We start from the raw sequence: 54,312 nt of genomic DNA on the forward strand, positions 1-54,312 counted from the left end.
AGTGATGGACGCATTTTATCAGGGAAAGCCGGTGCTTCTAGTCGTGGACCATCATAGTCTGGAATAGAGCCAAAGCGTTCGTCCTGATTAATCCACTGCTCACGGGCAATATTCAATTCTTCTTGTGTGCGCCCCACAAAATTCCACCACAGCAGAATCGGTGATTCAAAAGGTTCACCTCCTAATAATAAAACACGGCCACCTGCATGTAGGTCAATTTTGACTTGGGTTAATCCCGGCTCAAGTACCACCATATTGTCTTCATTGAGCTCGTGACCATTGATACTGGCAGTTCCTTCGAGGGCCATAAAGCCATATTCAAATTTTGGATTCAGCGGCAAGACGGTACTTTGGCTTTCCGAACTACGCAGATCGACCCCCAATAATTCACTATGTACTTTTACCGGCGATTTAGTCTGTAAAAATTCACCCACCAATACCGTCAATTCAATCCCGTCTTGCGTCACCACAGGCAATTCTGGGTAATGGTCAAATTGGGGCGCCATATTGATTTTGTCATCTGGCAATGCAATCCAAAGCTGCGCAGCATGCATTTGTGTTTCAGACTCTGGAGCAACCTCAGTATGCGAAATACCATAACCCGCTGTCATGAGATTGACTTGTTTGGGCTGAATTAACTGATGTGTGCCCAAACTGTCGGTATGCATCATGGTGCCATCAATCATCCATGTAAACGTTTGCAAACCAATATGTGGATGCGGCCCAACATCTAAGCCATCACCTTGAGGGAAATGCACTGGACCAGCATGATCAAGGAAACACCATGCACCAATCATTCGTTTATGACGACTTGGTAAAGCTCGTTTAATCACTGTGCCTTGACCAATTTCAGCACGGCGCAGTGGAAATTCTTGAATGAACTGATTGACGTATTTTTCACAATCGTCGGAATGAGATATTTCTGTGTAATTGGTATTGGTCATATTCTTACCCTAAATTTGGCTAAGCCGATGCAAGGACTATCGGCTAGAGCTATGCATTTTTTCCATTATATCTGCATTAACTCAATCTTCTTCAGCTGTCATTAATACGCTGAATCACAGAGATAGGACAATCGTTTTTTTGTTGCCTAATATGACATACAGCATAACAGTTTTCGATGCTTATTTAGACAACATCCAATGCGAAATTACTTATTCGAATCACGTGAAATGTAAATTTAAGTAACATAAATTAACACTCACTTTTGACCAAACAATACCAAATAATTCACAAATCATTGAAATAACGTGTTTAATTTTAAACAAAAATGATATAGATTATTTGAGTTACATAAAATTACATATAAACCATGCTCACCCGTCGGTAATCTTGCATGATCAATGAGTATAAGAAAGAATCACGTGCACTGATCCAAAAAGCCTTGAAAGGAACCTTTGTTCGTGTTCCTGCTCAATTTCGTCAAGAATTTTTCCACTACCATCGTCGTCAACTTTTTAAATTCTTTTTGCAAGTCAACATCGTTGCACAATTGGCCTATCTCTCTTATGCCATAGCGGATTGGTTTATGTTGCCCGATGTGGGTTTGCTCGCGATAGGCTTAAAAACGGCCTATACCTTACTGATGATGGGCATCACATGGGGCATTTATACATATAGTAAGAGCATTTTACTCTTTGACTTGATGCTTCCCCTATCGATCGTTGGTGCTTCTGCGCTGTGGTTTAGCCTACTCAATTTATCCAATAGCCCCGATGTGCCGATCTATTTATATGCATCTTTGGTTTTTATTGTGTTAGCCAATTTATGTGTGCAAATCCGCTTTAAGGCTGCTGTGCTCATTTCTCTATGTATCAGTCTAATCTTGCTGATTGGGGTGTATTTCGCCGTTTCTGGCAATATCCATCAACTGCAACTGTTTATCTTGATCTATTCTCCCGTATTGTTATTTAGTTTGTATATCAGTTGGAATTCAACGCAAAAATCCAGAATTGTATTTTTACATAGCAAACTCGATCAGTTGAACCGTGAAGCACTCAATATTATGGCGCATACCGACGTGCTGACCGGCTTAAACAATCGCCGTCAATTTATTCAACTTGCCAATTATCATATTCATCATCAGTCCAAACCGTTACAGCCACTTTCATTACTGATTTTTGATGTCGACAAATTTAAAAATATTAATGATCAGTTTGGGCACTATATTGGTGATCATGTTTTACAACAAATTGCCGAAACGTGCCGACATACTTTACGTAGCCAAGACATCATTGCCCGCTTCGGTGGTGAAGAATTTATTATCCTTTTACCGCAGACACACCTGCGTAAGGCTCAAGATATTGCCGAACGTCTGCGACGGGCAATAGCCGATGATTATTTAGAACTTGATACACTACAAAAACTTAAATTTACCGTTTCTATTGGTGTTGCCGAATTTGGTCAAAAAAACCGAGATTTACAAAGTGTAATTCGCATGGCCGATCAGGCACTTTACCAAGCAAAATCTGCAGGACGCAATCAAATTTCAACTTATAAAACAGCAAGTTAATAATATATTTTGTAACATTCAACAGACGATTTTTTATCATTCATTCGGAAAATCCCAAGTTTCAGGTAGATATTTTTGTATGTTTTTTATTCATAATTTTCCTAAGCCATTTATGGAGAAGGGACATGTCTGTTGATGTACGAATGAGTTCTCGGACTAATTCGTCTGCTCAGGAAGTTCGTAAAAATCATAATCATACTTTGAAACTTTCTGAGTGTGATCTTGCCAATCGTGCCGAGATTGAACAAGCCATTGCAGATCCTTTTGCACGTATTCCTACGCAGTTTAGAAACTATTTTCTACAACATCAGTATGCCCATCAGTTACCTTATTTGCGTCAAGTGAATTACATGGCGCAGATTACATTTCTTCTTTATTTCTTTGCTGACATTTTTATTATCCCTGACATGTTCTTTTGGTCAGGTCTTTCTCGAGTGGCCATGATTATTGCTGCCCTATTGGTCAGCTTTTATCTGTTTAAATACAAAAAAGATATTCGTGTGCTCGACATGATCTTACCGATTGGGACGGTCTGTAGCACCGCGATTTGGATTGGCTTATTATTGGCTTCAGATAGCCCAATGGTCTCGTCCTATATCTATGGTGCAGCGATCTTTATCTTGATTGCCAATGTCTGCGTACAAACACAATTTAAGCCAGCCTTGTATTGTTCGGGCCTCATTTCGCTATTGGTGTATTTTGCGGTGAGTCAGCTTTTATCATGGCAAGAAGCTCTGATTTTTGTGGTGGTGTCTATTCCTGTTTGGATGATCAGCCTGCATATGAGTTGGAACAATACACTCAATGCACGTCGTCATTTTTTACGTACCCTACTTGACGACTGGAATATGCATACACTGAAAAATTTAGCGCATACAGATGAGCTCACCCAGTTATACAACCGTCGTCAGTTTGTTCAGTTGGCTGAGCACCGTATCCATGAATGGCCAACGCCTGCAAGTACTTGCTTATTAATGTTTGATGTCGATCATTTTAAACATATTAATGATAATTACGGGCATGATGTTGGTGATCAGGTACTGCAATGTATCGCTGAAACCACCCGCAAAGAAATGCGCCAAAAAGATGTCTTGGCTCGTTTTGGTGGTGAAGAATTTATTGTGCTTCTGTCTGAAACGCAAATACAAGATGCAATGTTGATCGCGGAACGTATTCGTTTAACGCTTCAAAATCAATCTTTGCTGAATGTCGCAAATCATCCGATCCAATTTACCGTTTCCATTGGTGTTTCACAGCTTAAATCACATAAGCAAAATTTAACTGAACTGATTAAGCAAGCTGATATTGCACTGTATCAGGCAAAAGAAAATGGCCGTAACCGTGTAGAGCGCTATGATTCAAGCATGAAACCCGAACGTAAATCGACGAAGTCTTGGCAAAGCTTTACTCATAAAGCGAAGCCTAAAGCTGAACCGAATAATGAAAGCGATAGTAGTTGGTCAATTGTTTATAAATAGAATGTTGAGATATAAAAAAGGACGCCGAGGCGTCCTTTTTATTAGAATTATCTAGGTTTCCCTAAATAGCCTCAAGCATAGCTTTCGGCGTAATTTAGGCAAGAAACGTTGTTTCTTGAAATCCAAAACTGCCGCGAGCATAGCTCTTGGCGTAAAACTGGCACGAAGCAGTGCTTCGTGCCAGTTTTACTCCCATTCAATCGTTGCTGGTGGTTTAGACGATACGTCATAAACAACACGAGAAACTTCTGCAATTTCGTTCATGATACGTGTAGAAATCTTGTCTACAAGATCATAAGGAAGGTGTGCAAAACGTGCAGTCATAAAGTCCACAGTTTCTACAGCACGAAGCGCGATTACCCATGCATAACGACGGCCATCACCTACGACACCCACAGATTTCACAGGTTGGAATACGGCAAATGCTTGTGCAGTTTTTTCATACCAGCCGCTTGCGCGAAGTTCTTGCATGAAGATGTCATCTGCTAGACGAAGGATGTCAGCATATTCTTTTTTCACTTCACCAAGGATACGTACACCTAGACCCGGACCAGGGAATGGATGGCGGTAAAGCATTTCAAATGGAAGACCAAGTGTTGTACCTAAACGGCGTACTTCGTCTTTGAACAAATCACGGATTGGCTCAACCAATTCGAATGCTAAATCTTCTGGTAAACCACCCACGTTGTGGTGTGATTTAATCACATGTGCTTTACCTTGTTTGCTTGCCGCAGATTCAATTACGTCTGGGTAAATAGTACCTTGAGCAAGGAAGTTCACACCGTCAAGCTTACGTGCTTCTTCAGCAAAAACTTCAATGAATTCACGACCGATGATTTTACGTTTTTTCTCTGGATCAACTTCACCAGCAAGCGCTGTTAAGAAGCGATTTTCAGCGTCGGCACGAATCACGCGGATACCCATGTTTTTCGCAAACATGTCCATCACTTGCTCGCCTTCGTTCAAACGAAGTAAACCGTTATCTACAAATACGCAAGTCAATTGGTCGCCAATCGCACGGTGTAAAAGTGCAGCTACAACAGATGAATCGACACCACCTGAAAGACCCAATAGAACTTTTTGATCACCAATTTGCTCACGAAGTTGTTCTACGCGAAGATCGATAATGTTTTCTGAGTTCCACAAGTTACGGCAACCACATACACCATGTACGAAGTTAGACAATAACTCAGCACCTTTCGCAGTGTGTGTCACTTCTGGGTGAAATTGGATACCGTAGAAACGACGTTTTTCATCAGAAACCATCGCTACTGGGCAGCTTGGTGTGCTTGCAGTGATTTGGAAACCTTCAGGAATTTGAGTCACTTTATCGCCATGACTCATCCACACTTTTAATTGGTCTTTGGTATCTTCAAGATCGCCAATTAAAGCATCACGGACTTTAATATCAACTTCTGCATAACCAAATTCATGCACAGTACCTGGTTCAACTTTACCGCCAAGCTGTTCTGACATGGTTTGTAGACCATAGCAAATACCTAAAACAGGTACACCAAGTTCAAATACAACTTGTGGTGCGCGCGGACTACCTTCTTCATGAACACTTTCTGGACCACCTGAAAGAATGATCCCGTTTGGGTTAAATGCACGAATGTCTTCTTCAGACATATCAAATGCGTACATTTCTGAATAAACACCAGCTTCACGTACACGACGTGCAATAAGCTGACTATATTGAGAACCGAAATCCAAAATCAGGATACGGTCTTCAGTAATTTGGGTATTGGTAGTCATGGCAAACAACTATGCAGGCAACGAATATAAGCGCCGTATTCTAACATTTTTCTTGGACTTTCGCACACTATTCGGACAGGGGCAAAAATCCCAAGCCAAACGGTGTTTTTTACAACACATTTCAGGACTTTACCCATCCGCTTTCAATCAGCGGTAGACATGAAAAAAGCGGCAGAAGGCCGCTTTGATGGATGCTCGGACTCATGACAACTTTATTTTGATTTTTCAATCCAATGATCAAAACTAAATTGACCAGCACCATGCAGCATGAGAAATAATAAGCCGCCAGACATCGCCAAGTTTTTCATAAAGTTAATGCCATCTTCAGCACCACCATGGAATAAAAATGCAGTGATTAAACTAAATACGGTTAGACCCAATGCCGCAAAACGTGCTTGAAAACCAAACAATAAAGCTAAGCCACCACCCAACTCAACTAAAATGGTGATCGGAAGTAGCCCTGCCGGTACACCCATTGACTCCATATAACCTGCGGTTGCAGTGTAAGCCGTAATTTTGCCCCAACCTGCCACAATAAAAATATAAGCCATCAAAATACGTGCAACGAGACTGACTACCGAATTGATTTGCGGCTGTTGACTCAGATTTTTCACCATCAAATTTGGGTTAAGCATACTGAAACCTATTTTTAATACTGTTCAAAAGATGTGCTTAGATTAGGTCGTTTCTTATTCTCTTTAAATATGCTTTTATAATACTCATCATTTCATATATAGAACGATTTTATTGATAATTAATTACGTTTTAATACTGACTTTGCTGCCCCAGACTGATAGCATCAGACCACTATTTTACGCATATACGCCCCATGGAACTGATTGATTTTATACTACATGTTGATGACCATTTACTCGAGTTCATTACCAATTATGGCGTATGGATTTATGCAATTCTGTTCCTGATTATTTTTGTTGAAACCGGTTTAGTCGTCATGCCCTTTTTACCGGGTGACAGTCTTCTGTTTGCAGCAGGTGCTCTCGCTGCGTCAACAGGTGCCATGGATCCGTGGGTTTTGGTGATTTTGCTGTTTATCGCGGCAGTCTTGGGCGACACGCTGAATTACCATATTGGTAAATATATTGGCCCTCGTGTCTTTGAAATTGAATCACGCTTTATTAACCGTCAACATTTGGTGAATACGCAAAAATTCTTTGAAAAACATGGTGGTAAAACCATTATTTTTGCCCGCTTTATTCCTTTTGCACGAACCTTCGCGCCTTTTGTCGCAGGTGCAGGCAGCATGAACTACAAGTACTTCCTGACTTTTAACATGATTGGTGCGATTTGCTGGGTTGGCTCATTTATCACTTTGGGTTATTTATTTGGCAATATGCCAATCGTGAAAGATAACTTCACCCATCTGATCTTTGGCATCATTATTATTAGTGTTTTACCGGGTGTGATTGGTTTTATTCGAGCAAAATTAAAGAAATAAACCGATGTGGTGAACACCTTTAAGCAAAAAAGCGCAAAACCACAGGGAACATACATAAAATCAGCATCAGGGCCGACCCTTTATACAGAAGATCGGCCTTAATTTTTTGGGTCTTACCGGCCAAAATCGTCCGTCCAAATGACATCCAAAACAACGCAACAGGCAGCAAAACCACACTAAATACAGCGAAAACCAAAATAAAATTTAATGGGCTTGCCCAAGTTTCAATTGGGAAAATACCTGCAGCAAAAAGCAACGCTTTCGGATTTTTTAATGAAGAAATAAATAATTCACGTGGTTGAATTGAAGGATGTTTTTGATTGTACTGATGTAAATGCGTCGATTTCCACAAATGAAAAGCCAACCATAAAACATAGGCAATACTGAGAAAATGCAGTAAGTGAATTAAATTCGGCCACACTGGAGCGCTTAAATGAATAATCAACGCCCACAAATTTATGGCATAGAAATAGCCCAATAATTCTGCAGGAATCAGCATGCACGTCTTTGCAATGCCTTGTTGATGTGCAGAGCTTGCCATTAGTGCATTGCTAGGTCCCGGCGCCATCATCACCGCAATCATTGCAAATACAAAAAGCCAACTCTCAATCATAAATACCCAGACAATTTTTCAAAGCGCACAGCTTAGCCGAAATGATTTTAAAAAAACAAGTACGTGCTAGATCAGTTTTATCCTTGTACAAGTCAATGCACTCACGCTGAATGTTCAAGACCAGTAGGAGGTATTAAAATTTACGAATGATATTTAATTTAATTTTTTCATAGATTTAAATATTTTATTGGCTCTAAATAGTGCAGTTTATTTGGCTCAAAAAAAATGCCAGTAGACGCCTCGCCTACTGACAAATTTTATTACACTTTTCTCATAGCACAGGCCTAAGCCTCTGCTCATGATCCGTTTATGATTTTGCTGCAGTAGCCGAATTTGTGCGAACGATAATCGGACAACCCTTAAATTTTGCTGCCTGTACAATCGCTTCTTGCTCACCTAAAACACGTGAAAGTTCGGTACGTTTGGTATTTGAAGATTGTCCCATATTGACCGAAATACTCGGACCAATTCCCCAACCTCCACGGCTGCCCCAGCCACCACCGAGGCCAACACCGACACCAACGCCTGTGCGCTTCGGTGTTTCTACACCATTTTGAATATAGTCGTGGATCCGGTTGTATTCGCTTTGCAATTGTTGGCAACTCAAAGACTGATACTGTGTAGGTGAAACATAGCTTGGTTTAGGCGTACTTGCACATGCACCCAATACAACAGCAGTGAAAGCAACTAGACCACATTTAAGTGCATTCATACTTTTCTCGATACTACTTTTGCTCAATTTCATTGAACAATGATTGATAGGCTTGCGTCAATTTATGATCTGCAGCCAAATGGATTAAAGGTTGATTTTTATGATGAGATTCTTTCATCAGCACTGAAGGCGGTAACATGCTGTCCAATACAGGAAGACCTTCATCTTTGAGTTGTTGTACAACTTCACGCGGTAACTTCGCCTGTGCTTGAAATTGATTGACCACAATGCCTTCAATTTCCAAACGATCATTATGATCATCCTGCGTTTCCAACACATTTTCGATCAGTGTCTGTAAGGCACGTTTTGAAAACACATCGCAGTCAAATGGGATCAGCACGCGATCTGCCGCAATCAGCGCAGATAAAGTAAAAAAGTTAAAGGCCGGCGGTGTATCAATAAACACTCGATCATATTGACCGCTCATCTGCTGCAAAGCATCACGCAGTTTGTAAATTTTATGCTTAGATTCTAAGGCATGTGCCAACGCACCCAAATTTGGGCTTGCAGGAATTACATCTAAATTTTTAAACGGTGATTGATGTACATAGCTTTCTAGACCTTTAGTACGATTTTTTAAAATCGAACCAATGGCATTTCCCAACAAACCTTTACTTTGTTGCGTCCCCAAGACTTCTTCAAAATAATTTTCAATATTGGGTTCAAGTGCGGGCTTATCTGCTGAATAGGTCGCATCATCCCCCAACAAATATTGACTTGAATTGGCTTGAGGGTCGAGGTCAATCACCAAAGTTTTTAAACCTTGATGCGCGCTTATCGCCGCTAAATTGACCGTAATACTCGATTTCCCCACACCACCTTTTTGGTTAAATACCACACGCGTACGCATTCAAAACCCTCTAATCTTTGTTTTTCTACTCAAGCCTTGAAATCGGCCATGTGGATAAGCTATTTATCCAAAAACTGGTTTGATTATAACCAATGTAATGATGAAAATAAGTGCTACAGCTGCAATAAATAAGCCCGCACGGCGCTGAACCAATAAAACACTGTCATCTTTCTTATACGCTTTAGATAAAGAAGACAGCAGCGCCAAAAACAGCACAACTTTGGCATAGAACCATGGCTGCACATCAAAGTTCTTCATAAACAATAAGATAATTCCAGTCGCGGCAATTAGCGTCATTGATCCATGTTGCAAAGCAACAAAAAACTTCCGGCCTGCTGGATTGGGTAAATTGCCCTGCATCCCTTTAAACAGCGTAAAAGCACGAATGAAAATAGCAGCACAGCCTAAAGCCACGCCACACATATGAATGATTTTAATGATTAATTGCGTTTCCATGGCTCACCTTAAGATGACTTGGGTGCATGCGCACATTCAGGGCTAGTGGTGTCTTGACCTTTCCATTCTTCGGGTAAAAAAGCATGAATGGCTAAGGCATGAATTTGCCCTGGACTAAGTAAATCACCTGCTGCGGCATAGACTTTTTGATGACGTTGCACCAAACGCAAGCCTGCAAAAGCCTCACTCACGATTACAGCTTTAAAATGCGACTCTTTACCTGGGAAATAACCACCATGACCTGCGGACTCATTCACCACTTCAAGATGTGTAGGCGCTAATGTCTGTAGACGCTCAATTAATTGCTGTTCTAAACTCAAAACGGCTCTCCCAAATTCAAAAAGGTTCAACTGGTCTTAGTATAGCCTGTATTTGTTCAAGTTCTTGTGTCGCAAACTTGCTGAAACTGTCTGAATTGCATGATTTCATCAAAATGGAAGCCTTCGACCTGCAAAAATCTTCCAATTTTCAAACAAATTGTTTTTATTTTATGCAAACGATGCACAGTTTTTCATAAAGTTATTGACCTGAAAAATCCTTAATGTATTATACGTGGCTATGCGGGAATAGCTCAGTTGGTAGAGCATAACCTTGCCAAGGTTGGGGTCGGGAGTTCGAGTCTCCTTTCCCGCTCAAAATTTTTTCATTCGGTTTTTTATTTAAAAAATTGAATAGACTCCGCGGGAATAGCTCAGTTGGTAGAGCATAACCTTGCCAAGGTTGGGGTCGGGAGTTCGAGTCTCCTTTCCCGCTCCAAATTTTTTTCGATTCAGTTTTTTAGTAAAAAAACAGGATAGACTCCGCGGGAATAGCTCAGTTGGTAGAGCATAACCTTGCCAAGGTTGGGGTCGGGAGTTCGAGTCTCCTTTCCCGCTCCAAATTCAAAAAGCCCCCATCAAAAGATGGGGGCTTTTTTATTGCAGATTGAAAAACATTTGAATCAATTTATAGCCCTTTTTTAATCTTTGCATAGCTCTATGATATTGAGCATCTATTGGAGTTCAAGCTGATTGACCACCATTAATAAAAAGTATTAAAAAAACAGCTAAGCCCCTGTCTTAGATATATTATTTTTAAAGTTGAATATCTACAAAGTTGCTAAAACCAAATTTACATCATCAATCCTCTTGTTGTTTTTCCTACATCTATTGTTTTAAATCAAACACTTATTTTATCTAATTTGCATAATTTTTATGCAGATTAAATGCTAAAAAGACATTTTGCTAAGTTAAGAATAATCCATCATTTAAAAAATCCCGCATTTACTAGTAGCGTTTTGATATCTATTAAAGGTGTCATTATGTCTCATTTAATCTCTGAAAATATTCATGTTATTGAAAATGACTTAGAAGCGATTCATGCAGCTTATCACGTTGCCGATTTTGCTTTGGAAGGTCGAAATGAACGTGATCAGAACCGCCTACTCCCATTTGCAGAAATCGACTTATTCAGTCAAAAAGGTTTAGGTGGCATTCGTATTCCCAAAAAATTTGGCGGTGCCTACGTGTCCAACAAGACACTGGCGCAGGTTTTTCGCATTATCAATAAAGCAGATTCTAGCGTGGGCCAAATTCCACAAAACCAAATTGCCTTGCTGTATATGATTGACCTCATGGGAACGGATGAGCAAAAAGCCTTTATTTTTAATGAAATTTTACAGGGAAAACGTTTAGCCAATGGTGGCCCAGAGCGCAACACCAAAGACACTAAAACCTTAAACACAACGCTGCGCATTGAAAATGGAAAGTATGTTGTTAATGGTGAAAAGTTCTATTCAACCGGCAGTAGTTTTGCAGATTGGTTGGCGATTAAAGCCGTTCACCCTGAAGGTCATGTTGTCCTGACCATCATTGATCGACACGCTACAGGCGTAGAAGTGATTGATAATTGGAATGGTTTTGGTCAGCGCACAACCTCAAGTGGCACCGTCAAACTCAACCATGTCGCGGTAGACCCCCTATTAATTTTTGATGAACGTAAGCTTTCTGCAGGGCCAACGTATCGAGGCGCCTTTTCACAATTGATGCAAGTCGCGATCGATGTCGGGATTGCGGAAGCTGCCTTTGCAGACACCCTTTCTGCGGTACAAAAAGCCCGTCCGATTGTGGATGCACAAGTTGAGAAAGCCAGTTTTGAGCCCTACACCCTACAAGAAGTGGGGAAATCTGCAGTTTTATTGGATGCTGCGATTTTACTTTTAGATGAAGCCGCAGATTACCTCGATGAATTAGATCAGCTTGATCAAGTGAGCGAACAACAAGCTGCTCTGGCTTCGATTCGTGTCGCAGAAGCCAAAATCTATGCCAATGATGCAGCCTTACAGATCTCTGAAAAACTCCTTGAGTTAGGCGGCAGCCGTGCAAGTTTGAGTGCCCATAACCTTGATCAACACTGGCGCAATGCCCGAGTACACACCTTACATGATCCTGTGCGCTGGAAGCTGCATACCTTAGGCGACTATTACTTAAATCATAAATTACCTGCACGCCATGCGTGGATTTAAGGAGAATTCTGATGACCTCATTTCCAAATATTAATTCGCTACAGGCCGCATCAACAACACCTGCGCATATTATTCAATCCGATGCAGAAGCGCTTGAAATAGCAAAACAATTGGCTGAACAATTTAGAAAAAATGCCGTGCAACGTGATGCCGAACGCATACTGCCGTTTGATGAAATTGAGGCCTATAGCCAATCTGGTCTCTGGGCAATCACAGTTCCCAAGGCATTTGGCGGTGCCGAAGTTTCAAGTTATACCGTGGCGCAAGTGATTGCGCTTATGAGTGGTGTAGATGGCTCAATTGGGCAAATTCCACAAAACCATTTTTATGCATTGGAAGTATTACGAAACACCGGCACAACTGAACAAAAGCAAAAGCTTTATGCCGAAGTACTTGCTGGCGCTCGTTTTGGCAATGCCTTAGCCGAGTTTAAAACCAAAACCGCTGCGCAAAAACAAACGTCGATTCGCCCTCATGACAATGGTTTTGTGGTGAATGGTGAAAAGTTTTATTGTACCGGAAGTTTATTTGCGCATCGTATTCCCACATTGGTCAAAGACCCCGATGGTCGTGAATATTTAGCCTTTATTGCACGTGAAAGTGCAGGTTTAGAGCTGATCGATGATTGGACAGGGTTTGGACAACGCACCACGGGCAGCGGTTCTGTAAAATTTCACCAAGTTGCAGTTCCTGCCATAGATGTCATTCCCTTTGATCATGCATTTACGGAACCCACATTGGTTGGGCCATTTGCGCAAATTATGCATGCTGCGATTGAAGTCGGTATAGCCCGCGCAGCCTTTGAAGAAAGTTTGCGCCGCGTACACCAAGCTCGACCATGGATTGATTCAGGTCTTGATCTTGCAAGCGAAGATCCTTTAACCAAATACGAACTCGGTCGCATTGCCGCAGATGTTCGCGCCAGTGAGGTCTTGCTGAAACAAGCCGCTCGTGCCATCGATGCTGCTCGCCCACAGCCCAATGCTGAAAACATCGCAAAAGCTTCTCTAGATGTCGCGAAAGTGCGTGCGCATAGTACTGAAACCGCACTGAAAGCGGCATCAAAATTGATTGAGCTTGCAGGCAGCCGTGGCAGTCAGCGTGAAGATGGTCTAGATCGATTTTGGCGTAATGCACGTGTCCATACCTTGCATGATGCAGGGCGCTGGAAATATTTCTTCATTGCTAATTACCTCCTAAATGGCGTATTGCCCCCACGTCGAGGGACCTTGTAATGAACCAAACCACCACAGTAGATACCCAATCACATTCTGCCAAGAAAATTTTACTAAATGCCTTCGACATGAACTGTGTCGGCCATATCAATCATGGCTTATGGACCCATCCACGCGATGAGTCACACCGCTTTAATGAACTGAGCTATTGGACGGATCTTGCCAAAACCTTGGAGCAAGGGCTGTTTGACGGGCTATTTATTGCGGATATCACCGGGGTCTATGATGTTTATGAAGACAATATCGATCTCACACTTAAAGAGTCGATCCAACTGCCGAGCCATGACCCCAGCACCCTGATTTCTGCAATGGCTGCGGTCACTGAAAACTTAGGTTTTGGTGTAACAGTCAATTTGAGCTATGAAACGCCTTATCAATTTGCACGTCGATTTGCCAGCCTAGACCACCTGACCCAAGGTCGAATCGGTTGGAATATCGTGACTGGATATCTAGACAGTGCAGAACGCCTCATTGGGCAAAAAGGCTTGAAAGATCATGACCTACGCTATGAACAAGCTGAAGAGTTTTTGCAGCTTTGCTATAAGTTTTGGGAAGGTTCTTGGGAAAATGATGCGGTTCAAAAAGATAAAGCTCATCGCATCTTTAGCGACCCCAAAAAAGTACATGCCATTCAACACCAAGGGAAGTTCTATCAAAGCCAAGGGGTATTTCAAGTTTCCCCTTCAATACAGCGCACCCCTGTGTTGTATCAGGCCGGTGCTTCACCACGTGGTTTAGCTTTTGCTACGCAACATGCAGAAGGCATGTTTATCGGTGCAGACAGCGCAGAAAAAGTTAAAAATCAGGTACAAAAAATTCGCAGCCAAACCGCAGCGCATGGTCGTGACCCACAAGCCATCAAACTCTTTGTAGGCATTACGGTAGTGACTGCAGAGACCGATGAGCTCGCCCAAGAGAAATTGGCTGAATACATTCGCTATGCCAACCCTGAAGCGGGACTAGCACACTTTTCCAGCTCGATTGGGATGAACCTCGCCAACTTTGCAGAAGATGAAGCCATTCCGTATCAGCAGACCAATAGCATCGCATCGGTCAATCAAAAATTTAAAGAGCAAAAAATTACTCGCCAAGATTTGCGTGCTCAGCACGTTCTAGGTGGGCGTTATCCGCTCTTTGTCGGGAGTGGCGCCAACGTTGCAGAACAGTTGATTGATTATTTGGATGAAACTGGCATCGATGGATTTAATCTGACTCGCACCGTTGCACCTGAGTCACATCAAGATTTTATCCGTTTGGTCATTCCTGAATTACAGCAACGTGGTCGCTATAAAACTGCATATGACACCGGTAGTTTAAGGCAAAAACTGTTTCAACAAGGTGACCATTTAGCAATGACACATCCTGCTCATCGCTACCGATGTCCCACTTCCGAAACATCTTCTCAGGCAACCCTTAAAAACGTTGAAACAGCATAAGCTGCAATTAAAAAACAATATTTTAGACAAAAAATTTAATTATTTCGAAATATAGAGGTGTGCCATGGCACAAACAGCAAAATCTAAATTCACACTGATTGGTGTGATCGTAGCCATCTTGGTGATTGGCTTAGTCATTTGGAATCAACAAAAGAAAAGTCATCAAAGTGAATTGGTGATTGGGATTAGCCCATCTTTTGCTAAACCCTTACAAGTCGCCGCTGATGAAGCCAAGCAGCAAGGACTGAACGTGAAATTGGTGGAATTTTCGGACTGGAATACCCCGAATATCACCCTAAACCACGGCGATATTGACGCGAACTTTTTCCAACATCAGCCGTTTCTAGACAATGCAAAAAAAGAAACGGATTTTAAAATCAAAGCCTTTGATGTCGGTGCTGCAACCCATGTTGGACTGTATTCAAAAAAGTATAAAAACTTTGCTGATTTACCCCATAAAGCCAAAGTGGTGATTCCGAATGATCCGGTCAATCAGGGCCGTGCCTTACAACTGTTACAGCAAGCCAAGCTCATTGAACTGAAACAGCCAGATAACTTTTTATCGACTTTAAATGACATTGCAGCGAATCCTAAACAGCTTCAATTTATTGAGGTGGAAGGCCCTCAAACGGCACGTGCAATTGATGATGTCGATCTGGCTTTTGGCTATCCACATTATTTACGCCTAGCAAAAACTGCCGATCCTGAAAATGCCTTACTATTTGACTCCAATACTGACAAGCGTTTTGCCATCTTATTTGCCGTACGTGATGACTATGTAGATCGCGACGATAAACTGCGTAAATTTGTCGATATTTATCAAAACTCACCTAAAGTTAAACAAGCATTAGACGAAGATTTTGGTGCAAAACTGTGGTTCCCTGGTTGGAAATAAGGAGTCACTCATGGTGAGTTTCGGTTCAACGGTTGAATTTGCCGTTCCGCATATCCAAATCAAAAATTTAAATAAATTTTATGATGTGCAAGGACAGCAGGTTCATGCCTTAAAAGATATCAATCTGAATATTCCACAAGGCAAAATATTCGGCATTATTGGGAAAAGCGGCGCGGGTAAATCTTCGCTGATTCGAACGCTGAATGGCTTAGAACAAATCAGTGATGGCAGTATTCACATCCATCAACAGGAATTATCAAGCTTAACTCACGCAGAGTTGATTGCTCTGCGTCAGCGTATTGGGATGATTTTTCAGCATTTTAATTTAATGTCTGCCAAAACCGTGTATGACAATATTGCACTGCCCCTTAAAATTGCGAATTTCAGTCAAGCCGATATTTCTCAGCGAGTGAATGAAGTGCTGAAGCTAGTGGGTCTTGAAAATAAAGCAGCGCACTACCCTTCTCAACTTTCCGGTGGGCAAAAACAACGTGTCGGGATTGCACGAGCGTTAGTTCATCATCCGGAAATTTTACTCTGTGATGAAGCGACTTCTGCACTCGATCCTGAAAGTACTTCTGTTGTGCTGTCTTTGCTTAAAGAAATTAATCAAAAGCTCGGTATCACCATTGTGTTGATTACCCATGAAATGCAGGTCATTCGAGAAATTTGCGATCAAGTTGTGGTGATCGATCAAGGCGAAATTGTAGAAGCAGGACAGGTTTGGAACGTGTTTTCTACGCCTCAGCAGCAGATCACACAAGAGTTACTCAACCTTGAACAGCTTGATTTACCAAGCGATATTCAACCACAGCCTTCAGATCCAAATGATCAAATCATTTTAAAATTACGATATGAATCGACACTACAACAGTCGCCTGACTTAAAGTTTATTTTTGATCAATTTCAGGCGCCAGTACATCTGTATCAAAGTCATATCGATAGTATTCAAGGGCATTTAATTGGCTCGTTGATTGTTGCTGTGGACCACAGCCATTTAGAGATCAACGCCTTATCTGAACAACTTAAACACCATATCGCACAGATTGAGGTACTTGGCTATGCACGACCAACTCATTGATTTACTGATTAGTGGAACCATTGATACTTTACTGATGGTCGGCGTTTCAGCTTTTGTGGCCTTTCTGATCGGCCTGCCTTTAGCAGTCGTATTGGTGTGTAGTGCTGAACACGGGATTTATCCTTCAAAAAGCCTAAACCACACCCTTGGTTGGTTGGTCAATATTACCCGTTCGGTGCCTTTTCTTATTTTAATGGTGGCGCTCATTCCGCTCACGCGCTTTATCGTGGGCACCAGTTATGGCGTTTGGGCTGCCGTCGTGCCTTTAACCCTTGCGGCCACGCCTTTTTTTGCACGCATTGCAGAAGTGAGTTTACGTGAAGTCGATCAAGGTCTGATTGAGGCCGCTCAAGCCATCGGCTGTAATCGCAAACAAATCATTTGGCATGTGCTGCTCCCTGAAGCGCTTCCTGGCATCGTCGCGGGCTTTACTGTGACCTTGGTGACCATGATTAATTCTTCTGCCATTGCAGGGGCTATCGGTGCAGGTGGTTTGGGGGATATTGCTTACCGTTACGGTTATCAACGCTTTGATATGCAAATCATGCTGGCAGTGATAGTGGTCTTGGTCGCGATCGTGATGCTGGTTCAAGCCTGTGGAGATCACATTTCCAACCAGCTCGATAAACGCAAAATTTAAAGCGCCCCGCTCGATAATTTTTCGTATTTCTTAAAAAAATATGCCTCTATACATAAAAAAATACCCTAATCTGGATTAGGGTATTTTTCGATTAGATGCAAAATCGATTCTGTTCAATCAGCATCTTTAGACTAAATTAATAAGTCACACGGACATAATCACGATATTCAGGTTTCCAGAAATTCTCTTCAATGGCCTGTTCTAGTACTTCAATGCTGACATTTGGCGCAACACCATCAGCAATCGCAGCTAATGCCACTTTCAATGCGATTTTCTTCGAAATATCCTGTAAATAATCCAAACTTGGCAATAAATCGGCATTTGGATCTGCCAATTTTGGTGAACAGTCTGCCAACGCCGTACTCGATGCCATCAGCATATTTTCAGTCACACGTTTCGCCCCAGATGCAATCACACCGAGACCAATCCCCGGGAAAATATAGGAGTTATTACACTGTGAAATCTGATGAATCTTGCCATGATAATTCACTGGTGCAAATGGACTGCCAGTCGCAATCAGGGCCTTACCTTTGGTCCACTCGATAATATCTGCAGGCACCGCTTCGACACGCGATGTTGGATTAGACAGTGGCAACACAATAGGCTGTTCACAATTCGCAGCCATCGTTTCGATGACCTCTTGGCTAAACAGTCCCGGTTGTCCCGAAACGCCAATCAATACAGTCGGTTTAGCATGTGTAACTACATCCAATAGCGAAATGACTGAATCTGCATTTGCCCAATGAGCAACGTTATCCGGTGCTTGCGCAAGTTTGCGTTGGAAATCTAAAAGATTCGGCTGATTTTCAGTAATTAAACCAAAGCGATCAACCATAAACACCCGCGCACGCGCTTGAGCATCGGTTAAACCTTCCGCCACCATTTGCTTGATGATCTGTTCTGCAATCCCGCAACCTGCTGAACCTGCCCCTAAGAATGTGACGATTTGATCTTTGAGCTGCTTGCCTGCTGCACGTGATGCCGCAATTAAACTTCCGACAGACACCGCTGCAGTTCCTTGAATATCATCATTAAAGCAGCAAATTTTATCGCGATATTTTTCCAATAAAGGCATCGCATTTTTTTGTGCAAAGTCTTCAAATTGAATCAGCGCTTTAGGCCAGCGTTGTTGTATGGCTTTAATCACGTCATCGACAAATTGATAATATTCTTCACCGCTGATACGAGGCTGACTCCATCCCATATAAATTGGGTCATTCAACAGCTGTTGGTTATTGGTTCCGACATCTAAAGTAATCGGCAATGTATAAGCTGGACTGATCCCACCACATGCGGTGTACAGTGACAACTTACCAATTGGAATCCCCATCCCCCCAATGCCTTGGTCACCAAGGCCAAGAATACGTTCACCATCCGTAATAACGATCACTTTCACGTTCTTTTTATTCACGTTATGAATAATTTGGTCAATATGATCACGGTCAGGATATGAAATAAAGATCCCACGATGACGACGGTAAATATCTGAAAAGCGCTGACAAGCTTCACCCACTGTTGGTGTATAGATGATCGGCATCATCTCACTGAGGTGGTTTTCAATTAAGTGATAGAACAGCGTCTCGTTGGTGTCTTGAATATTACGCAGGTAAATATGCTTATTGATATCACTATTAAATGCACAATATTGTTGATAAGAACGCTGACTTTGTTCTTCAATGCTTTCTGTTACGTGTGGAATCAAACCGTGTAAATTAAAGCTCTTACGTTCATCTTCATTAAACGCAGAACCTTTATTTAAAAGTGGGAGTTCTAAAAGTGTATTTCCGGCATAAGGAATATATAAAGGACGTTTCGTTTTCAAATTTTCACTGGGCATTATTTAACTCGTTTAATTAATCTTTTGTTTCGCACTGCAAAAAGCGAAATGCACAAAAGTGACTATCTCGTTATTTGTTATAGCCTATCCTGATTCGAGCGCTTTGGGGCATTTAGTAAATTGATAGTAGTTTTAGTTAGATTTTATAATCTGATAACTCGATCATGCATCCAATCATCGCAACGCCTATTTTGGCTTAAACGTATACGACTTTTAGCGAATCTCAGAAAATAACAAAAATAATTAATGATTAAATTTCAAACAATTAAATAATTTCAATACAAAGCCCTAAATTTGGTAGGTCTTTGGTAGGTGTGAATTTAAAACATCCCTCGCAATACTCAGTTTAGGTGAGTATCACCCATAACAAATGACAATGAATGGTAGAAGGAATCGCACCATGGCTTTTAAAAATATTGCAGATCAAACAAACGGTTTTTACATCCCTTGTGTTTCACTTTTTGGCCCCGGCTGTGCTAAAGAAATTGGTGCAAAGGCGCAAAATCTTGGCGCAAAGAAAGCGCTTATCGTGACCGATGCCGGTCTATACAAATTTGGTGTGGCAGACACCATTGCCGCATATTTAACTGAAGCTGGCGTAGAAAGTCATATATTCCCGGGCGCAGAACCCAACCCAACTGACACCAACGTACATAGCGGTGTAGATGCCTACAATGACAATGGCTGTGACTTTATTGTCTCTCTCGGTGGCGGCTCTTCTCATGACTGTGCCAAAGGCATTGGCTTAGTGACTGCGGGTGGTGGCCATATTCGTGACTATGAAGGCATCGATAAAAGTACAGTCCCAATGACTCCACTCATTGCGATTAATACCACCGCAGGTACGGCATCAGAAATGACCCGTTTCTGTATTATTACCAATACTGAAACCCATGTAAAAATGGCGATTGTCGATTGGCGTTGTACCCCTCTTATCGCCATTGATGACCCGAAGCTGATGATTGCGAAACCTGCGGCGCTCACTGCAGCAACCGGTATGGATGCGTTAACGCATGCGGTCGAAGCTTATGTTTCTACAGCAGCCAATCCTATTACCGATGCTTGTGCAGAAAAAGCCATCAGCATGATCAGTGAATGGCTCAGCCCTGCCGTCGCCAATGGCGAAAACTTAGAAGCGCGTGATGCGATGAGCTATGCACAGTACTTAGCAGGGATGGCATTTAACAATGCATCTTTAGGTTATGTCCACGCGATGGCGCACCAACTCGGCGGCTTCTACAATTTGCCGCATGGCGTATGTAATGCCGTGCTGTTACCACACGTTTGCGAATTTAACCTGATCGCCTGCCCTGACCGCTATGCACGTATCGCGCAGCTCATGGGTGTGCCAACCGACGGTTTAACGGTGACTGAAGCGGCTTATGCAGCGATTGCAGCAATCCGTGAACTGTCTGCTTCGATTGGCATTCCATCGAGCCTTTCTGAACTCGGTGTGAAAGAACAAGACCTCAGCATCATGTCTGAAAATGCACAAAAAGATGCCTGTATGCTCACCAACCCACGTAAAGCGACTCATGCTCAAGTGGTTGATATTTTCAAGGCAGCGCTTAAAGCCAATGCCTCTGTGGTCGACTTCAAAGCAGCCGTTTAAGTTAAGCCCAATAGGTCTTCATGTTTAAGTGACCCAAGTGCCTACATTATCCTTTGAGTCTGGTGATGTAGGCTCAACTGAATCCATTTCACCTTTTATTTCAGGAAAGCGACTATAGATTGGTCGCTTTCATACTGAGGTCACTCTTTTTTAGTCCGCATAACAGCATCGATTATTCATTTGACAAAAGCTTATGGCTCATCAAGGATAAAGCATAATGTCCAATAATATTGATGAGTATAATAATGAGCCATTCACATATTCAGTATCAGCCTGACATTTTGGGCGCAGGCTATGAACAAGCCACGCTGACCTTCCCGGATGATTATGAAGGCCCTGTGGTTGCCACACTGGTTCGCAAAAAAGCCACGGCTCCTACCTCCAAAGCGGTGCTCTATATCCATGGTTTTATCGATTATTTTTTCCAAACCGAAATGGCGGAACGCTTTAATCAGCACGGTTTCGACTTTTATGCCTTGGATTTAAGAAAATATGGCCGCTCCATCCGCCCGCATCAAAAATATTATAATGTGCACAACCTCTCCGAATACGATGCTGAAATTGACCAGGCCCTTGAGATTATCTCCGCTGAAGGGCACGATGCTTTACTGCTCTGCGGTCATTCCACAGGTGGCCTCACCACGACCTTATATGCGGCCCATCATCCAAATCATTCTCTAATTAAAGCACTGTGGTGTAACAGTCCATTTTATGACTTTAATATGAATCCGATTAAGCGTGCGCTGGGTATTCCACAGCTCAGTAAATTGGCAAAGACTTTTCCAAATCTAAAATTCCCAAGTGAACTAAATAAATGGTACACCGCCAGCTTACACCGTGAACTCAAGGGTGAATGGGACTTCAATTTAGACTGGAAAAAGACCCGCTATCCAATGGTGTATTTAAGTTTTGTACGGACAATTTATGAGGCTCAAAAGGAGATCCACCGAGGTGTCAGCCTAGATGTACCGGTCTTAGTCATGCACTCGCATCAAACTAAAAATCCCAAAAAATGGGGTAAAGCAGCGCAGACCAGTGATGTGATTTTAGGTGTAAAAGATATCCAAAAATATGCCAAAAAAATTCAAGGCGATGTCACCATTCAAAGCATTCACAATGGCTTGCATGATTTAGTACTTTCGGAAAAAACCGCGCGAGAACAAGTCTATACCCAGCTCTTTCAATGGCTGGCCAATAAAGGCCTTTAATAGCCTGTATGACATTGCAACTTACTGTTTTAATTTCAACAAGGTCTGATGTACGGGATGCGATCTCGGCATCAGCTCAATCAGGCGTTCAACCGCATCAATGGCTTCAGGAAAACGCGCGACATGCTTGAGCAGAACATCTGTTTCCTTGGCATTAAAAATCGCTTGGCTCAATCGTGACTCAAGACAATCACGCCATGCCCCTAAAAAAGGACTTTCGGTTTTGGCCAAGAAAACCCCTGAACACAGTTTTAATGCAGAATCGAGATAACCTGCATCTAAAGCTTGCTCGGCTTGTAAAAAGTCGGCTTCGACTTGTGCCAATAAGCGATAGGGTCTTGAGCCTAACATGCCACCCAAAATATCGCGTAGCTGCGACATTTCCGCTTTTAAAGTCCCAACACTCACCTTACGTTCACCATATAAGGCTTGATGCAAAGTATCTAAGGTCATGCCTTGCGGACATAGCGCCAAGATGGTCAAAATTTCTATTTGCCGCGGGGTCAGCACCATCACTTTGCCATTAAATAACACTTGCGGCACAGCAAAGGCCCGAATATACAAATGCTGTTTTTGAAAATCGAGTAAAGCCGATTGAATAATCGAAGCGCAGCGTTCAGCCGCAAGTAGCCCTAAACTATTGTGGTTTTTCCACACGGTGGATAAATCAACCACGCCCAAAATTTGCTGCGTATGTGGATCGATAATCGGTGCTGCATAGCAGACCCATTCATGTACTGATGGCATGTAATGTTCATTTGAAAACACACAACTCGACTGTTGGGTTTTTAAAGACAAAGCTAATGCGTTGGTGCCGACCAATTCTTCGCGCCATTGCCCACCCGCAATAAAATGCACGCTTTCCGCAGCACTTTGCATTTGCCGACTCGACGCACTCCAAATAATCGTGCTACCTACATCGCCCACGGCAAGTACCATCGACGACTGTTCGGCAATGTGTTTTAAATCTTCAGCACAATGTTGCAACGCATGATGCAATGCCGACTGTTGTTGACTTTGAGGGCTTAAATTTACCAAAGGCGCAGCACTCCGGTTTTCCGGAATTTCCGCCTGCGCCGATCGCTGCCAAGAACTCGCAATGCTCTCATTCAATTGCGAAGTTTGCTGCTTTGACAGACTCATGCCCTGCCTTAACCGTTCGACATTCTGTCGTTTTTCAGATAAATCCTTCTGTATCATCATTCATTATTCTCACAACAATTCATGACTAAAAATCCGTTTCCCGGCTTTTGTTTTTAAGACTGAAAAAAAATATTGTAAACCTTCTTGTCTCCAACCTTTTTCCAACCTTATACAGGCTATGCTAATCAAATAATGTACAAAAGTACCTTATACCAAAGCTGTAGATTGCCACAGATGGGCAGCCCAACAAGATCATAATAAACAAGCAAAGGAAAATTCATATGCGTTATGTCGATCCTAATCAACCCGGTTCAAAAGTTCAGTTTAAAGCTCAGTATGAAAACCTGATTGGTGGCCAATGGGTCGCGCCAGTGAAAGGTGAATACTTTGAAAATATCTCCCCTGTAGACGGTAAAGTTTTTACCAAAGTACCACGTTCTTCTGCTGAAGATATTGAATTGGCTTTGGATGCAGCGCATAAAGCCAAAGCCCAATGGAACGCCTCTTCCCCAACCACACGCTCAAATATTTTATTAAAAATTGCCGATCGACTTGAAGAAAACCTAGAGCTCCTTGCAGTTGCAGAAACATGGGACAACGGTAAACCGATTCGTGAAACCTTAGCCGCTGATATTCCACTTTGTATCGATCACTTCCGTTATTTTGCCGGCTGTATCCGTGCCCAAGAAGGCGGCATTTCTGAAATTGATGAAAATACTATTGCTTACCATTTCCATGAACCACTTGGTGTGGTCGGTCAAATTATTCCGTGGAATTTCCCAATCTTGATGGCGGCTTGGAAACTTGCTCCAGCATTGGCTGCGGGAAACTGCATCGTGTTGAAACCTGCGGAGCAAACGCCTGTCAGCATCTTGGTCTTGGCTGAACTCATTCAAGACCTACTCCCACCGGGCGTGCTGAATATTGTGAATGGTTATGGTGTTGAAGTCGGTCGTCCATTGGCGACCAATCCACGCATCTCAAAAATCGCCTTCACAGGTTCAACCGCTGTCGGTCAAATGATCATGCAATATGCGACTGAAAATATCATTCCTGTGACTTTAGAACTTGGTGGAAAATCACCAAATATCTTCTTTGAAGACATCATGGACAAAGACGATGAGTTCCTTGATAAATCGCTCGAAGGTTTTGCCATGTTTGCGCTTAACCAAGGTGAAATTTGCACATGTCCATCACGTGCATTGGTACAAGAAAGCATTGCAGATCGATTCTTGGAAATGGCTGTCGAACGTGTCAAACGTATTAAGACCGGTCATCCACTCGATACCGATACCATGATTGGTGCACAGGCATCGCAAGAGCAACAAGATAAAATCTTGGGCTGTATTGCGACAGGTAAAAATGAAGGTGCTCAGCTGATTACTGGTGGTGACCCACGAAATGAAGTCGGTACAGGTTTCTATATTGAGCCAACGATTTTTAAAGGCACCAATGACATGAAGATTTTCCAAGAAGAAATCTTCGGCCCTGTGCTTTCAGTAGCAACCTTTAAAGACTTTGATGATGCCATTAAAATTGCCAATGACACGATTTATGGTCTAGGTGCAGGGGTTTGGTCGCGTTCAGCACATACTTCATATCGTGCGGGTCGTGCTATTCAGGCAGGTCGTGTATGGACCAACTGTTATCATATCTACCCTGCACACGCAGCATTCGGTGGCTACAAAAAATCAGGGATCGGCCGGGAAAACCACAAAATGATGCTTGATCATTATCAACAAACCAAAAACTTGTTGGTGAGCTATGACACCAAACCAATGGGCTTCTTCTAAGCAGCGTTGAACAATACATGAAATAAAAAGCGAACTTCGGTTCGCTTTTTTGTTAGAAGCCTCTTCAAAGAATTCATTAAAATTTCTTTTAAAAGGCTGCAAATTTTCTTATGCTTGCTAAACAAATAACTTTATTAATTAAAAATATTTAAATAGCTATGAAATATTGTGTCTCCTGTGGAGAAAAAGCATTAGTACAACATCACTTTTGTAGTGCCTGTGGTCATTCATTTGGTGATCAAGTGTCAGACAAACCTAAGCAAGCACGTTATCCCGCATTTGTGCCCAACCAAGATGATATTTCGACCTATGAACATCATCTCAAATACTTAAACAAATTAAGCTCTTTCCAAAGCAAAGTATTCTATCTTTTCTTCTTTGGTGCTTTCGCGGTCATGTTTTTTACTTTCACAAGTGTATTTTCAGGTTGGGCGTCTGTTTCCAAAGCATTTGAATCTATATGGCTATTTCCTTTTTGTATCATCAGTTGTATTGCCATAAAATTTACAAGTTTGGACTATTGGCTTGCTAAACAAATTTATGGTCGAAATTATCGTTATAAAGACAATGGATTAAGACTCGTTTACCAAGAGCTACCAAGCGCTAAAAATCATAAAGATGAATTTATCTGTATCTTTTGCGGCAATAAACGATTCTTTCGTAAAGGTATTTATGCAAGCGATTCATGCACCGTAAATTGCACCAAATGTCAGCATTATTTATATACGGAATAAAGCTTAAGTTTTTTAAGTTAGTACGCCAAAAATAAGACTCAATACAAATGAAAGCTGAGTAAAAGTAGATGTAAGTAAGACAATCAGCCATGATCCATTCTATAATTTTACTTACATCTACAATTACTTCTGCATTCCCGCCCTAAAACTGGTGCTCATATTCAGTAGCATTCACTCAAGTATTCGTCCAATTAGGCTGATCGTGATGAAGCCTGTAAAGCCGCCTCAACAAAATGTAAATGATCAACACCCCAATATAACTCATCATCGACAAACCAACTTGGCGCCCCAAACACACCACGTGCAATGGCTTCTTCGGTAATAACTTTCAGCTCAGACTTTACTTTTTCATCTTCAAGCCATGATTTAACCTGCGCTACCTCCAATCCAAGCTCCTGCATCAATTGAATTAATTCATTGAGATCATTTAAATTGCGTGGCTGACCAAACATTGCGTTAAAAATACCCGTCAGTACATTGAGAAATACTTCAGGCTGAAATAATTGGACTGCGGTTATCAAACGCATCAACTGCAAAGTATTGATCGGAAAATACGGATTCATTTGCACGGGAATCTGCCATAGATCTGACCAGCGCTTAAGATCCCGCATGGAATAGCGTGCCTTTGCAGGCACAGCCATCGGACTACTGTTGCCAGTAGCTTTAAACACCCCACCCAATAACATCGGTTTCCAGATAATCTCTGCCTGATATTGCTCAGCAATGTGCTGAATACGGTGAAATCCGATGTAGCTATATGGACTGCCAACATCAAAATAAAACTCAATGACTTTCATTTTTTTCGTCCTTTTTTGCTTATTTTCCTAATATTTTTAAATCAGCGCTTACCAGCGTTCCATCCACGGTCGCAGATCTAATTCATGCGTCCATGCATCTCGTGGTTGCTGTGAGAGATGCCAATAATTTTCTGCAATATGTACGGGATTTAAAATACCGTCTTGCTCTTTTTTAGCATAAAGATCAGGGAATGTATCTTTGATAAAATCGGTATCAATTGCACCATCAACCACCACATGCGCAACATGAATATTACGTGGACCTAGTTCCCGTGCCATACTTTGTGCCAATGCCCGCAGCGCATGTTTTGCCCCTGCAAATGCTGCAAATCCTGACGCACCACGTGTCCCAGCTGTTGCTCCTGTGAAAATAATCGTGCCTCGTTCACGTGTCACCATGCGTTTTGCCACTTCCCGACCCGTTAAAAAAGCCGAGAAACATGCCATCTCCCATATTTTGAAATATTTACGTGCGGTTTCTTCCAAAATACTACAAGGGACGTTGGCACCAATATTAAAGACCATGACCTCAATCGGGCCAATGTTTGATTCAATGTGCTCGATGAGTTCAATCACTTGCTCTTCTTTTCGAGCATCAGAACCAAAGCCAAAAGCAGTCCCTCCCTGTGTTTGAATTTCAGCAATTAAAGGCTTTAATTTGTCTGCATTTCGTCGTGTCATACAAGCAATATAACCCTCCCGGGCAAAACGTTTGGCTATTTCACCACCAGTTGCATCACCTGCACCAATCACTAAAGCGACTTTTGATAAAGTCTGATTGAGTTGTTGCATAGTCTCACTCCATTGCTGTTTTATTTTTATTCCACGCTCATTTTATTTACGCGTCGGTTTTAAACCACACATTATTAAATAACGATCGTTACTATAACGAATACTATGTTATGATTAATTTATCGTCAATCATAATTTTTTAGGGTCATGCACATGCGTTATAAACCCGAATACAAACAACAAAAACGACAAGAATTGCTCAACATTACGGGGCAAATTGCGAAAAAAAATGGCTTTGCTGCAACAGGTGTTGACAGCTTAATGAAAGCTGCAGGTGTAACTAGTGGCGCATTCTATTCACATTTTTCGTCAAAACAGGATTTACTCAAAGCATTGGTTGAATATGAATTGCAACAAAGCTTTAACATGTGGCAAAGCAACCTGCATCATAATGCAGCCGACTGGATTAATTTTGAATTAGACCGTTACTTAACCCCTTCCCACCTTGAACATCCTGAACAAGGCTGTGTTTTGCCGACACTTGCGACCGAAGTAGCTCGTGCAGATGACACGATTAAACAGGCCTATGAAAAGGAATTACTGCGCGGTCATGCTTTATTTAGCGCACATTTGGCGAGTGAAGAAAAAGCTTGGGCCATGATGTCCCAATTGGTCGGTGCGGTTTTAATTGCACGGGCAATGCATGATCCACATTTGCAAAAAACTATTTTAAACGCCAATAAGATGATGATTCGGCAATATTTAGAGAGCCATGTGGCTGCATCAACGTGATTGATTTTTATGTGACAGTTCATGGAGTTAAAGACCGACAGTTTTCCGACAAACTGTTCATCTCTTTCATTTGAATTATTTAAAATCTGTATAAGCTTACCCATTTTTATGCTTTTCAAGTGTTTAAAGATTCAGCATAAATGGCACAATTCAAATAAAGTCCTCTTTTCAAGGTTCCGACGACTGTGTATAACAATGAGCCATTAAAGGAAAATGATAAGCATAGGCAAAGAACGCAAAAAAACGTTAGACTATGCAACAATCAATGCAAGTAAATGTCATTCGAGACAAACAAAAAGGTGAAGATTGATGCCGCTCAATACTGTTGAAGAGCTCGTAGCTGATATTCGTGCAGGAAAAATGGTCATCCTCATGGATGATGAAGATCGTGAAAATGAAGGCGACCTTGTTATCGCTGCGACCCACGTACGCCCTGAAGATATCAACTTCATGATTACGCATGCGCGTGGTCTTGTGTGCTTAACGCTCAGCAAAGAGCGTTGCCAACAGTTAAATTTACCACTCATGGTTGATGCCAATGGTGCGCAGCACGGTACCAACTTTACCTTGTCTATTGAAGCAGCAAATGGCATTTCAACAGGCATCTCACCTGCAGAACGTGCGCACACCATTCAAACAGCTGTTGCAGCACATGCAAAACCTGCTGATATTGTTCAGCCAGGCCATATTTTCCCACTCATGGCGCAGCCTGGTGGCGTCCTTCACCGTGCAGGCCACACTGAAGCCGGTTGTGATTTATCGCGTTTAGCAGGTCTTGAGCCAGCTTCGGTGATTTGTGAAATCATCAATGAAGACGGCACTATGGCGCGTCGCCCAGACCTTGAAGTGTTTGCTGAAAAGCATGGCTTAAAAATGGGGACCATTGCAGATCTGATTCACTACCGCATGACCAATGAACAAACTGTTGAGCGCATTGATCAACAAACCTTAGATACAGAATACGGTACATTTGAATTGTTCCGTTACCGTGAAATTGGTAATCCAGACATTCATTTAGCCCTTGTGAAAGGCGAACCAAAACAAGGTGTAACCACTGTACGCGTACACGGTTTCAATCCAGTTCGCGACTTACTAAAACTGAATAAACAAGATGGCGCTCCGGCGTGGAATCTCGATAAAGCACTCAAAGAAATCGCATCCAGCGATCGTGGTGTTTTAGTGTGGATTGGTCAGCGTCATTTACAGGACTTAGGTCCTGCTTTAGAAAATTTAACTGCACCGAAAAATGTTAAATCCAATGCAGCACTGTCACAGCAGTATCAAACCATTGGTGTCGGCGCACAAATTTTACGTGATTTAGGCGTGGAAAAAATGAAGCTTCTTAGCTCGCCATTACGCTTTAATGCATTATCAGGTTTTAACTTAGAAGTGGTGGAATACATCACCGCAAATCAAACATCAGAGAAATAATCGAGGTTGCTATGGCAGTTCGCCGTATTGAAGGTATGTTACATCTCGCGAACGAAGACCGTTATGCGATTTTAGTTGGTCGTTTTAATAGCTTTGTTGTTGAACATTTGCTAGAAGGTGCCGTTGATACATTGAAACGTCATGGCGTATCAGAGGATAATATCACTATTGTTCATGCACCGGGTGCTTGGGAACTTCCAGTGGTTGCAAAGAAACTTGCAGCTTCAGATCGTTTCGATGCCATCATCGCGCTTGGCGCAGTGATTCGTGGTAGCACGCCTCACTTCGATTTTGTTGCTGGCGAATGTGCCAAAGGTTTAGGCGTTGTTGGCCTAGACACTGGCTTACCAGTAATTAATGGTGTATTGACTACGGATAGTATTGAACAAGCGATTGAACGCTCAGGTACAAAAGCAGGCAATAAAGGTAGTGAAGCTGCCTTGACTGCTATTGAAATGGTTAACTTGTTAAAGGCTATTTAACGCTATGTCGCAAACACTTCAAGCAACTTATGCAGCAAAACGTAAAGCACGTCGCTTTGCTGTACAAGGAATTTATGAATGGCAGATGAGCCGCAATCCTGTGCATGAGATTGAAGCACGTACGCGTGTGGAAAATGCCATGCACAAGGTAGATCTCGGCTATTACCACGAGTTATTGACCGAGGTTGTTGCCAATCATGAAGCATTGGATGCGCTTTTAATCCCTGTACTCGATCGCGAAGTTGAAGCCTTAGATGGCGTTGAACTTGCAACCCTTCGTTTAGGCTCGTATGAACTCAAAGAACACCTTGAGATTCCTTACCGTGTCGTACTCGATGAAGCGATCGAGTTAGCTAAACATTTTGGCGGTGCAGACAGCCATAAGTACATCAATGGTGTATTGGATCGTTTAGCGACTACATTGCGTGCAGCAGAAAAGCAACAAGCTAATTAATTTATTAAGTAGTATGTTGTATGGCTGAGTTCTCTATCATTGATACCTATTTTAATCGTCACAGCAGTAGTGCTGTCGATTTAGGAGTCGGTGATGACTCAGCCTTGCTCACCCCTCCTCCACAGCAACAATTGGTCATCTGTGCCGATACTCTCGTTGCTGGACGTCATTTTCCTCTCGACACCAACCCACATGCCATTGGCTGGAAATCTGTAGCCGTCAACCTTTCTGACATTGCTGCAATGGGTGCCAAACCGCATAGTATTTTACTGGCATTAAGCCTACCCCAAATTGATCATGAATGGCTCAAAGGCTTTAGTCAGGGTTTATATGATTGTTGCGATCAATTTGGTGTGAGTTTAATTGGTGGTGATACCACACAAAGTCCTCATCTGACGATTTCAGTTACAGCCCTCGGCTGGGTAGAATCAGGACAAGCTGTCCCACGTTCAGGTGCCCAAGTCGGTGATTATATCTGCGTCAGCGGACAAGTCGGTGATGCTGCATTTGGCTTAAACCATTTAGGTCATCGCTTACAACGCCGTTTAGATTATCCCACACCACGTTGCTTATTGGGCCAACAGCTCAAAGGCTTAGCCAACAGTATGATTGATGTCTCTGATGGGCTCGCACAAGATTTAGGACATATCCTCGCTGCTTCACACGTCGGTGCAGAAATTGAATTAGATCAACTTCCTATCGATCACGATGTAAAACAATTACAACAAGAAAAGCAGTGGCAGTACGCACTCGCGGGTGGTGATGACTATGAGTTATGCTTTACAATAAGCCCGCAGAATTATCAAAGAATTCTGCAACTAGAATTAGATGTAAACATTAGTAAAATCGGTCAAATCACCCCAAATTTGGGAATCCGTTATAACAACCACGGTGTGGACCAAGTCATAAAATTTAAGGGATACCAGCATTTTGCATAAGCCAGCCATTAACTTTAAATCCATGTCTTGGTTTAACCGAGTCATCGCCTTTTGTGGCGTGGGATTTGGCTCGGGTCTTGCACCTAAAGCACCGGGCACCTTTGGCTCTGCTTTTGCTTTGTTGTTTATTCCAGGTTGGCTTGCAATCGGCTTTTTCAACTCCATTATAGTCATGATCATCATGTCGATTATTGGGATCTATATTTGCGGTCAAACCGCCAAAGTCATGGGTGTTCATGATGATGGCCGCATCGTATGGGATGAATTTGCCGGTCAGTCCATTACCTTCCTCCCAATTTTATATCTTGGGCAAATGAGCTGGACTTGGGCATTGATTGGTTTTGCTTTATTCCGTTTATTTGATGTCTGGAAACCGTGGCCTATTCGTGTCATTGACCGTCAAGTCGGTGGTGGCTTTGGCATCATGTTCGACGACATTATTGCAGGTCTTTGGGCCGCGCTTTGCATCTGTATTTATTTTTATATTTTGTCTATGTAATAGAAACACCTAGGATTAAACATGTCTACTAGCGTTATTATTCTTGCTGCAGGTAAAGGGACACGTATGCGTTCTCGTTTACCCAAAGTATTACAACCACTCGCAGGACAACCTCTACTCGGCCATGTCATCAACACTGCGAAAAAACTAAATGCAGAAGAAATAATTACCATCTATGGGCATGGCGGTGAATTGGTTCAAAACGCGTTTGCACATGAAAATGTCAAATGGGTTGAACAAGCAGAACAATTGGGTACAGGCCATGCAGTCAAAGTGACTCTGCCTGTCTTAGCAAAAACCGGGATTTCTTTGATTCTCTCGGGTGATGTGCCTTGCATCACTGAAGCAACATTACAAAAACTATTAGATGCATCTGCTCAAACAGGTATTGGCTTAGTAACCCTAACGGTTAATGATGCGACAGGTTATGGTCGTATTGTACGTGAAAATGGCAAAATTCAAGCCATTGTTGAACACAAAGATGCCTCTGAAGAACAACGTAAAATCAAAGAATTTAATACCGGTATTTATGCCGTAAGTAATGCTAAATTGCACGAATGGTTGCCCCAATTAAGTAACAACAATGCGCAAGGTGAATATTACCTGACCGATATCGTTGCCATGGCAATTGCTGACGGTCTCGAAGTTGCATCTGTTGAACCAGAACGCGCTTTCGAAGTGGAAGGTGTCAATGACCGCGTACAATTGGCTGCATTAGAGCGTGAATTTCAAAGTTTCCAAGCAAAACAACTGATGCAACAAGGCGTTCACCTGATTGATCCTGCCCGTTTCGACTTACGTGGCACACTGACTGTCGGTCAAGATGTCCGTATCGACATCAACGTAATTATTGAAGGTGATGTTGAACTCGGTGATAACGTTGAAATTGGTGCAGGTTGTGTGATTAAAAACACCAAGATTGCGGCAGGCACTAAAGTTCAACCATATAGCGTTTTTGACAGTGCCATTGTTGGTGAAGACGCTCAAATCGGTCCATTTGCACGTTTACGCCCTGGCGCAAAATTAGCTGCAGAAGTACATATTGGTAACTTTGTTGAAGTTAAAAATACCACTGTCGGGTTAGGCTCAAAAGCCAACCACTTTACCTATTTAGGTGATGCAGAAGTCGGTGCAGGTTCAAACATTGGCGCAGGCACCATTACCTGCAACTATGATGGCGCAAACAAATTTAAAACCATTATCGGTGACTCAGCCTTCATCGGCTCAAATAGCTCATTAGTCGCTCCTGTCACTATTGGTCATGGTGCAACAGTGGGTGCTGGCTCAACCATTACACGTGACGTGGCAGACAATAGCCTAGCGGTAGAACGTTCGAAGCAATTTGCCAAAGAAAACTATCAACGTCCCCAAAAATTGAAGAAATAAGAGGATTAAATTATGTGCGGTATTGTCGGTGGCGTTGCAGAACGTAGTATTACCAATATTTTAATTGAAGGCTTAAAGCGTCTTGAATATCGTGGCTATGACTCTGCGGGTTTAGCGCTGATTAATAAAGGCCATGTTCTACGTGAACGTCGCGTAGGTAAAGTTGCAAATCTTGAACAAGCCGTTGAAGAAGCAGATATCGCAGGTTCGGTCGGAATTGCACATACGCGCTGGGCAACCCATGGTAAACCGACTGAAAATAATGCTCATCCGCATATTTCAGGTAATGTTGCTGTTGTTCATAACGGCATTATTGAAAACTATCAAGAACTTAAAGATGATCTTGAAGCGCTTGGTTATGTTTTTACCTCACAAACCGATACAGAAGTTGTCGCCCATTTAGTCAATGACGCTTTAAAAACCACTCCGAGTCTTTTAGAAGCGGTTAAAAGTGTCGTGCCTCAGCTCAAAGGTGCTTATGCACTGGGTATCGTACATACTGATCATCCTGATGAATTAATCACGGTACGTGAAGGTTCACCTCTCGTGATTGGTGTCGGTATTGGTGAGAACTTTATTAGCTCGGATCAATTGGCACTTTTACCGATTACCAACCGTTTTATCTACCTTGAAGAAGGTGATATTGCACGTTTGACACGTAATACCATTGAAGTATTCGTCGATGGTAAATTGGTGAATCGTCCAGTCAAAGAGCTTGATGCGACTGTCAGCAATGCTTCAAAAGGTGAATATAAACACTATATGCTCAAAGAAATTTATGAGCAGCCTGAAGCGATTAAACAAACGATTTCTCAAGCCTTAAATGGTAATGCGCTTCGTGATGATTTCCTTGCCAATGCAGCTCAAGATTTCAGCCAAATTCAACAAGTGCAAATCATCGCTTGTGGTACCAGCTACCATGCCGGCATGATTGCCAAATATTGGTTTGAACAACTGATTGACGTGCCTTGCCAAGTCGAAATTGCCAGTGAATTCCGTTATCGCTCGCCTGTGATTGTGAATAACACACTGTATGTTTGTATTTCTCAATCAGGTGAAACAGCCGATACTTTAGCTGCACTGCGTGATACGCAAAAGCGTGCAGCAGCGAAAAGCTTGAATATCACCACCATGACCATTTGCAACGTCGCAACTTCGTCAATGGTACGTGAAACCAACTACAGTTTGTTGACGCTCGCAGGCCCTGAAATTGGTGTTGCTTCGACTAAAGCATTTACCACACAGCTTGCGGCATTGATGCTATTGGTATTGAAAATTGGTCAAATTAAGCAAAGCATTTCAACTGACCGTGTCTCTGAAATTATTGCAGCGCTTTGGCATACACCAAAAGTGATTTTAGATACTTTACAAAATAATGCTGAGATTCTACGTCTATCAGAATTATTTGTTGAAAAAAATCACTGCCTATTCTTGGGTCGTGGAACTGAGTTCCCTATCGCACTTGAAGGTGCTTTGAAACTTAAAGAGATTTCATATATCCACGCAGAAGGCTACGCGGCTGGTGAATTAAAACATGGTCCATTGGCACTGGTTGATAATGATATGCCTGTAGTGATTCTTGCTCCACAAGATGACATGTTGGATAAACTCAAATCGAATATGGAAGAAGTGCAAGCACGTGGTGGTGAGTTATTTGTTTTCGCTGATGAAAATAGCGGGATCAAAGCGAAAGATCGTCAACACGTGGTTTATGTGCCAAGTGTGAATGAAATTTTGGCACCAATTGTGTATAGCATTCCAGTACAACTGCTCTCATACCATGTTGCAGTGCTGCGTGGAACAGATGTCGATCAGCCACGTAACTTGGCGAAGTCTGTGACGGTGGAATAATTTAAGGGTATTAAAAAGGGCGCTTGTGTAATAGAGTAAAAATGTTTAATACTATGTAATAAATTTCTTTACTCTAAAATAAAGTTCCATACTTTTTCTATAATTAAAATATATTTAAATATTTTTCAATATATTAAGAAATAAGTATGGAACTTTTTTTATTTTTAAATGAATCAAAAATTATTTTGTTATTAGTAGTATGAAACTTTCTTTAATTAATACTAAAAATTTATTAATTAAAATCAGTTATTTATAAATTGTATAGTATGAAACTATATTACCTTACAATATAAAACACTCAGCTCTGTCAATTCTTATCAAAATTCCCTCAAAACTTTATCCGAAGAGATAACTTTTTATACGGACTAGCTTTGTTATCCAAAGATTCATAGGGCAGAGCTACCCTTAATTATTCAACTTTAAGATGCAGCTTAGGTATGAGGACAGATTAATACTATAAATCTATTGAGTACTACTACATGTGCATACATCTCACTACTCTCACTAGAGAAGCTCCTAGATGTCTGACTGTTTTTCTTTAATGCCTTACCATATCCAAATAAATGCAGCTGGATAAATTTAAGCTTAAATCCCGAAGAATATTTTTCATAGAAGTAATATTTTAAATTTAAACTGAGCTAAAGAAAGTTCAACTTTTAAGGTGAGATTATCATGATTTTTTTTGATCGCTCATCGCAATATGCTTTTTTCTTCTACACAGCATTGTGTACTCTAGGGATGTCGCATCTCATCCGCAAAGTTTAATCAGACTTTGAACCAAACCTCCCCCGCTACTTAAAGAGACTTAAAATAGAGCTTTGATCATTGAATAATTGTATCAGAGTAGATTTGATTCTTACTTTATTTTCCTTTTGGCTGATCATACCACCGATTCTAAGTATGAAACCGAATGGAAAGATTGTCTGGGCTAACCAAGGATCCATGATAGGAAGACTAATTGGTTGTGCGAAAAATTTTAGGAATAGGCTTATTCATTTTGAGATTATATTACTCAATAAGCCTCCTATATGAGCTTTGTGTAACAAAGCCATACACAACTAACTTCTATGTTAAAAATATGAATAGATTAGACCTCTTGCGAAAGTAAAAATCACTTCCATATAAATTTCATGAGATATCAGAAATTAAACCGTTTTTCAGATTCTGAATTCAAACGCTTGGTTGGCGTACCTCGACAAGTTTTTACTGAGGTGGTAGAGGTTTTAGAAAAAGCAGAATCACTCAAAAAGAAATCAGGTCGACCTCATACTTTAGATATAGAGGACCAGTTGTTATTAACTCACCAATTACTTACGTAACTACAGCACTCAACTGGAATTAGCGGCAAATTACCATATTGCTGAAAGTAATGTGAATCGGACGATTAAAAAAGTTGAAAATGCATTGATGAAATCAAGACGTTTTACCCTGCCAAAACGAAGCATAACCACAGCAGAAGAACACTTTAACTGGGTCATTATTGATGCGACAGAATGTTCAATCGAACGCCTGAAAAAAAATCAGAGTAAGTTCTATAGTGGTAAAAAGAAGAAACATACGCTAAAAGCTCAAGTGATCTATCATCCGAAGAGTAAACAAATCATAGGGCTAGATATATCGAATGGCAGTCAGCATGACATTACACTGGCAAGAAAAACGGTTAAGAAATTTAAACATTGTGAATATGTTATGACCGATTTAGGGTACTACGGATTAGAGCAACATGGCTTTAAATTATTGATGCCCATAAAGAAAAAGAAGAATTTCCCCTTATTTAGTGTTGAGAAAAAGTACAATAAATTGATTGGAAAAATATGAGTTGTGATCGAACACATCAATAGTCAATTGAAAACATTTAGAATATTAAGTGAACGCTATCGAAATAGACGGAAAAGATTCGGTTTACGCATTAACTTAATTACTCCACTGATAAACCGAATAAACTTGCAATAACAACTTTCGCAAGAGGTCTATTATTTGTAAGTAAATATCTATCTAAAAAATTATATATGTTATTGATTTTAAAAAATTAAATAAATTTTAGATCAATAACACTCAATACATAAGAAGAAATAATCATTCATACAGAGTAAAAAAAATTAATATTTTAGAAATAAAGTAGGAAACCATATTGATTAAAATTAAATCAAATGATAGTTTCTAAAAAAAAAGAGATGAGTTCTAGGATGGTTTCAAGACAACAACAATTACGTTGGCTGCAAGAAGGACGTGGTCAGGGGCAATTAGACACATACAAGCCTTTTTTGAATGTCAGAGATAATAAGTCGCTGACTGAAAGATCGAGTCGTGTATATGGTTATAAGACCCAAAGGACTCACCATTTATTTTCTGACTTAGAATTAGCACTATTTTTAGCACTAGATAGAATTCAGGATATTGAAGATATACGGGAGCAAATCCCACTCGATCTTGAAACTACTGTTCAAATTGCTGAAGATCTAAAAATTCCACACCCTATTGAAAAAAATGTCCATCAAATCCTTACCTCAACATTTTTTATCGTCAATCACTCTCCTCTAAAGCCCCCTTGCTTTGTTGTAAAAGCGCTTAAGTCGATACACCTAGATCAAAAAAGGACCATTGCTCAATTAGAACTCGAGAGACGTTATTGGGAGCAAAAAAACATACCTTGGTTTCTCTTTACAGAAAAAGATATTTCATCTACAGCTATAGATAATATTAAATGGCTATATCCCTTGAATAAAGTAAATAATGATATCTACACCTTCTCAAAAATGGATTTCTACCAAAATTATTTTCTTCAAAAACCTGAACTTACACTGATAGAGCTATCAAAATATCTTGATACTCACTACTCAATGGAAGCAGGTGCCTCTCTTCTAGAAATTAGGGAATTGCTTGCTCAGCGCTATTTTCTTTTCGATATCACTAAAGGCTATAGAAAGATTTGTGGTCGTGACATTGAGATCGGAAACATTCAACATTTGGAGAAACTTCGCAATGTTTCAGGTGAATAATGTTTATCAATTAGATCATGTTTTATTTCGGATTCTAAAAATATACCCTCAGTATTTAGTGTGGATGGATATACAGTCTAATAAAGCCTTGCCTGAACTTATCCCAATTTCTGAACTTGAACAACACGTTATCTCTGGTCAAGCCCAACTAGCACATGACCCATTTTCAGATCTCTGTTTACTCTCTGTAGATACAGGATCTATTTACCAGATAAAACGTGATCATAACTTTGCCATAATTAAAAGAATTATTGAGCATGAACGCTTTTATGATCCTAAAGAACGAGCTTATCTAATTGAACAAGTTGTACAACAAAAAATCGCGACTAAACAAACGATTTATCGTCTATTACGATGCTATTGGCAACGTGGTATGACACCTAATGCGCTTATTCCTCAATATTATAATTCTGGTGGAAAAGGGATAAAAAAAACCGTCACTGAAAAAAAATTAGGTCGACCACGTGTTATTTCTGTTGGTACAGGTGCATTAATTGATAAAAGCGTGGAAAAATTATTTAAGAAAGTTATCAATCAATACTTACTCAATGACAAAAAAATTTCCATTAAATACGCTTACCGTAAATTTCTGATACTGTATCAGGAGGAATACCCTGATATACCAAAGACTGAGTATCCTTCTTTTTGGCAATTTAAATATTTTTATGAAAGAGATTTTAGCCGCACTTTTAGGCTTAAAAAGCGTTCTCCTCAAATTCAATATTTGAAAGATAACAGACCTTTATTGTCTACAACAAATTCACAAGTTTCAGGGCCAGGTTCTCGATATCAAATTGACGCAACAATTGCAGATATATATCTCATTTCTGACTCTGATCGCTCATGCATTATTGGTCGGCCAACTGTCTATTTTATGATAGATGAATTTAGTCGTATGGTGACCGGTATGTATGTTGGTCTCGAAAATCCATCATATGTTACGAGCATGCAAGTTCTACGTGTTGCCATGTGTGACAAAGTCAAATATTGTCAAAGTTTTGGCCGTGAAATACGTTCTGAGGATTGGCCTTGCATCGGTTTACCTGAAGCCATTTTAGCAGATCGTGGTGAACTACTCGGTCATCAAATTGAACACCTAGAAAAAAGTTTTGCTATCCGAATTGAAAATGCCCCTGCATATCGAGGTGATCTTAAAGGGATTATCGAGCGATATTTTCGTACCATACAGGCTGACTTTAAACCCTATGCACCAGGTGTTGTACAACCTATTAAAGAAAAGAAACGTGGGGGTAAAGATTATCGGCTAGATGCTACTCTGACTATACATGAGTTTACCAAGATTATACTTAATTCTGTGTTAATGCATAATCAGACGCATGAAATCAGATCTTATGATCGTGATATCGATATGCCGACAGATCTTCCAAATATTCCATTACATCTGTGGAATTGGGGGATCCAAAATAGGACTGGTAAATTAAGAACAGCTTCTGAACGTGCGATCTACATTGCTCTCCTCCCACGGACTGAAGCTACACTGTCGCATTTAGGCCTTAAAGTTTTTGGTGTTTACTATATTTGTAAAGAAATCTTAGAAAATGGTTGGATGCATCGCTCTACATCAATACAGCGCCCACAAAAATTAACCATAGCCTATGATCCGGCTAATGCTGAAAAAATATATGTGTTTTTTTCGCAGCCTAACTCTGAGTATTGGGAAGCACAATTAGCACAACGTTCAAGAGAATTTATAGGCTGTAGTTTTTGGGAAGTTTGGAAAGTTAAGAAGGAGCAAAAGGCTAGCCAGGCAAATTACCATACCTCATTACAAATTGCCCGTGCTGAATTAGAACGTTCAAATGAAGAAATCATTCAAAAAGCCCTTGAATCGACACGACAATCGACCCGAAGCAATGCTGATCGCCTTTCAACCATTAAAGAGAATCGTATAAAGGCACGCGACCAAGAAAGAGAAGTGCTCAAAGAATCAGTGCCTACCTGTAAATCAAATCAAGAACGACCAAGCAATATCGTTTCTTTTTCAAAAGAAAAAGCACACACAGATAACCAGGATCAATACGATCGACCTGCATTTTTTGATCAATTATTCGATGATGATTAAAGTGAGGAAAAAAAATGAAAGTCAACGCCATTTATCAACCGAGCTTTGGTCAATATAGAGGCAATCCACTTATAGAAGCATTGCCGCCAATACGTAATTTCAACGATATTAAAACAGCCTTGAAATGTACAGTAGATATTAGTCCGCTTGAGAAACATGAACCCGGAGTGGTTAGAAGTCATCTGATTTCTCAGCTCATGAATAGTTTTTTTCTGCCTATTTCAAGACACTATTCACTTGAGCAAAAGCTTGGCATTATGATTCGTGATGGATATGTCGCACGTAATCTTGAAAAAGGTGAATTAGCTACTCACCTGCAAAATGGTTACGAACGAATGATGACAGGGGATATCCATGCGTTTCGATTTAAAACAGCACAATCGACTGCCAAGAGTATGTCTTTTATTGGCTGCTCAGGGAGTGGAAAAACCACCACATTAAATCGAATTCTAGCAACATATCCTCAGGTCATTTTTCACGAAAAATATAACTTCACCCAAATTGTCTATCTTAAAATTGACTGTCCACACGATGGATCATTAAAAAGTTTATGCTTACATTTTTTCAGAGCTGTGGATTCTGCAATTGGCTCAGATTATGAAAGAAAATATGCTTTAAAAAGGCATGGTGTTGAAACGCTGATGCATCTAATGAGCCAAATTGCCAATCTTCACGCGATTGGCTTATTAATTATCGATGAAATTCAACATTTGAGCGTTAATAAATCTGGGGGAGAGAAAAAGATGCTTAATTTTTTCGTCACCCTCGTCAATATCATCAGCTTACCTGTTGTAATGGTCGGTACACCAAAAGCACGCCCTATATTTGATGCTGATTTCAGATCAGCTCGAAGAGCAATTGGATTTGGGGCAGTATTATGGGAGCCGATCAAAAATGAAAAAAATAGTGTTTCTCCTCACACTCAGCAAGTGATCAAGTCTGAATGGGTGGGGTTTACAGATACACTTTGGAAATATCAATGGCTGACTAAAGCAGATCTTTCTCTATCTGAAGATATACGGGAATGTTGGTATAAACTATCACAAGGTATACCAGATGTGGTGGTGAAACTGTTTGTATTGGCTCAGATCAGAGCGATCGAGACTGGGGTAGAATGTATTACGATCAGACTGCTAGAAACCACCTACATGCAAGATATGATCCCAATCCATGCCATGATTGAGGCATTACGCAGTGGGGATCCTCAAAGAATTGCACAGTACTCAGACTTAAGTATCCCCGAAGTCGACAAAAAATTACTGTACTTGCAGGAAAAGATTAGACAAGAACATGGCGAGAAAGATGATGTCGATATCTATGATGGAAACTCACAAGCGATTCGTCTGCATCGACTATTGGTTGAATTGGGGTATCAATCAGATCTACTCCCAAACATGATTAAAAGAGCATTTCAGTCTTATCCAAATACAGACATGCAAACTTTGTTGCCTGTGATTATGCAATGGCTCAAAGATGAAAATGACCTCGAAAAAGTCATGGAAAATGATCAGAAAAAAGCGCTCAAATCCCCTCGAAAACCTACCATCAAAGCTGCAGCATGGCATCAGTTAGATAATGCTGACTTACGTTTTCAATACAGTCAAAAAGACCCTCTTCTTTCATTTTATCAACACCTGAAAGATCACACAGGGTATGTAATTGATATTGAGCAATGGCTCAGGGAGAGTCATCAACATGTTTAATTTTCCCACGCCTTATCCTGATGAGTTGATCTACAGTACTGTAGCACGTGCTGGAATACGTTTGGCCCTCAGTAGCCCGAAACAACTCCTTGATGAAGTGTTTCAAAATCGTAAAGTTTCTGCAACGGTAGATCTGCCATGTCATCTTGAAAAAATTTTGCACTGGCTACCCCAAAGACTTTATGATTTAAATCATCTTATTGATAAACACACACTATTCCCAATATATGCTTGCTTTATTCCCGAAGAAAGACGCCAAAACTGCTTACATTTCATGCAAGGAGCATCGCATGGTGCTTTGCACTTAGCTGTAGGACTCAATGCATCAAAAGTTCATATTCCGGAATACTTACGCTACTGTCCTCGATGTTTCGAAGAACAATTACAAAGCTATGGCGAATGGTATTGGTCTAGACTGTGGCAAATTCCAGGTGTTAGTTGCTGTCCTCAACATGGGAAACTCCTCAATAGTAGCGTGCAATATAGACCCGTCCATAAGCATGAATTCAAAGCCGCTTGTTTAGAGAACTGTCCAACACATGCCCAAGAACCCGCCTCCCTAGATGAAATTTTGATTGCACAAAAAGCCATTGAACTTTGTTCACTTACAAACACCCCGTCTGCTAACTTAGCGCAATGGACACTTTTTTATAAAGACCTTGCCTTAAAACATCATATGGTCAAAGGCAAACATCACATAGTACATGAACTCATTTACCAAAAGATTATGCAACGTTGGCCGATGTCATTTCTAATACAGCATGGACTAAGTGATCTGTGTACGGAAAATAGCTGGCTTCATCACATGTTTAGAAAACATCGACGTAGTTTTTCTTACTTAGAACATTTAATCGTGATTGAAGCATTTTACGCTGGGAAGTCTTGGACTTTTCAAGAGATTCTCAAAGCGGTGAAAGCATATTCACATACGCCAACAAGCTTCTGTGACAACACCGTAGGCGAAAAGTTACAACCCACAGTTATCCATACCCAACGTCATTTATGGTTAACTGCTTTAGCACAAACCTCTATTGTGAATGCAAGACGACAAAATACAGCCCTGTATGCTTGGTTATACCGTAATGATAAAAAATGGCTAGTAGAAACCAATGCTCAGAAACAGATGCCATTTATTCCATCTGGAAAAAAAGTCAATTGGAAACAACGTGATTGGGAAGGCGTCAAAACATTACTTCGCTTACACCAACAATTGCTGGAAAACCTTGACTCTCCTCGAAGAACAAGAACCTGGTGGATCAAACAGTTGTCAAGCCCGTCAACCATTGAAAAAAATCTCGCGAGCTTGCCATTGATCACCAAATTTCTAAACACTTACCAAGAAGACACCAGCTGCTATCAAATTCGACGTTTATCACGTGAATTGCTTCTCACCAAACGCAATAATGAATCCATATCCTTATGGGTACTACTGAGAAAAACCGGTTTAACAACAGACAGAATGACTCAGGAAACACAGACCTTCCTTAACCATGTTATACAACACGATCAGCTGATTAAGGTGTAATAATGCTAAAAGACTTTCCTGAAAATACGATTATTCGTTCTATCGGCCCTATTTATAAAGAGCAGAGAAACAAAGCGTGGAAGATTAAACTCCATCTGCAAGAGCTGGCATCGAAAAAACAATATACTCTAGGGTATAGATTCTCAAATATGCATCTTTTTGCACGCCAAAAATGTCTAAATCCAACACCCAATTGTAAATTACTAGAACCCCTCATTTTGACCTATAAAATTGAGCATCTTAGACGTTGGCATAACAGTTGCAACGTCTACAACCGGCAAAACCAAGTATCTCAGGTTATGACAGATGTAGAGCAGCGCTATGAAAATACTTGGGTACATTTACCCAAAATTGAACTGGCACGTGCCTTATTTTTTCATAATGCCTACCTTGCTCGCAATGCACTTCATCCAGAATTTTTAGATCTAGAATTTGCTGTACAGGAAATCTCGAAAGCGCATTACATCATTCATGAATTGGTGCCAAAAAGTTTTCCGGCTGCGCTATATGAGTCTGTTGAAATGCGCAGTGTATTGGCTTGGATTTTAATTAATCGTGAAATTAAAGCCTGCTATAAAAGTATCCATGCTCATTTTATGGCACAAAAATATACAGACCAATCAACAGAACTATGGAACTTTGACTTTAGTTGTCCATCTTTAAAAAACACCGAAATCACTGTAAAAGCTTACTATTCAAAAAAATCGAATCAGATTTATATTAATGAAATTCTCGAAATTAAGCATATACCCTCCAAGCTGCCTGATTTAATTGAATTTTCTAGCACCCGCTTCATCCAAAAACAAAATGAAGTTACCAGTGATAAAGTAAAAGGTGGTTATGGCATTGAAAAAATGCCGGATGAGCCTAAGATCGATGATGTTCAAGAAGCAAACTCTGATAAAGGGATGGTGATTATCAAATCTGAACCCGTCTTGCTTAGTTTTCAGCAACCCATCTGTACAGCAAAACGATATATCAAACGCAAAGGAGCAAATCAACCATATGGAGAAGAACAAGGCATCCTCGATGATCCTGAGGTGGTTGCAACAGATGAACCCTCTATCTTAGGGACCGTTCGCCAAGGTGAATTCATGGGGCTTGCAGAAGATGCTGAATACGCAGAATATTTCAGTAAAGGCTTTGATGCATTTAAACAGGTGATGATAGGTTTAAATGACGCAGAGATTATCAAATTGACATCAGAAGAACCATATTATCATCGACTACCTAAAGTCGGTAAATCACGATTAAATTATCTCATTCATCGAGATCAGCCTCGTTCTTTACTAGAGTTTAGATTTAATTACAAAAAGAGGCCTTTTAGTATCTTTGAAATCGATCTTGATGACCAGGCAAAAAACATTTCTACTCTTTTAATGCAATGGAATTTGCAAACAGAGTATGATGAAAAGATTATCAAAGAGCTGACCACATTAATCATAAAACATTCATTGCGTTGGCCAAAGAAAGAAAAACTTTCAAAATGGGGGATGGTAAAAATGATCAATCACCCTAAGAAGTCGAATTCATCCGTCGAATATACCTTAGATGAGATAAAAATCTGGCGACAGAATATCGCGAGGCATTTATCTTGTTTTGAATAATTGTAGGTAGATGGTGTCCACATGCATTCTACATCTATGAATGTGCTTATATCTTCATGCCGTCGTAAGCACCCGCTCAACACATGTTCTAAATTCCAATCATAAGCCTCAATTGAGTCCCCCGTTAAAAAAATAATGAGGACTCAATTTACAATGACTCATCATCAAACATTCACTATATCTAACACTCAATAAAAAAGACATTCAAAATTCAAAGCTAATCCAAGCTGATATTGATGAACCACCCCAATGATTTAAGTTATTGATCTATGTTTGATACTTATGATGGTTCACGATATCCATTTGGATTGTTTTTTTGCCAATTCCAGCTATCGCGTAACATATCGGATAACCCAAATTTCGGTTGCCAATCTAGCTCGCTGACTGCTTTGCTATTATCTGCAAAACAAGTTGCGATATCACCATCACGCCGTGGCGCAAACTCATAATTGACTTTTACACCATTCACTTGCTCAAAGGCAGCAATGACTTCTAATACCGATACGCCTTTTCCAGTACCAATATTCCACGCATCGCAACCCGTTTGTTTTAAACGATATTGTAGCGCTGCTAAGTGTGCACTGGCTAAGTCAACAACATGAACATAATCACGTACACCCGTGCCATCTATAGTGGCATAATCATTACCAAAAATAGCCAATTTCTCTCTTAAACCTACCACAACTTGGGTCACATATGGCATGAGATTATTAGGAGTCCCTTGCGGATCTTCCCCAATTTGACCACTGTGATGTGCACCTACAGGGTTAAAATAACGTAATAAAGCAATGGACCAACGTGGCTCACTCAATGCTAATTTTTGTAGCAGTTGCTCTACAATCAGTTTGGTATAGCCATAATTATTGGTGGTATTGCCTGTAGGCATGCTTTCATTAAGCGGTGATTGATGCTGCTCACCATACACCGTAGCAGATGAACTAAAGACTAAATTAAATACCTGCGCCTTTTGCATTGCATTCAATAAAGTCACTGAACCTGAAATATTATTGTCAAAATATTCAAGTGGCTTGGTCTGACTCTCACCTACCGCTTTTAAACCAGCAAAATGAATGACTGCATCAATTTGATAGTTATTAAAAATTTGATCAAGCAGATGACTATCGCGAATATCACCCTCAATAAACGTAAGCACTTTATTCGCAAGGCGTTGTACACGATGAAGCGCTTCAATCGAACTATTGGCTAGATTATCTAAGACGACAACTTGATAACCTTGCTCTAAAAGTTGTAGGCAAGTGTGTGAGCCAATATAACCTGCTCCACCTGTAACTAAAATTGTACTCATATTGACCCTTAATTGACTCTAATCTCTTTGCCACGTTGATAACCATCAACATAATGCTCAAGCTGAGTAAGTGCCCATTGAATATCATCGTCTACTGCAGTTAACTGATTTAAACGTTCAAATACAACAAGTAACTCATCTAAAGGATACTGCTTTTCAAATGAACGTAAAATTCGGCTGTGTTCAGTAATTTCGGTATCTTCTTGATCGATCAATAGCTCTTCATAGAGTTTTTCACCCGGACGTAAACCTGAATATTCAATTGCAATATCACCGCTCATACTGCCCTCTTCACGCACTTTTAAACCACTTAAAGCAATCATTTGGCGTGCTAGATCTTGAATACGCACAGGCTCACCCATGTCTAATAAAAATACATCACCGCCCGTACCCAAAGCACCCGCTTGAATCACTAACTGTGATGCTTCAGGAATAGTCATAAAGTAACGCGTGACATCTGGATGTGTCACAGTAATTGGGCCACCTTTGGCAATTTGCTGCTTAAATAATGGCACGACCGAACCTGATGAGCCGAGTACATTACCAAAACGCACAATACTAATTTGCGTTTTTTGTTGTGCCACTGCCATAGCCTGACAATATAGCTCTGCCATACGTTTGGATGCGCCCATGACATTGGTTGGACGCACAGCTTTATCGGTGGAAATGAGTACAAAAGTTTCTACGCCTTTTTTAACCGCAGCATTTACGCTAAATGCCGTACCTACTGAGTTATTTTGTAAACCTGCAATAGGGTTACATTCCACCAAGGGTACATGCTTATAAGCTGCCGCATGATAGACGGTTTGAACACCGTATTGCTCAATGACCCGTTCCAGTTTACTTTCATCCACTACCGAACCTAGAATTGGAATAATTTCACAGCTGGCACTAAGACGTAATTCTTTATCGATACTATATAAAGCAAACTCTGTCAGCTCATAGATAATAAGTTTTACCGGTTGATTTTTAATAATTTGACGACATAGCTCTGAGCCAATGGAGCCTCCTGCCCCTGTAACCATCACGACTTTATCTTTGATATTTTTTTCTAGTAGTTCTGCGACAGGGGGGACTGGATCACGTCCTAGAAGGTCAATAATATCGACTTCCTGAATATCAGAAACTCGAATTTCACCATTGACCAGTTTAGTCAGCCCTGGAATTTCAGTAATTTTTAAATGGGCAGGTTCCAAGAATTTTACAATCTCGCTTTTGCGGATACGTCCCACTGAAGGAAGAGCAATCAGAATTTCATCAATACGTAATTTGGTAAAAGATTTTAATGCAGTTTCTGGCGCATAAACTTGAATTCCCCCAATATTCTGACCGCTCAATGAAGGATTATCATCAATAAACATGACTGGTAAATGTTCATTAGAACGATTTAAAGTTGCTGCAACCTGCTGTCCCGCATAACCTGCACCGTAAATCGCAATCCGTTTTTTCGATACTCCTGCATATAAGTAAGAACGAACAATAAAGCGGATCAATCCCCGACTAAACCAGACCCAGGCAAACATCATGAAGCCAAACATCAAAGGAATAGAAGTAGGAATGAACGCATGTGTGGCATACGCAAGCAAATACAAACCAATGACTGCCAGAACAGTGGCTAGCCCTAATTTAACAATAAAAAATTCATTAAAAGTACGAACAATAAAACGATAAACACCACAAACAAATAAAGCCAATACGGCAATGGCACTTACCCAAATTGTGCCAAAAGGAATATTTGGAACGACTTCTGCACCCAGATCGAATTGACGAATGGCATAGCAAAGCCAGATCAGGACGGGAAATATGCAGAAGTCCAAAATAACTAAAAATGTCTGTTTAGCCGCACGTGGAGATTCAACTAAAGGTAGAATGATAGATTTCACTTGCTGTGTCTTCTCAATAATTATTTATAAATTTTTACCCCATATTAAATATTAGAGAGAATTGAGGTAAAAACTTGGATAAATGTTTAAAGTGTACCTATAAAGATACACTTTACATGATTGAATCCTAGAGAATTATATGCGACTAATCACCTGCTGAATAACATCTTTAGTTGTTTGAATATTATTTTCTGTTAACGTTGGATGCACGAGGAACATTAGACTGGTTTCACCCAGTTTTTGAGCGTTCTTTAAACGTTCTTTCGGACGCCATGGTGTGTCATCAAAAGCATGCTCCAGGTAGACTTCTGAACAAGACCCACTAAAGCATGGTATACCTTCTGCATTAATTTCAGTCATGATTCGGTCACGTGACCAGCCTTCTGGTAAAGCATCAGTATTGACTTGTACATAGCATTTATAGGCAGCATGTACATAATCATCTGATGGGCGATGAACTGTAAAATATGGGCTATCTGCAAATGCAGCAAAAATTTTTTCCATATTTGCATTACGCTGTACTGTCCATTCGGACATCTTTTTCAGTTGGATACGCCCGATCACAGCCTGCATTTCCATCATGCGCCAGTTGGTACCAAACGAATCATGCAACCAACGGAAACCCGGTGGGTGTTGTTTGTTGTAAATACTGTCAAAGTTTTTACCATGGTCTTTATATGACCACATTTTTTTCCACAGACCTTCATCATTAGTAGTGACCATACCACCCTCGCCGCCTGTGGTCATAATTTTGTCTTGGCAAAATGACCATGCTGCAATATGACCAATAGAACCCGCAGATTTACCTTTGTATTTAGCACCATGCGCTTGGGCACAGTCTTCAATCACATAAAGACCTTTTTCTTGCGCCAATTGCATAATTGGATCCATATCACACATCCAACCTGCCAAATGCACACAAATAATGGCTTTGGTATTTGGCGTTAATACTGCTTCAATAGTGCGGCGTGAAATGTTTTGTGAATCCAGCTCTACATCAGCAAAAATTGGATTTGCGCCTGCGGTTACAATTGAACTTGCCGAAGCTAAAAAGGTACGTGAAGTAACAATCACGTCATCACCCGCGCCTACACCTAATGCTTTTAAAGCCACATCTAATGCAACAGTACCATTGGCAAGTGCCACTGCATATTGAGTCTCGGCAAATTGTGCAAACTCTTTTTCAAACTCACGGCACTCTTGTCCCGTCCAATAATTAACTTTATTAGAGAGTAAAACTTGAGATACAGCATTAGCCTCTTGTTGACTAAAGCTTGGCCATGGTTCAAATGCAGTGTTTAACATGATGGTTCCTAAAATATTTAAAAGCTAAATTTATTTTTTCTCTAAAATTCGTGCGGGGTTACCCACAACGGTCACGCCTGCGGGTACGCTTTTGGTCACTACTGCGCCCATACCTACAATGGCGCCTTTACCAATCACTAAAGGTTTGTCTGGCGTGCCTTGTTTAATCACGGCACCAGTACCAATATAGGCATGATCATGAATATGAATATTGCCGTTACATTTTACTCCAGGAGCAAAAGTAACATAGTCGCCAATTACACAATCATGTTCTACATAGCTATATAAATTGGCGTGGAAACACTTCCCAATTTTGATATTAGAAGTAATTGTCACAAATGGGCTTAATGCAGCGCCTGGGGAAATTTCAGCATTATCCATACGCACAACATTATCTGCCTGAACAGTCCATAACTCAATTGCATCTTCTTCAAGTTTTATCGCAATTTTTTCACGAATTTGACTATTGGCAATCGCAATGAGAACTGACTTTCTATCAGCCTTTAGATTTTTAAATGTTGCATAATTTAACGCTCTATGTCCATTAACCGTCATTTCTTCGATCAGACTGTCATCTATAAAATAGATTTCGGCATTTATATTCTGACGCTGTAATTGCTGGCGAGCCACAGGCATCAAGCTTCGGCCACAACCTGAAGCGCCATAGACTGCATAGATTTCAATCATGGAGATTGTCCGTTTTTGTACCGGTAAATTTGCTCATGGTCGCTTCACCCTCGGCACTGATATCATCTTTTGCTAAAACTTTATGTACCGTTTTAAACATGATTTTAAAGTCGAGCCAGATGGATTGATTTTCCACATACCAGGTATCAAGCTTGAACTTTTCTTCCCAACTAATCGCATTACGGCCATTGACCTGTGCATGACCGGTCATACCTGGACGCACATTGTGACGTTTAGCTTGTTCGGCATTATAAAGCGGCAGATATTCCATCAGTAATGGGCGTGGGCCGACAATACTCATATCACCTTTGATTACGTTCCACAGTTCCGGCATTTCGTCCAGACTGGTGGAGCGCAGCATTTGACCAAAAGGCGTTAAACGTTCACTGTCTGGCAATGGGTTACCCTGCTCGTTCACAGCATCTTTCATGGTGCGGAACTTGATCATCTCAAAGGGCTTGCCATGTAAACCGGGACGCACCTGGCGAAACAAGACCGGAGAGCCCAGATTTTTTTTCACTTTGTAAGCCACAAAGGCATAAAGTGGTGAAAGCAGGATCAGGGCGATGGAAGCGATGATAATATCGAGAAGGCGTTTAATCATGAGTTAGTTTACTATCTGAAATTTTTTGATAGAAATTTAAATAGTTATTCCATACTTTCTTCTGCTCAAAATTTTTAATTGCCCAATCTCGAGAATTAGAAAATTGACTTTTAAATTTCTGTGGGTTCTCTACTGCATTTCGTATTGCTTCTGCAATGCTTTCAATATCTTGAAAAGCAAATTTTAATCCGCTTATATTATCCTGCACACTATCTTTTACCCCAGTAACATCATAAGCAAATGTTGGAACATTACAACTCGCAGCTTCTAAAGCTACATTTCCAAATCCTTCTCTATGGCTTAAAAAAAGATGTAAATCAGCATGTTGAAAATAATTCACTGGTTCCGTAGTGTGAGGAATATACTTTACAAAGTCATAATTTTTAAGAATATAATCAAGTTCAAATTGAGATTCTTCATCTTCAACCTTTCCCACCAAAATAAGCTCTAATGGTAAATCCTTAATTAATTCTATTAATTTGGTTAAATCAAAAATTCCTTTGTCATGACAAATACGCCCCATCATAATAATATTAAACTTCTGGTTTACGCGGCTTTCTATAGGATAAAACTTATGTATATCAACTCCATTCGATGATCCCTGATTTAAAATAATAGCTTTAGAAGAAGAAATTATTTTTTCATCCAAATAAACTTGCTTTAATGATTTCGAAATAAACAATACATAATTAGAAAAAGACAGAGATATTTTGTCTAAAAAACTAAAAAACTTTCGCTTTTTACCAGTATAGTTTTCATATACTCGTCCTCTTACTAGTGCAGTGCGATTAGGCTGAAAACTTAGAACACTCGCTAAACTACCCAGCAAAAGAGCTTTAGGAGTAGAATATACAATTAAGTCAAACCTATTAATTAAAAGAAATTTCCATAACATAAATAGGCATTTTATATCGTTAAGTAAATTTGGTTGCCTGGTTAAGGGCATTTTTACAACCTTACCAACCTTACGAGCTTTAAGATTTTCTATTTGCCTTTTATCACCACCACAAACTAAAGTAACATCAAACTCTTTAGTATTATAAAAATATTCAAGTTGCCCTTTGCATAAGGTATTGAAAGAAATAGCATCGGTAATAATGAAACATATTTTTTTCATAAAACACCTAATTATTAAATATATTACTAATTATTGCTTCATGATATTTAATTGTATCCAAGCTTATAGGCTCCTTATTTCTAAGCCTAATAATTTTTTGGAGTAAACCAACATAATCTAATAAATCGACAGCGTAAAACTTTATTCTTGAAGAAATTAATATTTTTAGCTTAGGTTTTTTACAATATTTTTTGTAAACATTTAAACCATCTTTATATGACCTTTTTAGCTTTTCAGCTGTAACTAAACCTTCCTCCCGATAATAATACAGAGCTTCTGGCAACACCGCTAACTTTAAATCATTTTTAGAAATTGCTCTACACCACAATTCAAAATCTTCAGTTCTTGGTAAGCTCTGATCATATTTATTTCTTAAGTACCAATCTCTTTTCGCTAAAATAGATGCATGTACTATTGGGTAATGTCTTTTCACTTCAGAAAAATCTGTATAAATTTCCCTCAAACGACGTATTCCTCTAACTTGGTTTTTATCATTAATTGATACTACCCCGGTTGAAACAAGATCAAACTCTTTATTTTTTTCTAAAAAATCTAATTGAATTTTTAGACGATCAGGATGCATTAAGTCATCTGCATCCATACGTGCAATATATTCATATTGAGATTCTTGAATAATTTGATTTAAACGAGTAGGTAATTTCTTGTTTTTCCCATCAGAAATCACACGAATACGGTGATCTTTCTTAGCAAACTCTTGTGCTATGCTCAAAGACTGATCTGTAGATCCATCATTAACTAGAATTAACTCCCAATCTTGAAACGATTGTTGAATTACAGATTTTATAGCATCAGCTAAAAACAACTCTGCATTATAAAATGGAATACCAATACTAACTTTCATTTAAATTTTGCCATAATAAAAAAATTAATCGATAGAAAAGATTTTAATCTCATATTACATCAATTTATTATTTTTTAATAAATAGGTTTCAACTAAAAAATCAAAATATTGATTGGAAATATTTTCGAAATTTAGTGAATTAGCAACCTCTTTGGCATTAAATCCAACATAGCTTCTTAGTTCTGTATTTTCCATTAACATATTGAGAGTTAGAGAAAAATTTTCAATATCACCTACTTCGATCAGATATCCACTATATCCATGTTTTATTAAATCTTTAGGCCCAGTTACACAATTAAAACTTACACATGGTAAAGAAGCAGACATACCTTCAGCTAGTGCATTTGGAAAACCCTCTGAAATAGAAGTAAAAGCGAAAATTGAAGATCGAGACAGCCATTCATCTACATTTTTAGTGGCACCAATAAATTTAACATTATCCTCTAAATTTAAATTTTTGACTTGTTGTAATAGTTCATTTTTTAGAATTCCATCACCCAAGAATACTAACTTCCAATCATCAATATTTTTACAATTTGCAAAAGCTTCAATTAAATATTTATGTCCTTTTACAGGAATAAGACGACCCACACAAATAATAATATTCTCTTTATTTGCATTTATCGTTGATATATTCCTTACAGGATTAGGTATTACAATTTGATTAATATTTCCAATTTCATCTAGAACAAATTTTTTATAATCTTGAGTTTGTACAATCATCCCATCACAATAAGGATATAGCTTTTTTCTTAAAAAATTATAAAACTTAGACACAAAAGCTTGAGGACTATCCCTTTCAGAAATCACGACTTTACAATTTAAATTTCTAGTAGCTAAAAGAGTCAATAAATTACTCTGTCTAACAAAACTAAGACACAAATCAGGCTTAACAGATTCAATTAATTTTCTTAACTTAATAAGAAGTATAAAAAAATTAAATAGTTTTAATGAGCCACCAGCATTGTAATTAAGTCGATGAATTTTTATATTATCATTAATATGATAAAAATCTTCACTATCCATTAAAACCACAATTTCAAGAGTACATTTTTTTTTTACTATCCAATCATTGGCTAGACCTGACATTACTCTTTCAGCTCCTCCCGAACCCAACGAAGGAATAACCATTAAAACTTTCATTAAAACAACCCTTTTAGCCAACTATTAAAGTTAAAAATCGAATAAAAAATTAAGCCTCTTTCATAAATCAAAAAACGAACAGTCTCTTGCTGATTATTTGTACCGAAGAATTTTAAATATTCATGCATAATCTGCGGATGAAATATATCGATTCAAAGAAGCTTTCTGAAACACAGT

46 protein-coding genes, 3 tRNA genes and 1 pseudogene (1 of these 50 cut by a window edge) are annotated in these 54,312 nt (G+C 40.1%); 30 read left to right on the forward strand and 20 right to left on the reverse strand.

The annotated features are described in order from the left end of the window. Positions 1-944, reverse strand: partial view of a pirin family protein gene (locus FTU62_RS12080; protein ID WP_180102793.1) — the 5' portion only. It extends 4 nt beyond the left edge of the window; only the first 944 of its 948 coding nucleotides appear in the window; it begins with the start codon at positions 942-944; its stop codon lies off the left edge, out of view. A 392-nt stretch (positions 945-1,336) separates the two neighbouring features. Here FTU62_RS12080 and FTU62_RS12085 point away from each other — a divergent pair, with 392 nt between their 5' ends. Together FTU62_RS12085 and FTU62_RS12090 are read left to right on the forward strand one after the other, a co-directional pair. Continuing rightward, positions 1,337-2,512 (forward strand): GGDEF domain-containing protein, encoded by a 1,176-nt coding sequence (locus tag FTU62_RS12085; RefSeq protein WP_180102794.1) that lies wholly within the window; start codon positions 1,337-1,339, stop codon positions 2,510-2,512. A gap of 143 nt (positions 2,513-2,655) precedes the next feature. Continuing rightward, positions 2,656-3,990: a GGDEF domain-containing protein gene (locus FTU62_RS12090; RefSeq protein WP_249681677.1), complete on the forward strand. Its 1,335-nt coding sequence runs from the start codon at positions 2,656-2,658 to the stop codon at positions 3,988-3,990. 186 nt (positions 3,991-4,176) lie between these two features. On the opposite strand, the gene guaA is transcribed toward FTU62_RS12090, so the two are convergent. After that, complete coding sequence (gene guaA, locus FTU62_RS12095; RefSeq protein WP_180102796.1) at positions 4,177-5,745, reverse strand: glutamine-hydrolyzing GMP synthase; 1,569 nt, start codon at positions 5,743-5,745, stop codon at positions 4,177-4,179. Between the two features lie 212 nt (positions 5,746-5,957). Continuing rightward, on the reverse strand, positions 5,958-6,380 hold the full coding sequence (locus tag FTU62_RS12100) for a DoxX family protein (RefSeq protein WP_180102797.1): 423 nt from the start codon (positions 6,378-6,380) through the stop codon (positions 5,958-5,960). 194 nt (positions 6,381-6,574) lie between these two features. Here FTU62_RS12100 and FTU62_RS12105 point away from each other — a divergent pair, with 194 nt between their 5' ends. Continuing rightward, the gene (locus tag FTU62_RS12105; protein ID WP_078191514.1) at positions 6,575-7,201 is read left to right on the forward strand and encodes a DedA family protein; all 627 of its coding nucleotides are present in this window, start codon (positions 6,575-6,577) and stop codon (positions 7,199-7,201) included. Positions 7,202-7,220: 19 nt separating this feature from the next. On the opposite strand, the gene FTU62_RS12110 is transcribed toward FTU62_RS12105, so the two are convergent. From FTU62_RS12110 to FTU62_RS12130, 5 genes are all read right to left on the reverse strand, one after another. Continuing rightward, positions 7,221-7,814 (reverse strand): LysE family translocator, encoded by a 594-nt coding sequence (locus FTU62_RS12110; RefSeq protein ID WP_180102798.1) that lies wholly within the window; start codon positions 7,812-7,814, stop codon positions 7,221-7,223. Positions 7,815-8,121: 307 nt separating this feature from the next. Further along, on the reverse strand, positions 8,122-8,526 hold the full coding sequence (locus FTU62_RS12115; protein WP_180026158.1) for a hypothetical protein: 405 nt from the start codon (positions 8,524-8,526) through the stop codon (positions 8,122-8,124). A gap of 13 nt (positions 8,527-8,539) precedes the next feature. Beyond that, a complete protein-coding gene (locus FTU62_RS12120; protein ID WP_180024726.1) occupies positions 8,540-9,376 on the reverse strand; it encodes a ParA family protein in 837 nt (278 codons plus the stop codon). A 63-nt stretch (positions 9,377-9,439) separates the two neighbouring features. Beyond that, on the reverse strand, positions 9,440-9,832 hold the full coding sequence (locus tag FTU62_RS12125; protein WP_180102799.1) for a SirB2 family protein: 393 nt from the start codon (positions 9,830-9,832) through the stop codon (positions 9,440-9,442). A gap of 8 nt (positions 9,833-9,840) precedes the next feature. After that, on the reverse strand, positions 9,841-10,152 hold the full coding sequence (locus FTU62_RS12130) for a BolA family transcriptional regulator (RefSeq protein WP_078191519.1): 312 nt from the start codon (positions 10,150-10,152) through the stop codon (positions 9,841-9,843). Between the two features lie 240 nt (positions 10,153-10,392). Between FTU62_RS12130 and FTU62_RS12135 the strand changes: the two genes are divergently transcribed. From FTU62_RS12135 to FTU62_RS12175, 9 genes are all read left to right on the forward strand, one after another. Next, positions 10,393-10,465, forward strand: a tRNA-Gly gene (locus FTU62_RS12135). Positions 10,466-10,512: 47 nt separating this feature from the next. After that, positions 10,513-10,588 (forward strand) — tRNA-Gly (locus FTU62_RS12140). Positions 10,589-10,634: 46 nt separating this feature from the next. Further along, positions 10,635-10,710, forward strand: a tRNA-Gly gene (locus tag FTU62_RS12145). Positions 10,711-11,108: 398 nt separating this feature from the next. Then, a complete protein-coding gene (locus tag FTU62_RS12150; RefSeq protein WP_180094594.1) occupies positions 11,109-12,335 on the forward strand; it encodes an SfnB family sulfur acquisition oxidoreductase in 1,227 nt (408 codons plus the stop codon). Between the two features lie 11 nt (positions 12,336-12,346). Next, positions 12,347-13,570, forward strand: coding sequence for an SfnB family sulfur acquisition oxidoreductase (locus FTU62_RS12155; RefSeq protein WP_180102800.1), 1,224 nt, complete (start codon positions 12,347-12,349; stop codon positions 13,568-13,570). Beyond that, positions 13,570-15,006, forward strand: coding sequence for an LLM class flavin-dependent oxidoreductase (locus tag FTU62_RS12160; protein ID WP_180102801.1), 1,437 nt, complete (start codon positions 13,570-13,572; stop codon positions 15,004-15,006). Before FTU62_RS12155 ends, FTU62_RS12160 begins: the two co-directional genes overlap by 1 nt. A 64-nt stretch (positions 15,007-15,070) precedes the next feature. Then, on the forward strand, positions 15,071-15,901 hold the full coding sequence (locus tag FTU62_RS12165; RefSeq protein WP_180102802.1) for a MetQ/NlpA family ABC transporter substrate-binding protein: 831 nt from the start codon (positions 15,071-15,073) through the stop codon (positions 15,899-15,901). Positions 15,902-15,911: 10 nt separating this feature from the next. Beyond that, positions 15,912-16,982 carry a methionine ABC transporter ATP-binding protein gene (locus tag FTU62_RS12170; RefSeq protein ID WP_180102803.1) on the forward strand — a complete coding sequence of 357 codons (1,071 nt, stop codon included), beginning with the start codon at positions 15,912-15,914 and terminating at the stop codon, positions 16,980-16,982. Next, positions 16,963-17,622, forward strand: coding sequence for a methionine ABC transporter permease (locus FTU62_RS12175; RefSeq protein WP_078191524.1), 660 nt, complete (start codon positions 16,963-16,965; stop codon positions 17,620-17,622). The genes FTU62_RS12170 and FTU62_RS12175 overlap by 20 nt, the downstream gene beginning before the upstream one ends. Before the next feature lie 136 nt (positions 17,623-17,758). Here FTU62_RS12175 and FTU62_RS12180 read toward each other — a convergent pair whose 3' ends face one another. Then, positions 17,759-19,459 carry an NAD-dependent malic enzyme gene (locus FTU62_RS12180; protein WP_078194067.1) on the reverse strand — a complete coding sequence of 567 codons (1,701 nt, stop codon included), beginning with the start codon at positions 19,457-19,459 and terminating at the stop codon, positions 17,759-17,761. A 400-nt stretch (positions 19,460-19,859) separates the two neighbouring features. Between FTU62_RS12180 and FTU62_RS12185 the strand changes: the two genes are divergently transcribed. Beyond that, the gene (locus FTU62_RS12185; RefSeq protein WP_180078990.1) at positions 19,860-21,071 is read left to right on the forward strand and encodes an iron-containing alcohol dehydrogenase; all 1,212 of its coding nucleotides are present in this window, start codon (positions 19,860-19,862) and stop codon (positions 21,069-21,071) included. 245 nt (positions 21,072-21,316) lie between these two features. Further along, on the forward strand, positions 21,317-22,279 hold the full coding sequence (locus FTU62_RS12190; protein WP_180102804.1) for an alpha/beta hydrolase: 963 nt from the start codon (positions 21,317-21,319) through the stop codon (positions 22,277-22,279). 21 nt (positions 22,280-22,300) lie between these two features. Here the strand turns inward: FTU62_RS12190 and FTU62_RS12195 are convergent, their stop codons facing one another. Next, entirely contained in the window at positions 22,301-23,482 is a 1,182-nt protein-coding gene (locus FTU62_RS12195) for a transcriptional regulator (protein WP_078191528.1), read from the reverse strand. Positions 23,483-23,703: 221 nt separating this feature from the next. Between FTU62_RS12195 and FTU62_RS12200 the strand changes: the two genes are divergently transcribed. Both FTU62_RS12200 and FTU62_RS12205 read left to right on the forward strand, forming a co-directional pair. Further along, positions 23,704-25,215 (forward strand): aldehyde dehydrogenase family protein, encoded by a 1,512-nt coding sequence (locus tag FTU62_RS12200; protein ID WP_078191529.1) that lies wholly within the window; start codon positions 23,704-23,706, stop codon positions 25,213-25,215. A gap of 242 nt (positions 25,216-25,457) precedes the next feature. After that, on the forward strand, positions 25,458-25,949 hold the full coding sequence (locus FTU62_RS12205; protein WP_180024783.1) for a hypothetical protein: 492 nt from the start codon (positions 25,458-25,460) through the stop codon (positions 25,947-25,949). Between the two features lie 191 nt (positions 25,950-26,140). Here FTU62_RS12205 and FTU62_RS12210 read toward each other — a convergent pair whose 3' ends face one another. Together FTU62_RS12210 and FTU62_RS12215 are read right to left on the reverse strand one after the other, a co-directional pair. Continuing rightward, positions 26,141-26,746: a 2-hydroxychromene-2-carboxylate isomerase gene (locus FTU62_RS12210; protein WP_180102805.1), complete on the reverse strand. Its 606-nt coding sequence runs from the start codon at positions 26,744-26,746 to the stop codon at positions 26,141-26,143. A 48-nt stretch (positions 26,747-26,794) separates the two neighbouring features. Next, on the reverse strand, positions 26,795-27,538 hold the full coding sequence (locus FTU62_RS12215; RefSeq protein ID WP_180102806.1) for an SDR family oxidoreductase: 744 nt from the start codon (positions 27,536-27,538) through the stop codon (positions 26,795-26,797). Between the two features lie 153 nt (positions 27,539-27,691). On the opposite strand from FTU62_RS12215, the gene FTU62_RS12220 reads away from it, so the two are divergent. From FTU62_RS12220 to FTU62_RS12285, 14 genes and pseudogenes are all read left to right on the forward strand, one after another. Then, a complete protein-coding gene (locus FTU62_RS12220) occupies positions 27,692-28,270 on the forward strand; it encodes a TetR/AcrR family transcriptional regulator (RefSeq protein ID WP_180102807.1) in 579 nt (192 codons plus the stop codon). Between the two features lie 309 nt (positions 28,271-28,579). Beyond that, positions 28,580-29,701 (forward strand): bifunctional 3,4-dihydroxy-2-butanone-4-phosphate synthase/GTP cyclohydrolase II, encoded by a 1,122-nt coding sequence (gene ribBA, locus FTU62_RS12225; protein ID WP_111885508.1) that lies wholly within the window; start codon positions 28,580-28,582, stop codon positions 29,699-29,701. A gap of 11 nt (positions 29,702-29,712) precedes the next feature. Beyond that, positions 29,713-30,183: a 6,7-dimethyl-8-ribityllumazine synthase gene (gene ribE / locus FTU62_RS12230; RefSeq protein ID WP_111885509.1), complete on the forward strand. Its 471-nt coding sequence runs from the start codon at positions 29,713-29,715 to the stop codon at positions 30,181-30,183. A 4-nt stretch (positions 30,184-30,187) separates the two neighbouring features. Next, on the forward strand, positions 30,188-30,637 hold the full coding sequence (nusB, locus tag FTU62_RS12235; RefSeq protein WP_180024787.1) for a transcription antitermination factor NusB: 450 nt from the start codon (positions 30,188-30,190) through the stop codon (positions 30,635-30,637). 20 nt (positions 30,638-30,657) lie between these two features. Then, positions 30,658-31,575 carry a thiamine-phosphate kinase gene (gene thiL / locus FTU62_RS12240; protein ID WP_180102808.1) on the forward strand — a complete coding sequence of 306 codons (918 nt, stop codon included), beginning with the start codon at positions 30,658-30,660 and terminating at the stop codon, positions 31,573-31,575. Between the two features lie 22 nt (positions 31,576-31,597). Then, positions 31,598-32,074 (forward strand): phosphatidylglycerophosphatase A, encoded by a 477-nt coding sequence (locus tag FTU62_RS12245; protein WP_078194116.1) that lies wholly within the window; start codon positions 31,598-31,600, stop codon positions 32,072-32,074. A gap of 21 nt (positions 32,075-32,095) precedes the next feature. After that, positions 32,096-33,460, forward strand: coding sequence for a bifunctional UDP-N-acetylglucosamine diphosphorylase/glucosamine-1-phosphate N-acetyltransferase GlmU (gene glmU, locus FTU62_RS12250; RefSeq protein ID WP_180102809.1), 1,365 nt, complete (start codon positions 32,096-32,098; stop codon positions 33,458-33,460). A gap of 12 nt (positions 33,461-33,472) precedes the next feature. Further along, entirely contained in the window at positions 33,473-35,311 is a 1,839-nt protein-coding gene (gene glmS / locus FTU62_RS12255; RefSeq protein WP_180102810.1) for a glutamine--fructose-6-phosphate transaminase (isomerizing), read from the forward strand. Between the two features lie 1,130 nt (positions 35,312-36,441). Then, positions 36,442-37,264, forward strand: a pseudogene (locus FTU62_RS12260) (IS5 family transposase). Positions 37,265-37,497: 233 nt separating this feature from the next. Next, on the forward strand, positions 37,498-38,310 hold the full coding sequence (locus tag FTU62_RS12265; protein ID WP_104504133.1) for a TnsA endonuclease C-terminal domain-containing protein: 813 nt from the start codon (positions 37,498-37,500) through the stop codon (positions 38,308-38,310). Continuing rightward, a complete protein-coding gene (locus tag FTU62_RS12270; protein WP_180102811.1) occupies positions 38,294-40,393 on the forward strand; it encodes a Mu transposase C-terminal domain-containing protein in 2,100 nt (699 codons plus the stop codon). The genes FTU62_RS12265 and FTU62_RS12270 overlap by 17 nt, the downstream gene beginning before the upstream one ends. Before the next feature lie 14 nt (positions 40,394-40,407). After that, a complete protein-coding gene (locus FTU62_RS12275; RefSeq protein WP_180102812.1) occupies positions 40,408-42,096 on the forward strand; it encodes an AAA family ATPase in 1,689 nt (562 codons plus the stop codon). After that, a complete protein-coding gene (locus tag FTU62_RS12280) occupies positions 42,089-43,621 on the forward strand; it encodes a TnsD family Tn7-like transposition protein (RefSeq protein ID WP_180102813.1) in 1,533 nt (510 codons plus the stop codon). Before FTU62_RS12275 ends, FTU62_RS12280 begins: the two co-directional genes overlap by 8 nt. 2 nt (positions 43,622-43,623) lie before the next feature. Next, on the forward strand, positions 43,624-45,228 hold the full coding sequence (locus FTU62_RS12285) for a Tn7-like element transposition protein TnsE (protein ID WP_180102814.1): 1,605 nt from the start codon (positions 43,624-43,626) through the stop codon (positions 45,226-45,228). Between the two features lie 280 nt (positions 45,229-45,508). On the opposite strand, the gene galE is transcribed toward FTU62_RS12285, so the two are convergent. From galE to FTU62_RS12325, 8 genes are all read right to left on the reverse strand, one after another. Continuing rightward, a complete protein-coding gene (galE, locus tag FTU62_RS12290; protein WP_180102815.1) occupies positions 45,509-46,534 on the reverse strand; it encodes a UDP-glucose 4-epimerase GalE in 1,026 nt (341 codons plus the stop codon). Between the two features lie 8 nt (positions 46,535-46,542). Beyond that, positions 46,543-48,417, reverse strand: coding sequence for a nucleoside-diphosphate sugar epimerase/dehydratase (locus tag FTU62_RS12295; RefSeq protein ID WP_180102816.1), 1,875 nt, complete (start codon positions 48,415-48,417; stop codon positions 46,543-46,545). Positions 48,418-48,552: 135 nt separating this feature from the next. Continuing rightward, complete coding sequence (locus tag FTU62_RS12300) at positions 48,553-49,722, reverse strand: DegT/DnrJ/EryC1/StrS aminotransferase family protein (protein WP_180102817.1); 1,170 nt, start codon at positions 49,720-49,722, stop codon at positions 48,553-48,555. 30 nt (positions 49,723-49,752) lie between these two features. Beyond that, positions 49,753-50,409, reverse strand: coding sequence for a NeuD/PglB/VioB family sugar acetyltransferase (locus tag FTU62_RS12305; protein WP_180102818.1), 657 nt, complete (start codon positions 50,407-50,409; stop codon positions 49,753-49,755). Continuing rightward, positions 50,402-51,013: a sugar transferase gene (locus FTU62_RS12310; RefSeq protein ID WP_180102819.1), complete on the reverse strand. Its 612-nt coding sequence runs from the start codon at positions 51,011-51,013 to the stop codon at positions 50,402-50,404. Before FTU62_RS12310 ends, FTU62_RS12305 begins: the two co-directional genes overlap by 8 nt. Continuing rightward, positions 51,006-52,130: a glycosyltransferase gene (locus tag FTU62_RS12315; RefSeq protein ID WP_131229780.1), complete on the reverse strand. Its 1,125-nt coding sequence runs from the start codon at positions 52,128-52,130 to the stop codon at positions 51,006-51,008. Before FTU62_RS12315 ends, FTU62_RS12310 begins: the two co-directional genes overlap by 8 nt. Before the next feature lie 7 nt (positions 52,131-52,137). Continuing rightward, a complete protein-coding gene (locus FTU62_RS12320; RefSeq protein ID WP_180102820.1) occupies positions 52,138-52,992 on the reverse strand; it encodes a glycosyltransferase family 2 protein in 855 nt (284 codons plus the stop codon). Between the two features lie 54 nt (positions 52,993-53,046). Then, entirely contained in the window at positions 53,047-54,135 is a 1,089-nt protein-coding gene (locus FTU62_RS12325) for a glycosyltransferase family 4 protein (protein ID WP_180102821.1), read from the reverse strand. Positions 54,136-54,312 lie beyond the last annotated feature (177 nt).

Source organism: Acinetobacter sp. YH12126 (assembly GCF_013418745.1).
In the GTDB taxonomy this organism is placed as follows: domain Bacteria; phylum Pseudomonadota; class Gammaproteobacteria; order Pseudomonadales; family Moraxellaceae; genus Acinetobacter; species Acinetobacter amyesii.

Bases quoted from the DNA above. Each gene is read 5' to 3' on its own strand.
- FTU62_RS12085 (WP_180102794.1), top strand. From the start codon at position 1,337: ATGATCAATGAGTATAAGAAAGAATCACGTGCACTGATCCAAAAAGCC.
- FTU62_RS12090 (WP_249681677.1), top strand. From the start codon at position 2,656: ATGAGTTCTCGGACTAATTCGTCTGCTCAGGAAGTTCGTAAAAATCAT.
- guaA (WP_180102796.1), bottom strand. From the start codon at position 5,745: ATGACTACCAATACCCAAATTACTGAAGACCGTATCCTGATTTTGGAT.
- FTU62_RS12100 (WP_180102797.1), bottom strand. From the start codon at position 6,380: ATGCTTAACCCAAATTTGATGGTGAAAAATCTGAGTCAACAGCCGCAA.
- FTU62_RS12105 (WP_078191514.1), top strand. From the start codon at position 6,575: ATGGAACTGATTGATTTTATACTACATGTTGATGACCATTTACTCGAG.
- FTU62_RS12110 (WP_180102798.1), bottom strand. From the start codon at position 7,814: ATGATTGAGAGTTGGCTTTTTGTATTTGCAATGATTGCGGTGATGATG.
- FTU62_RS12115 (WP_180026158.1), bottom strand. From the start codon at position 8,526: ATGAATGCACTTAAATGTGGTCTAGTTGCTTTCACTGCTGTTGTATTG.
- FTU62_RS12120 (WP_180024726.1), bottom strand. From the start codon at position 9,376: ATGCGTACGCGTGTGGTATTTAACCAAAAAGGTGGTGTGGGGAAATCG.
- FTU62_RS12125 (WP_180102799.1), bottom strand. From the start codon at position 9,832: ATGGAAACGCAATTAATCATTAAAATCATTCATATGTGTGGCGTGGCT.
- FTU62_RS12155 (WP_180102800.1), top strand. From the start codon at position 12,347: ATGACCTCATTTCCAAATATTAATTCGCTACAGGCCGCATCAACAACA.
- FTU62_RS12160 (WP_180102801.1), top strand. From the start codon at position 13,570: ATGAACCAAACCACCACAGTAGATACCCAATCACATTCTGCCAAGAAA.
- FTU62_RS12165 (WP_180102802.1), top strand. From the start codon at position 15,071: ATGGCACAAACAGCAAAATCTAAATTCACACTGATTGGTGTGATCGTA.
- FTU62_RS12170 (WP_180102803.1), top strand. From the start codon at position 15,912: ATGGTGAGTTTCGGTTCAACGGTTGAATTTGCCGTTCCGCATATCCAA.
- FTU62_RS12175 (WP_078191524.1), top strand. From the start codon at position 16,963: ATGCACGACCAACTCATTGATTTACTGATTAGTGGAACCATTGATACT.
- FTU62_RS12180 (WP_078194067.1), bottom strand. From the start codon at position 19,459: ATGCCCAGTGAAAATTTGAAAACGAAACGTCCTTTATATATTCCTTAT.
- FTU62_RS12185 (WP_180078990.1), top strand. From the start codon at position 19,860: ATGGCTTTTAAAAATATTGCAGATCAAACAAACGGTTTTTACATCCCT.
- FTU62_RS12190 (WP_180102804.1), top strand. From the start codon at position 21,317: ATGAGCCATTCACATATTCAGTATCAGCCTGACATTTTGGGCGCAGGC.
- FTU62_RS12195 (WP_078191528.1), bottom strand. From the start codon at position 23,482: ATGATGATACAGAAGGATTTATCTGAAAAACGACAGAATGTCGAACGG.
- FTU62_RS12200 (WP_078191529.1), top strand. From the start codon at position 23,704: ATGCGTTATGTCGATCCTAATCAACCCGGTTCAAAAGTTCAGTTTAAA.
- FTU62_RS12210 (WP_180102805.1), bottom strand. From the start codon at position 26,746: ATGAAAGTCATTGAGTTTTATTTTGATGTTGGCAGTCCATATAGCTAC.
- FTU62_RS12215 (WP_180102806.1), bottom strand. From the start codon at position 27,538: ATGCAACAACTCAATCAGACTTTATCAAAAGTCGCTTTAGTGATTGGT.
- FTU62_RS12220 (WP_180102807.1), top strand. From the start codon at position 27,692: ATGCGTTATAAACCCGAATACAAACAACAAAAACGACAAGAATTGCTC.
- ribBA (WP_111885508.1), top strand. From the start codon at position 28,580: ATGCCGCTCAATACTGTTGAAGAGCTCGTAGCTGATATTCGTGCAGGA.
- ribE (WP_111885509.1), top strand. From the start codon at position 29,713: ATGGCAGTTCGCCGTATTGAAGGTATGTTACATCTCGCGAACGAAGAC.
- nusB (WP_180024787.1), top strand. From the start codon at position 30,188: ATGTCGCAAACACTTCAAGCAACTTATGCAGCAAAACGTAAAGCACGT.
- thiL (WP_180102808.1), top strand. From the start codon at position 30,658: ATGGCTGAGTTCTCTATCATTGATACCTATTTTAATCGTCACAGCAGT.
- FTU62_RS12245 (WP_078194116.1), top strand. From the start codon at position 31,598: ATGTCTTGGTTTAACCGAGTCATCGCCTTTTGTGGCGTGGGATTTGGC.
- glmU (WP_180102809.1), top strand. From the start codon at position 32,096: ATGTCTACTAGCGTTATTATTCTTGCTGCAGGTAAAGGGACACGTATG.
- glmS (WP_180102810.1), top strand. From the start codon at position 33,473: ATGTGCGGTATTGTCGGTGGCGTTGCAGAACGTAGTATTACCAATATT.
- FTU62_RS12265 (WP_104504133.1), top strand. From the start codon at position 37,498: ATGGTTTCAAGACAACAACAATTACGTTGGCTGCAAGAAGGACGTGGT.
- FTU62_RS12270 (WP_180102811.1), top strand. From the start codon at position 38,294: ATGTTTCAGGTGAATAATGTTTATCAATTAGATCATGTTTTATTTCGG.
- FTU62_RS12275 (WP_180102812.1), top strand. From the start codon at position 40,408: ATGAAAGTCAACGCCATTTATCAACCGAGCTTTGGTCAATATAGAGGC.
- FTU62_RS12280 (WP_180102813.1), top strand. From the start codon at position 42,089: ATGTTTAATTTTCCCACGCCTTATCCTGATGAGTTGATCTACAGTACT.
- FTU62_RS12285 (WP_180102814.1), top strand. From the start codon at position 43,624: ATGCTAAAAGACTTTCCTGAAAATACGATTATTCGTTCTATCGGCCCT.
- galE (WP_180102815.1), bottom strand. From the start codon at position 46,534: ATGAGTACAATTTTAGTTACAGGTGGAGCAGGTTATATTGGCTCACAC.
- FTU62_RS12300 (WP_180102817.1), bottom strand. From the start codon at position 49,722: ATGTTAAACACTGCATTTGAACCATGGCCAAGCTTTAGTCAACAAGAG.
- FTU62_RS12305 (WP_180102818.1), bottom strand. From the start codon at position 50,409: ATGATTGAAATCTATGCAGTCTATGGCGCTTCAGGTTGTGGCCGAAGC.
- FTU62_RS12310 (WP_180102819.1), bottom strand. From the start codon at position 51,013: ATGATTAAACGCCTTCTCGATATTATCATCGCTTCCATCGCCCTGATC.
- FTU62_RS12315 (WP_131229780.1), bottom strand. From the start codon at position 52,130: ATGAAAAAAATATGTTTCATTATTACCGATGCTATTTCTTTCAATACC.
- FTU62_RS12320 (WP_180102820.1), bottom strand. From the start codon at position 52,992: ATGAAAGTTAGTATTGGTATTCCATTTTATAATGCAGAGTTGTTTTTA.
- FTU62_RS12325 (WP_180102821.1), bottom strand. From the start codon at position 54,135: ATGAAAGTTTTAATGGTTATTCCTTCGTTGGGTTCGGGAGGAGCTGAA.